Origin of the sequence: Reyranella soli (assembly GCF_007992495.1) — a bacterium.
Lineage (GTDB): Bacteria > Pseudomonadota > Alphaproteobacteria > Reyranellales > Reyranellaceae > Reyranella > Reyranella soli.
Map to the genome: position 1 here is coordinate 1 of NZ_BKAJ01000057.1, position 57,044 is coordinate 57,044.

Genomic DNA, 57,044 nt, shown 5'->3' on the forward strand with positions numbered 1-57,044 from the left:
ACTCCTAGGGCGCCAAGATCAAGCGCGACGACCCGTTTCGAGTAACCGACAGCCATGAGATCGAAGGGATGGTGAGGCGCATCGCGGCGGCCGGCGAACACTTCAGCATGGCCGGCTGGCGCGAGGATGCAGGGTATCGGCTATTCTACTTCTCGGCTTGCGCCAAGGCTCGCGCCATGCAGCACTGGATCGACCGCAGCGGTATTGCGCACCGGCCGATGCCGACGCTCTACAGCGGGCCGCGGCTCAGCGTGGGCACTGGCGCTGAATAGGACCATCGTACCCGCCGTCATGGAACGCAGTGTGCCACGGACAGACGACGCCTTGAGTGCCGCGACGTGTGCAATATGGGACATCGCGCAGGGCGATGCCTTGATATTGGAAGTGTGCGCCTACGATGAGGGTGCGCAAATGTTGGCTTCGTGACGCCGTGGAATAAAGGCTTGGCCGAATTGATGCGCCGCATCGCTTTGGGCGGGAGAAGCTGTGCTGCCGACGAGTGCGAAATCTCGGCCCTTGATGCTTTGATCGATGCCGGCTTCGTCAGAGAGCAGGCCGGCGGTCGCGTCGCGCTTACGGATGCCGGATTGGCAACGCGCTCGCCAATTGCGCTTCGGCAATCGGCACAAGCCCTCTGATGGCGAAGGACTATTGTGATGCAGCGGCTCGCCCGGCAGCCGTCAGAATGATCAAGCCTTTCCGATTATGCGTTGCTCGTGCTGGAACGCGACGTTCCAAGCGCTACCACTTTTGCTCCTGAGCCACGGACAGCACGTCGCACAAACTCAGCCCGCAATTGAGCTACTCCACAGCAGCCCTCGCTAAGGTCCCATCCCAACAGCGAGCGGTTAGGCCCCGCGTTTGCCCCACACACTCTCAATGCGGGGCCGCCTTGGCTTTTTCCTGTTAGCGGCTGATCCACGACACGAATTGGAACGTAAGACCCATATGCGTGGGCCGCGTTGTGTGGATTGGTGGGATCGTGGTCTGGGTGGGTGACGGGCGGTCGCGAGGCCGCCCGTCGCTTTTTAGCGCACGCGCCATGCGGCACTGGATCGACCGCATGCGCTGCCGCGGCGTGTGCAATTTGGGACATCGCGCAAGGCGATGCATTGGTAAGTAAGAGATTGGAAGCCTGCGCTTATGATGAGGGTGCAGAGCCTGACGGCGATCCTCAGGGCAATCTCATGGCGAAACCTTTTGACAATTCCGTTCAGGAAAAGCGCGATCTGGCACAGCGTTCCACGCGCTTAGGCAGAGCCCAGCCGAACGACGCCGACAAGGCGCTGCTGTATCAGTATGCCGATGAACTGGAGCGAGCGGCCGCCGAGTTTGAGGGGAACGCTGACCGCCAGCCAGTTCCATCGACGTCTTCGCCGCGCCCCGTCATCCAACAGCAACAACAGCAGCAGCCGCAAGAGCAGGGGACGGAACCCCCAACCGCTCCCAAAGAGCCCAAGGACCCGAGGTAGGGCGAGGATCGGATTTGCGGGCTCGGCCAAGGCGCGTGCCGCAGCGGCATCGCGGCGGCGGGGATGGGGATGCCACCCTCATCCGGTACGTATGACCACAGGTCACTGATGGCGTGGGGTTTGGGCACATGGACCAGCGGGCTCTTGAACAGCACCTCTCGGAAGTCAATGCCGACCTCACCGTCGGAATTAAGTACATAGAGCGACGACGCCAAATCGTGTTCCTCTTAAAGGAAGCCGATCCGCGCGCTGCTGGTGCAAAGCGGTTGTTGCAAGAGGCCGAAGAAAATCAGGCGATCCTCGCGGCTGAGGCGGATCGGCTTGCGAAGGAATTGGCAGCGCTGTCCCTCGCCGGCAGCGGCGGGCCGCCATGGTACGGCGCGTGCTAACAGTGCAGCGCGAAATGAGCGTCATAGCGTCTAAGTCGCAATTGCAAATTTGCCTGACCGCTTGGTGACATCGCGAGGGCGTAGGTGGTCCGCGCTGTTCTACATTGTCTGAAAGCCTGTACTCTCGGCTCAGTGGGAACGGGAGTGATGGGCGGCCTAACCGAACATGTTCAGACGCTTGAGGCGTTGTGCCATCGGTATCTGAACCAGCCGAACGATGAACTTGAGCGGGCAGCCCTCGTGCGGGGGCTCGCTGGCTTTCGGATGGTCGGTGTTACGGATGATCAACCCACCATCGTTCGCGGACTAGCCGCCCAGTGTCATGCCTATGCGGGGCTGCTTTCGGACGACCTTGCTAGCGCGAAGAGCCCAGACGCCAGCGTCCGACGGCTTTGCGGTTTACTTGCCGATCTCAGAGAGGCGCTGGACTAGGATCGACGGCAGGGGCATCGCTCACCGGCCGATGCCGACGCCGTTCAACGGACCGGCGCTTGGGGTCGGCAGTCGTGCGTGACGGGCGTCACAGCAAACTTTCTACTCGCAGTGCCATTTGGCTCGCTCGACCTTGTTCATCTGTTCGGCGATCAACCGGCAGTCGCTCGAATAGCAGAAGCGCGCTCGAACTGTATCGACGTCGAGCCTCGCGAGGCGGAGGGTCGCGCCGCTCTGCTGTTCAGGGCAGCCCGAAATGCGACCGTGAAAGTACAGGTAGATCGCCGCAGCTAAAGCTACAGCGGTGGCTGCTTGCCAAAAGCGCTGATGGGCCACGTTCCCCCCTATAACGAAGTGCGCTGGTCGGTCTTCCACCCCCTTCGCAGGTGTGGCGAACAATCGTTGCTTATATTCTGCATCGGTACTTTTCTTGCGTTTGTCCGCCCAGTCCGTCGTCAGCTACTTCGAGGAGTCGCTCCTGTCGCAGATCGTCGTGAGCTTCGCGGGCATTCTCGTCATCTGCGCAGCGACCTGGTTCAAGAGCGGAGGATCGGCCGGTTCGGGACGGACGCCCAGCGCGGCGGAGGCCGTGCCGTGAGACTGCATGCCTGGCCTTGGCTGATCGCGGTCCTGGCGCTGCTGCTGCCGGCCAGCGCCTTTCCCCAGTCGATGACGCTCTGCCGCGCCAAGCCCGAGCTGCTCGAGCTCGGCAACTCGCTGCCGGCGGCGCGCAAGTCGATCGCCGAGCGCAAGCAGCTGCGCATCGTCGCGCTCAGCTCGTCGTCAGCCTCGAGCTATGGCGTGTCCAATCCGGCCTATGCCTATCCGGCGCAGCTAGAGATCGGCCTCAGAAAGGCGTTGCCCGGCATCGACACTGACGTCGTCAACCGCGTCATCGGCGGACAGGATGTCGAGGAGATGTCCGCCCGCCTGCAGTCGGAGCTGAAGGAGAACACGGCCTCGCTAGTAGTCTGGCAGACCAGGACCAACGCCGCCATCCGCCAGATGCCGATCGACAAGTTTGAGCGTTGGCTGCGCAACGGGCTGGCGCTCGGCAACTCGCTGGGCGCCGATTTCGTGCTGATGAACCTGCAGTACGTGCCGGCCGTCGTCGCCGCGCCCGACAAAGAAGCCTACAAAGAGGCCATGGCTACGGCCGCCAAGGAGTATAACGCTGGCTTGTTCCGTCGCTTCGACATCATGCGCGGCTGGTACCAGGACGGCATGCCCTACGCCCAGTTCGTGCAGCTCGACGGCTTGCATCTCAACGATTTTGGCCAGAAGTGCATTGGCAAGCTCTTAACCCGATCGATACTCAACTCGCTCACCGGTGCCTGACGCTGCGATCCCCATCGCTCGCCTGCCAAATCACAAAGCACGAAAACTCTCCCGGCGGGGCAGGGCACTGCCAAGTTATGCTGGCACTGCAGCGCGCCGGCATGCCGCACACCTTGCCAGTACATGGATGCACGGGACGGGGGATAAGCAAGGTATTGCTGTCGATCATGACTGCGCCGTGGCCTTACAAGCCCTTCACCTTCCGCGCTCTGAACAAAAGTTTGGGCCTATGTTGGTGCGATGCGACCTCTGTCGCCGGTGCGCCAAACTGCGGGTCTATTCGACGTGGACTATCGCACGAAGTGGTTTAGCTGCTCCCGATGTGGCTCTGAGGTCTGGGTGTGTGTAGGCGAGCCGATCAAGGAATTAGGCATGGAGGATTATCAGTTCGATGAAATCGAAGATCCGCAGCGACATCCTGGCTCGCAAGTGGACAGGCGAGGGGCTAGTCGCACACTACTTCCTCGCCTTAGCTGCCTATGCCTTCGGTTTCGACAGAGGCGTGGCACGCAAACGCCGCTGGAGCGCCTTTAGGGTGGCAGCCCGCCTGGATTTCGCGAGCTCTCTCAACCATCCGACCTCTCGGCTGACCGTCGGTGATACCTTTTGCGCGACACTCGTGGCGTTCTGGCATTTGCACATCCTACGAGAGGTAGCGAAGCAAGGCCGATGCCAGACGGAGCACCTCCAAGGCGCGGCCTCGTGCTGTAGGGCTGTTTCCCGAGCTTGACCAGCCTTCAGTCAGAACGGCACAGGCCCCAGCCCACCATGACCAATGGTCCGCGGGTTGGCTGGTGGCGTCCCCGCGCAGTTCTGTCACCGCAAGTCTCGGACAGAATTTGCGTTTGGCTGTCCTGAAGCCGGCAGAGCAAGGATTGCGATGATGCTCACGAGTGCGGCACCCGTGACGTACCAGGCGGGGGAAGTGGGATCGCCAGTGACGCCGATGAGCCAGGTGACGACCACTTGCGTCGTGCCCCCGAATAGGGAAGCCCCTGCCGCGTAAGCGATTGCAAACCCGCCGGCCCTCACAGATGGCGGAAGAAGCTCGGGCACGGCGGTGAGCGTCACGGCTGCGCTCATCGCCGTCAGCGCCGTGAGCGCGAAAGTGGCCAGGTAGAGCGTTCCAGCACTAGGAAGGGCATTGAGCAGGAGGAATGATGGAACGGTCACAAACGCCGTGAGAACTCGTGGTGCCAGGATAATAAACCGCCTGCCGTAGATGTCGCTCATCCAACCGCCGAGGAGAGCAAAGACGGTGGTGGTTAGCCCACCGACGACAGTCGCCATGAGCGCTGTCGACGGCGGCAGGTGCAATGTAGCGATGGCGTAGGTGGTCATGTAGACGCCGACATAGGTCGACACTGTACCACCCAGGATGATGAGAACGGCGATCACCAGCAACCGGATCTGTTGGCCGAGCGCGATACCCCAGGATGGTGCAGTTGTTGCTCGTTTCTCGAGCGTCTCGGGCATCATCCGGCGCAGGTAGAGCCCGACCGGCACGAGCAGGAGCGACAGCAAGAACGGCACGCGCCAGCCCCAGGTGGCGAGATCCGCCTTGTCAAGCAGCAGGGAAAGAACAAAGCCGATTGTCCCTGCAGCCAGCGCCGCCAGCCCTTGGCTTGCGAGCTGCCAGCTACCGTAGAGGCCGCGCCGGCCGCTTGGCGCGATCTCGATGAGGAAGGCGCTCGCGGGCCCGACTTCGCCGCCGATCGCCAGTCCTTGCACCAGTCGGCACAGGATGACGATGATAGGTGCCGCCAAGCCAATGGAACTGTAAGAGGGCGTAAGGGCAAGCCCCACCGTTCCCGTCGTTATCAGGACGATGGTGAGCAGCATCGCTGGCCGGCGGCCGGCGCTGTCGGCAAAAGCCCCGATCAGGACACCGCCGAGCGGGCGGAAGACGAAGCCGACGCCGAACACACCCAGCGAAAGCAACAAGCTGGCGATAGGTGTCGACGCCGGAAAGAACGCCTGGCCGATATAGACGGCAAAGAAGGCGTAGGCTGCGAAATCGTAGAACTCTAGGGCATTGCCCAGGACAGCTGCAACGACGACCTTCTTGGAAAGACTTGGTTTCAACGACGTCTCAATCTGCTGACAAGCGCGGTGCTGTTCTCATCGCTAGAGATCGAGGCGTCAAGGCTCATCCGAGCACGCCGTATTGGCGTGATTGTCAAACTAGGCGGCTGATCCGGCATAGTCAGCCGATACAGCTCGGCGATCTGCGACGATGTGAGAAGATGCGTATAGCGTTCGACAGGGAGCCTGCAGCGGCAGCCGATTGCGGGATAGCAGGCCACAGACCACGCACTGCACCGGCGCATGCGGCATCGCGCTAACACTGGAGAGTGGCTCTCATTACACCGGTCAGGAGGACCGGCTTCAGCTCGCGCTGACAGAACTCGAAGAAGGCGCTGATCCGAGCCGCCCGGCGCAAGTCTTTATGCACGAACAGGTACATGGGATAGGCAAGTTCCGGTAGCGGGCCCAGCACGCAGATGAGATCGTCCTCTCTGGCGGCATGCACGGTCGGTAGCGCGGCAAGCCCCGCTCCAGCCTTCACCGCCAGAACAGCGCTCGGGACGTTCCCGCAACGGGCGGCGATCGGTGCGCCGCGCGCGTGCGCTTGCATCCATCGCGCCGCCGGTACTCTTTCCAGCTCATCCGCCAATTCGATGATGCCAAAGCGGTCAAGGTCCACCACGCTGTGCGGCTTGCCGTGGCGCTCGACGAAGTCGCGGCTGGCATAGATGCCCCAGGGGAGATCGACGAGCTTCAAACCGATCAGTGCATCGCTTCCGCCGTCGCCGCCGCCGCGGATAGCAACATCGGCCTCGCCTCTGGCGAGATCAGCCACGCGCTGCCCCATCAACATCTCGACTGTGATACCGGGATACAGGTTTTGGAAGCGCTCGATGAAGCCCGACCTGATGATGCGCTGGCCCACTGTCACCAGGCTGGCGACTCGGACGTGGCCTTGGCCCGAGCCGTCGAGCGCCCTGATCCGGCGCTGCAGCGCATCGACCGCCGTCTCGACCTGTTCGGCATCGGCAAGCAGAAGCTCGCCTTGCGCGGTAAGCCCGTAGCCGCCGGATCGCCGCTCGACCAGCGGCCGTCCGATCGATTTCTCCAGGGCAGCGATACGACGTTGCACAGTCGACTGATCGACACCGATCGACAGCGCGGCTGCGCCCATGCTTCCGCAGCGGGCAAGGGCCAGGAAGTGACGCAAATCATTCCAGTCGAACACCTGCCCCTCGCATTCCTGCCACTGCTGTTCGCAGAGTTGCGGCTCCCGCGGGTGCCAGTCCGATGATAACCCACGCTCACCGGGTGGCAATGCATCGCCGCTTCGACAAACGGAGGAAGCCATGAAGCGTTTGAGGAGAGCAGCCTGCGCCGCCATCATAGGAGTGAGCGCTCTGGCGGGCTATGTCGTCGTGGCGGGAGCCCAGCAGATGGGAGCGACAGCGGACGAGCAGGCGGTCCGGCAGGTAATTACGGACATGACTGAAGGGTTCAACAGCCATGACGGCCGCGCCGCGAGCCGTATGTACATGCCGGAGGCGCGCCTGGTCACCGTTCGCGGCGAGGTCATGGAGGGCCAGCCGGCAATTGAGAAGGGCCTGACCTCGATCTTTGAGACACGGGCAAAGACGGCCATGCACCGGACGCTCAGCGTTTCGATCCGCTTTCTCCGGCCGGATATGGCCCTGGTTCATGTCACGAACGAGTTGAGCGGCCTGGTCGCACCCGACGGCGCTGCCCTGCCGCCTCATCAAGAGCTTAGCCTGCGCGTTCTCGCCAAACAGGATGGGCGCTGGCAAGTCGCGGCCTTCCACAACACCATGGTGAGGCCATTCGCCACGTCGCCAAGGTGACCCGGCGGCCCACCGCCGACGGGGAAAAGCACTCGCTCGGATTACGTCTGTTGCATGAGCTTTGACGTCGACAAGATCCGACACATGACCAAGATTTGGAACGCTGGCTGGGCGCTGAAGGAGGTGGGTGACGTGCACGCCTCAATCCGCCCCCATCAGCTCCCGCGTCACCCACACCTTGCCGCTCTCGATGTCCCGCACGTTGACCATCGGATAGCCGATCGGCGTCTGTGCGCTGTCGAGCCAGGCCTCGACAATCATGTTGCGCAACGCCGTCACGCCGGCGGCCAACCTCGCCTCAGCGAACGCGATCCCGCGCGGGTCGCCGCGCTTGAAGCTGCCCTCCTTCTCGAGCGTATGCAGCGGCACGACCTGGGCGAGGGAGGTCAGCAGAAGCGCGCGGGTCTGGTCCTCGATCGAGCAGTTGCAGGACTGGAAGGGGTCGACCTCGGCCGCGACCGCCTGGCGTGACAGGTTACCCTTGACGAACTCGCCCTCGAAGTAGGCGTGGATCTTTTTTGCTGTCCGTATAGCCACCGGGGTTCGGAAAATTGCCCCAGCCGTTGAAGTGACGCTGACGTGCAGGGGCTGCGACGCATCACCGACGTAGTGGCTCCAGATCCCGATGTCGTGCAGCGTGATCTTCTCGCGCAATCTGCGGTCAGCCTCGAACCACGCTCGTTCCTCTGGCGTCGCCGCCGTCTCGATCGCCTTGGTAAGCGCGCGCCAGTAAGCGAAGTCCTTCTTGATCTGCTGCCAGCCATCGACGGTGGCGTAAGGCAGGTACCCGGCCTGGTACTGCGTGAAGCCCTGGCGCGTAGCTCGGTGTCGTACGCCTCGCGCGTTGGCGGCAGATTTGCCAGCGGCACGACGCCCATGACTTCGCCGTTGTCGCCTAGGTCGACGAAGTGGCTGGGTCGCGTTCGGCGTCATGGGTCTTGCCGGCGCCCTTCGAGCGGTCCAATTCCCGCCCCATGACGGCAATCTCAGCCACGGCCTCTGAGGTACGGAGAAAGGCCGGCAAGCTATCGGGCAGCTTCTCGATGGCGATACCGCTGATCCATTCGTGCCCAGTCGCGCCCCAAGCCCAGCAGCTTGTCGGAGAGCTTGCCATCAATGCCAACGATGCTAGTGCAATCCTGAGTTTCATCTGGCCCCCGAATACTCGAAGACTATTGTCGCACAACACGACCAATCGGGGGAGGCCATGAGGGAATTGGCTTTAGTCGTTGCGTTGGTCAGTGGAGGGCTGTCTTTTCCATCGGCAGCGGCCGAACTCAACTCGCAGCAGGCGGCATCGCATATCGGGGAGACAGCTACCGTCTGTGGCACTGTCGCTTCCGCCAACTATGCGACCCGCACGAAGGGCCAGTCAACGTTTCTGAACCTGGACAAGCCCTATCCGAACCAAGTGTTTACCATCATGATCTGGGGCAGCGATCGAGCGAAATTCGGCTCGCCAGAGGTGCAGTATCTGGGGAAGCGCCTATGCGCGACTGGCCAAATACAATCGTACAAGGGCAAACCCGAGATCGTGGCGAGCGATCCGAGGCAACTCACTTCGAGATAGATCTGATGAGCGCGGAGGACGCCCCCGAGGAGACCCGGCGTCATGACGTTCTTGGAGCTGACCGTATGATCAGATGGGCAATGATCTATTTGGCTCTGTTTGAATTTGCGTTGCCGGCCCGAGCGCAGTTGTCGGACTACTGGGAGTCCCGTCTTGTGGCGGCAACCGCCTTAAGGGATGGCGACTACGCGACGGCCATGAAGATCTACCGACCGTTAGCAGAACAAGGTGAGCCCACTGCGCTATTCAGTGTCGCCACGATGTATCACCGTGGTGGTCGCGGGGTCCAAAAGGACGTGGGCGAGGCGGTGCGCTGGTACTCGAAGGCCGCCGAGAAAGGCGATATGCAGGCCCTGATGATCCTTACCAACATGTACATGGTTGGCCCGACGGACCTCGAGACTACTCGAAAGCCGCGAGATGGTACGAGATGGGAGCTGACAGAGGCGACCCTGCATGCCAGTCCATGCTGGGTCTCTTATATTTCCGGGGGCAGGGAGTTCCACAGGACTACGTTCTCGCACACAAATGGCTGAACCTCGCCGCATCCGCTGCGGAGCCAGATGCTGTCGGTTGGCGTGATCAAATTGCCTCGATGATGACCTCCCAACAGATCGCGGAGGCGCAGCGGTTGGCGCGAGACTGGAAGCCCAAATAGTCGCGACCTTCAGCCCTCCATTGACGTCGCTACGGCGCGGGACCCACCCTCGTCACCAGCTCTGGCCTGTTGTTTCTGACGTTGCCAACGTCGCGGCGACCTCCCACGCGTCGATCTCCCCCGCGTAGGAATTCATCATCTCGCCTTACGTACTGCGCTTTTTGACATGGGGAAGACGATGAACAAGGCCAAGGCCATGAGGTGGTTCGGTGGGTTGGTCTTCGCGGCCTTAGTCGTGTACTGGTTCGCGAACACTGAAAGTCGCACCGTCGGCAGTTACAGCACGGAGGTGGCCAACCGAGCTGCGACCGGAACGCAAGCCGCTGCTAACGTCATCTCAAGGCCGCGACGAGCGAGTTGCATGCACTGCAGCGCGCCCGCATGTCGCACAGTGCTAGCATGTGCATGCACAAGACCGCTACGGCCGCCGGCATTACTTTGGAACGATGCGCCAACTGCCCGTCGATGCTCCCAGTTCTGCAGCCTGCGGCCGTAGCGGCCTGCCTTTCGTCGCCCACTGCGGTAATGACCACCGCCGCCTTGTGCCCTTCCGCCTGCTGCGCACAGATGTAGACGACTGCTCGTCGCTCTACGCCCGGCCATTCGTCTGCAAGGCCTGCGGCGGTCGCGCCGTCACGTTGTTTGCGGTCGAGGGCCAAGCCGAGCTGGACATGCTGCGGGCTGAGCTGCTGCCGGGGGCGGACACCATCGCACCTTCAAATAACCGGACGCATGACCCCGGCGCTGACCTGAAGAGGAACGACGCTGCCCACCATGAGCCCGAGCTGGAAAACCGCCAGCCACGCTCCCGATGGCGCCGTTTCCGATCCCCGGTGGGAAAGCACTTCAACCACGGTCACGACGAGGAAGGGAATGAGCAACAGCCGAGCGAAATTACTGCGCCGCCGCACTGCGCAATACATGAGCGCTGCTGCCGCCGCGAACATCAGTAGAATGCCTCTAGATTGTCCCTTTCACAGCTACGACGACATCATACGCGCTGCCGACGGCCGTCCCGCCGAACCAGAGCAACTGAAACAATTGAACCGATTTGGGAACAAGGCGCTGTCGCCTGAGGCGCTCTTCAACGCTCTCGAGACGGTTGGTCGCGCTGATGGTGGAAAGTGCGGACCCGGCGCCCCGTCGCACTGGTCCGGCCCCTGCGCTGCTCAGGAGAGGTCCGACGCCCACCGCGTCACAGGGGTGTTCAGGTGGGAGCCGGACCCGCCAGCTAACAAACGGGGGTAAATTAGCTAGCATCCCACCAACATCGAGCAAGACAGTTCGTTGCCGCGAGCGTGCGATTTATCAGACGCGATGTCCCTTTCAGTTTTGATTGGAACTCGCATTGCAAGGCGGGCGTAACGCTTGCGAGCTAGCTGGATCAAAGATCCAGCGTGACCCGTCCCCGGCAGCCCCTCGTGGGCTACTTCTGGTCCTGAGCCTTCCAAACCGTGACAAACAACGGGATCGCGAACGCCGCTAGCACGGCATACAGCAGGCTGCCGACAAAGTCGGTGTCGATGCCAGGTCGATCAATGCAGACGGCAGCAGCAAGCCGGCCGCGATAAGGCTTGCAACTTGGCAGGCCGACACCAGCGTGTCGGGTGTTTGTTCCACGATTACCTACCAAGCAGGTCGCGGAAACCGGGTGGACAGCTCACCCGGCCTCCCCTCCCAACGCGACGCGTCCCTTCATTGCCGGCTCTACTAACTGCCGGCCGCCCATCCACGTTCCACCTTGGAACCGTTCTTGATCACATCGCGATAGGCTGGCATCGGCTGCAAGATCCTGCTTTGCCGGCTGTCGTCCCGTGTCATTGGTACGAAACCTGACGCGTCCTCGGTCCACGTCAGATGCAATCGCTTCCACGACCAGCTACCTCACGCACTCCTGACAGCTGCAACGTGAGCCGGAGCGGGTGTCCAGGAGGCGCGGCTTCGCACGGTGGCCTCTTCGGAAGCTGCAGCGACGCGCCAACGCCCTCCCCAGGCGCTGCAATTCTTGCCGATCATCGACAACTTTAGGCCGCCTCCGCCATTCCTGCAGTAACCGTCACACCCATCCAAACCATCGACGTCGTTCGGAGGCGCAGAAGGTGAGTATTCAACTAACGACAAGCGATCGTCAGCCCGAGATGCAAGACCGCCGATCGTTATCCAGGCGCGTGGCCCGCGCCGTATCGGTCGGCCTTCCGATCACTGCTCTTACTCTTTGCCTAGGGCTCGCTGCGCAGTCAAAACCGCTCTTCCAACGTGCCAGCGATAGCCCGGTACTTGCCGAGGCGGTGTTGGACAGCGCTGCAATTAATGAGTGCCAAGGTAATAGCGGTGGCGGTAACGGCGGTGGTAATGGCGGCGGCAACGGCGGTGGTAACGGCGGCGGAGCCGGAGGCGGGAACGGCGGCGGTGCTGGCGGAGCCGGTGCAGGCGCCGGCGGTGGTGCTGGTGCCGGAGGCGGCGGAGCTGGATCTGGTGGCGCCGGGGGTGGCGGTGCCGGAGGTGGCGGCGCGGGAGCTGGAGCTGCTGGTGGTGCCGGTGCGGGAGGAGCTGGAGCTGGTGCCGGAGCTGGTGGCGCCGGAGGTGGCGGTGCCGGAGGCGGGGGTGGCGGAAGTGGAGCAGCCGGCGGGGCCGGCGGAAGCGGTGCGGGTGGCGGCGGCTCAGGCGGTTCCGCTGCGGCCAGCGCAGGCAATGGCGCAACGGGTGCCGGCGTGGGTGTTAGCAGCGGTGGAAACGGAGGCGTTGGCGCGCCGAGTGCAGTCGGTCCCCTTGCCGGTCCTCCCAGCCTGGGCATTGCCACAGGCAGTGGCGCATCCAACGGGGCGGCGGCGAATGGGGCGGCCTCGGGGGCGGATGGCTCGTTCGCGGGGTCTGGGGGGTGGTCGTGGGCCGACTTCATGGCGGCCGCTTCCCGTGAGGAAACGCCCCGCGCCTACCAGTTGCGTGCAGTGTACTTCAGCCGCGACCAGTTTAAGAGTTCAGCAGACTGCCTAACCGCAGCGTACAGCCAGCGATTGCCGCTTGAGGTTTGTCGCTGACGCGAATTGCGTCACATAACGTCACCGGACCGCTGGCTGAAGTTGTGCCTTGTCAATGAATACGGAAAGTTCGGCATCAGTGATGGTCTTACCCAGTGGTGCGCAGAGGATGCCGCCGGTCAGCGCGTCGTATCCGCCGCGTTGCGGTCTGCCCACGCGCCGGAACCCGATGCAGGTCCGGCCCGCCTTGCCATCCTTGAAACTGACGTAGTCGGCATCTTTGTAGCGAGCGACCGGCGAGACCTGCGCGACCGACTTACCATACTCAAATATCCCTTTTACGAAGTCTGCCGTCGTCTCGTCGGTGGAAAGATAAGAGAAACTGTTTTGAGCCTCCCACAGGAAGAGGTGGGCGTAATAGCCGTCCCGGCTTGTTCCAACGCGGCCCACTGACGGAGGACGCCAATGCTCCCTTCGCTCGTTATGACGTTGGTCGCTCGGCATTTTCGCCCCGCCCAAGCAGCAATGCGTGATTGCCGGCAGTCTATGTCCGACCAGATGTATTGCCGCGCCTGAGCGGCGACAGTTTTTGTGGCAAGAAAGAAGAGCATGCAGCACGCCATCGTTGTGACGATGCGCATGGCCGGTCCTCATTTTAAAGTATGACCCTGCCATAAACCTGGAATGTACTTCTAGGTTCCAGATCCGGCTAACTCGTCGGCCCGCAGTGAGGGCGCTCGCACCTCTCAGCGCTGTAGGCGCGCGTTCGATTAGCGGCAGTTGCGTCCGCTACCTACACTGTGCTGGAACCGCTGGTCAGCGATATTCCTCAAGGCGTCGTTTCTAACGCCGCTCTTCCTGCAGCCTGAGGGCGGCCTTCTCGCCGAACAGCCGTTTGTTTAGTCGAACGGCAGACCGAGGCTGGCGCGGATAGGCGTGTGTAAGCCGTTTCTGCTAAACTCAGGCTCGAGTGGGTGGGGTGAGCCGATGCAAAGCAGCGGTCGTGCGCGGCACGGAGGCCGGGTACTCGTCTGTGACGACAACCTGTTGATGGCTGAGGTCGTGGCTGAGTTCTGAGCGAGTGCGGCCTCGAGCCGATGGGTCCTGTCGGCCGGTTGGAAAGCGCCATGCAAATGGCCCGCGAGCGTGCGCTCGACGGCGCCATCCTGGACATCAACCTCAATGGCCGGCCGTGTTTCCCGGTCTGCGCCATCCTGTCAGCAAGGCGCATTCCATTCGTTTTCCTCACCGGCTATCCCGACGCGGCGGTTCCGACCGAATACCGGGGGGCTCCCTTGATTGCCAAGCCCTTCGAGCCGGATGAGCTGATGGAAATGTTGGCGCGTATGCTGGATCTGCCGCAGGACTGGCCGCTACCGGAGCAACGCCAATCTAGCGTCCGGCATTGATGCCACCAGTGCTCCTGCGACGACCAGCTCAGCGACACCGCCGATAGGCATGCGCGCCAGGCGAGGCCCCCAAGTCGCCGCAGTAGGTCTGTTGCGTGGCTCCCATAGTAGCCCTACGATTTCAGCATCGATCTAGGGGGATGCCGTTGGCGTGAGCAGCGCAAACTGGCGGCAATCGTTGCTGCTGACGTCGTCGGCTACTCCCGCCTAATGGGGCGCGATGAGAGCAGTACTTTGGCGCGCCTGCGCAAGAACCGGTCTGAACACCTCGATCCCGTTCTGGCCAAATACGGGGGCCGGCTGGTCAAGCTGACCGGCGACGGTGCCCTGGTCGAGTTCGGCAGTGCCGTTGATGCGCTAAGTGCCTCCATCGAGTTCCAGCAAGCCATGGCCGAGGCTAACCGCGACCAGTCACAGGACACCGCTCTGGTGTTCCGCATGGGCCTGCACCTGGGCGACCTTATCGTGGACGGAAACGACCTCTACGGAGATGGCGTGAATGTCGCTGCTCGGCTTGAGGCGGAAGCTCCGACCGGAGGCATTGTGATCTCGAGGACGGTTCATGAAGCCGTGACGGGCCGGTTGAAGGCGACTTTTGACGATCTGGGCAATCTTGCCCTGAAGAACATCGATCGCCCCGTTCAGGCATTCAGCGTTAGGTGGAAGCCATCGGATTGGCAACTGCCGGTGACATCAGGTGCAACTATCACGCCCTCGATCGCGCCGCAGGCACCGCTGTCACTGCCCGACAAGCCCTCCATCGCCGTCCTTCCGTTCCAGAACATGAGCGCCGATCCGGAGCAGGAGTACTTTGCGGACGGAATGGTCGAGGACATCATCACTGCATTGTCCCGAACCAAGGCCCTGTTCGTGATCGCGCGGAACTCCACCTTCTCATACAAGGGCAAGTCTCCCGACATCAGACAAGTAGGGCGTGAACTCGGCGTCCGCTACGTCCTGGAAGGCAGCGTCCGCAAGGCGGGGGCAAGAGTTCGGATCACTGGCCAGCTCATCGATGCCCAGTCGGGCGCGCACTTGTGGGCAGATCGCTTTGATGGCGCACTGGAGGACATCTTCGATCTGCAGGATCAGATTGTCAGTCGCGTCGTTGGTGAGATTGCGCCAGCTGTCGCAGAAGCAGAGATCAGCCGCGCTACGCGCAAGGTCGGCAACCTCGAGGCCTACGATTACTACCTCCGAGGCCTTGCTGCCTTGCCAGGCTACAGTCGAGAAAATCTGGATGAAGCACAGACTTTGCTCCTAAGGCGGTAGAGGTTGACCCAAAACTGGCCATAGCGTGGGCGACGGAGGCCTTCCGTTGTGTAGCCACCAAGTCTATGGCGCGCGACAGTAACCCCACGCAGAACGAGGCCGCAGCTGAGAATGCATCACGTACCGCTCTGCGCCGGATCGACATGACGCCCGAGTGCTTGCGTTTTCGGGACACTCCCTAGGGTTCGTTTGCAGGCATTATGAAGAGGGAGCGGCACTGCTTGAGGAGGCTGTCCAACTTGACCCTAATCTCGCCGTTGGCTGGATCTGGCGCGGCACAAATCGCAACCGGTTTGGCCAACCAGAACTGGCGATAGCGGATCTCCAGCGTGCCATACGACTGAGTCCGCGAGACGCCTTTATGTTTTTGGCGCATGGCCAGATGGCAGCAGCGCACTTCATCGCCGGTCGCTACGACGAGGCGGTCAGCTGGGCCGAGAATTCACTCAGATTATTACCTCATCACGTAACAGCGCACCGCGTTTTGGTTGCAGTGCTCGCGCTCGCGGGCCGAGATGAGGCAGCACGAAGAGCTTGGATTACACACCGGCAGTTCGATCCAGAGACACGGCTCTCGACGCTCGCACAACGGCTCGCGATCGCTGATGAGTCAGCTCTAGCGAAGTTCGGCCAAGGCCTGCGGATTGCAGGGATGCCCGAATGACCGAGCAACGCCGCCTCGCTGCGATCCTGGTGGCCGATGTGGTGGGCTACTCGAAGCTCATGGGCAGCGACGAGGCCGGAACACTGGCTCAGCTGGAAGCACTGCGAACGGAGAACATCGAGCCCCACATAGCCAAGCACGCCGGACGGCTGTTCGGCGACGTCGTGGTCCAGGGCGACGAACTGATGGGCGATGGGGTGAACGTTGCGGCTCGTGTCGAGGGCATCGCGGAGCCCGGTGGCGTCGCCATCACACGCGCGGTGCATGAGCAGGTGCGAGACAAGCTCGATCTTGGCTTCGTGGACAAGGGCGCGATCGAGCTGAAGAACATCCGGCGCCCGGTGCAGGTTTTCGTGATGGGAGGAACGAAGATCGACAACCAGGCGACTGCTTCTGCGTTGCCCGACAAGCCCTCGATAGCGGTGCTGCCATTCCAGAACATGAGCGGCGAACCCGAGCAAGAGTACTTCGCCGATGGGATCGTCGAGGACATCATCACCGCGCTGTCGCGTAACAAGGGGCTGTTCGTGATCGCGCGCAACTCCTCCTTTACCTACAGAGGCAAGCCGGTTGACGTGCGGCAAGTCGGACGGAACCTCGGCGTCCGCTACGTGCTTGAGGGAAGTGTTCGCAAGGCGGGCAACAAGGTCAGGCTGACTGGCCAGCTCGTCGAGGCAGCGACTGGCACCCATGTTTGGGCTGACCGGTTCGACGGCGCGCTCGACGACATTTTCGACATGCAGGACCGCATTGCGTCAGGCGTAGTGGTTGCCATGCAGCCCACACTTGTGCAGGCCGAGATAGAACGCTCGCGCCGTAAGCCAACCGCGAGCTTGGTAGCCTACGATTATTATTTGCGGGGCAGGGCGCAAGTCGCCAAATACACGCGCGAGGCCGACGACGAAGCGATTGCACTATTTCGAAAGGCCGTAGAGCTTGATCCCGAGTGGGCACTGCCGCTCGCCTTCGCGGCCGAGTGCTTCAAGCGGAGGGTGGAATGGGGCTGGAGTACCGACAACCCAAGCGACCTTGCAGAAGCAGCGAAGTCAGCTCGCCGAGCTATGGGCGTCGACAATAGCGATCCGCAGGCACTTGCTCTGGCGGGATCGGCCTTAATGTTAACGAGCCCCGAGGAAGCAGCTAACTTGCTGGATCGGGCCATTGCCTCCGATCCAAATCATTTTAGTGCATGGAACTGGCGGGGCTGGGTAGCGCTCGTGCTTGGCGAGAATGACGCTGCAAGGTATTTCGAGAGTGCCCTACGTCTAAGTCCAGCTTTCCCCGGCCGCTACTGGTCGGCATGGTGGCGTTCCGTCGTGACACTGGACCCAACGTCGATCCGTCAATCGCCAGCTTTGCGCGCGGTTGCGCGCGGTCAGGATGGCGCCGGGCGCCAGGTTGTTCACCGTGACGCCCTGACCGCCAAACTGGCGCGCCAGATTCCATGCCCAGTTGAGCTGCGCTGCCTTGGTCCCGGCATAGACCATCATCTGCGGATGTGGGCGGACCTGCTGCACGCTGCCGATCGTCACGACGCGACCCCAGCCGCGAGCACCCATGGGCGCAACCAGGGCCTGCAACAATTCCAGCGGGCTGCGCAGGTTGACCGCGATCTGCCGGTCGAACCGCTCGCGCGTGATGGCCTGGTACGGCTCGGGCAGCTCGATGGAGGCGTTCAACACCAGGATATCGACCGGCGACCAGGCCGTGACCGCCGCGGCCAAACCGTGCCCCGCATCATCCAGGGCAAAGTCCTGGCCGAACGCGCGCGCCGTGCCGCCGCTCTCCTCGACCTGCCGCACCACGTCGTCGGCGTCGGCTGCTTCCTCGGCGGTGCCGGCATGATGGATGGCCAGCCGGGCTCCGGCACCGGCCAGGGCGAGAGCGATGGCGCGGCCGATTTCGCGGCGGGCCCCTGTTACCAGAGCCGTTCGGTTGGTCAGGCGAAAACGGTCGAACATATTCGGCAGCATGAACTCTCCCGTCAGACCAAGGCGTCTAACCCGGCTGAGCGCGCCTTGTCGAACAGCGGTCGTCAGGTCAGCGAAAGTCCGAAGAGGGGCCGAGGGCTATCCGGTAAAATGGCGACAATGAGCCACCACGGAAACGGGGGCACGAACGTCAGCATAGAGAGAGCGTGATGATGCGGAGACCGATCAATTGGACCCGATGGAAGGGGCGTTCTGGTGGCCCCGGCAGCCTGGAGTAGATGAAATGATCATCTATTGCTGGCACTCGCCCGAGAACCGCTTGATCAAAATCGGCTCCACAGTGTCGGCAGCGGGTGCTCGCGTCAGCATGCTCGAGTACAGCCGCATCTATGGCGTGACGTGCGACCCTCAGTCGTTGCGCGCGTTTCCCGTAGCACCAGGCGAGAGGAAATTGAGGTGGCGTGGCGGCTGGCCGATGAGAGCCCACGACGGACTGAAGGGTATGGAGGTGAGCGTGCGCGTCTCTGTGCATTGCAGACTGAAGCTGTTGTCAGCCCGTGATGGCCATCATCCGCCTGCCAGGCAAGCCGTGCCTCACATGTCAGAAGAGTTGCTCTATCTGGGGCCTTGCAGCTATCGCCGCGCGGTCGATCTCGTAGACGCCGCCATCCACGCCTTCGAGGAACCGGCCGACAACTGGTCGGCTTTCGGGCGCCCCCTTATGCAAACGGCAGCCGGTCAATCCTGAGTCATGGGTTGCTCGCCGCCACCGCGACGACCACCAGAACTATCAGGATGATGGCCCACAGAGGCACCGCGGACAGTATGACGAGCCAACTCGCAGCCCAAAGAGCCGCGAGGCCGAGGCACGCGGTCAGTGTGAGCGCGAGTTTCACGAGCCGCCTGCCTCGCTGCCGCCGGTTGCGCCAAAGCCCCTTGTTGGGGTGCGCGGTGCGGTTTCGCGTAACCTCCCCTCACTGATGAGCCACGACACCACTAGCTGAACCATGACCCATCGTAGGCGGGCATTTGGACAAGCCGGATAAGAGTTTAGTGACCCGGCGCGCCCACAGGGTTGCGGAAAACCTCGGTCGCTCGCCTCAGGAGGGCCTTAGCAGGCAATCTCAGTTGTGGCCGTCGCGTGGCATCGACCTCGAAACTTTGCGCAGATCGACGTACCTTCCGCCATGGCGGCCATATTGGGCCTTCGATGAAGGCGGACACGATGAAAAACAGAATCTCGCCAGCCCCTCGTAAGCGGCAGTTCCGGCGAACCGATTCGTTTCGTGCGCGCGCACGCGCGAATGTGTATCTCAAGGACCCGCTTGCACTCTCCAGCCGAGGCTACTTCCCGGTCGGCGAGGCCATCGTCGGGGGCGACACGAGCGTTGCGCCAGGTCCCACGTCGTCGCGCTTCATGGTCGTGGACTACGATGCGACGACCGACAAGGTCTATGCACCGACGCCGCCTCAACGCAGGACCCAATACTGGTCGCGTGGCCGCGGCGAATACCTGTACGAATTCAGCGCCCGTCAGGGTACTCGGCAAGAGGCCCAGATCAATGCATGGGCCACTGCCGTCGAGGCACTGGAGTTGTTCCAGGATCCGGTCGTGCTCGGTCGTGAAGTGCCATGGGCCTTCGACGCGAACTGGCTTCGTATCCTGCCCCAGGGCATGTACGAGGCGAACGCGTTCTACAGCCGGCGGACGCGCGCGCTGCACTTCGGCTATTTCTTTGACCGAGACGATCGGCTGATCAAGACGTCGCTCAGCCACGACATCGTGACCCACGAGACTGCGCACGCCATCCTGGACGGCCTGCGCCCGTATTATCTCGAATCCGTGCATCCCGATGCCGTTGCGTTTCATGAATATGTCGGCGATGTCGCTGCGATGCTGTCCTTGTTCCGTCAGAGGGAATTCATCAAGCAACTCGTGCTGCTTCCGGTCGGCAAGAAGGACTTTTTCAATCTGGTAACGGATCTTGCCCCCCAGGTCGGGCAAGGCCTGTACGGCAACGCCGACCGCGCCGCGCTGCGCAGCGCGCGCAATGACCTTACATACGCCAGGGTCGAGAACGAGCCGGACCCGCACGTTCGAAGCCAGGTGCTGACCGGACTCGCGTTCGATGTTCTCGAAGGCGTGGTCGAGCAGCGACTCAATGACACGCGCGCCGGCGAAGGATTCAAGTTCGAGAGCAAGCCTCAGAGGTTGTTCGCCCATCTGTTGGCCGCGGCACGCCACGCCATGCGGATGCTCTTGCGGCCGATCGACCTGCTGCCTCCGGGGAACATCACATTCCCCGAATACGGTTCGATCGTACTGGCAGCCGACAATCAATCGACTCCCGGGGATAGTCGGGGTTATCGCAAGGTCCTGGAGCGGGCCCTGCGCAAGCGCGGCCTCCATCCCGATCAATGGGAATACCAATTCTACATCGAATCCGATGAACCGGAGAATCGCAACCTTCGAGAGCGTGACATCGCCATGATCCGCAGCTCGAAGGTCGGTGCGTACCGCTTCCTCGATGCGAACCGCCGCGCCTTTCAGATACCTACCGATCGCGACGTCCGCGTTGTGGCGGTTTCCACCAACCGGCGCGAGCTCGACTACGGCACCCTGGCCGTGCCGGAGACCATGATTCAGTACGTCTGGGAGGAGCGCGTTTCGCTTCCGAAGGACATGCGCACCAGCGCGCTCGATCACGTGGTCATGAGGGCGGGCGGCACCATAACGGTCGACGAATCGGTGAATCTCGTGCACTGGGCGAATCAGCCGCCGACACCGCGGCGACTGGATGACACGCGGGTCAGCGCGATGAGCCTGGTGCGCGACCGTGCCATAGAGACGACGCCCGTCCGCGGGCTGATCAACGCCCGCCCATTTCTCGCCCAAAACGACGGTCGGGGCGGCATGCACCTGATGGTGAATACGGCGCGCATGCATCATCCACGATAGGAGCCTGTCGATGGCGACAACGCGCAAAAGCGGGGACGTCAGAGTTCGCGCCTACAACGTCCGGTTCGGCGATTGCATCTTGATTTCTTTCGGCCAGGGCGCGAGCGAGAAGCACATCCTGGTCGATTTCGGCAATGCGCCGGCCGGGGTGCGCAATGGCGGCGGCAAGAACGACGTCTTCGCACCCGTGGCGCGTGACCTCGCAAAGCGTACGAACAAGCGCATCGACCTGCTGGTCATGAGCCATGAACATCTCGACCACATGGAAGGCTTCTACAGCGAGCGCGCGGTGTTCGATCAATGCGATGTCGGCGAAGTATGGATGTCCATCATGAGCTCGCCGGACTACTATCGCCGCTTCCCGCAATGCGAACCCGAGCGACGCGCCCGGATGGCGCTGCTCGACAAGGTCACGAATGGGCAGGGCGTCGCCCATTTCGAAAATCTTCCAGGTCCGGTGCAGGCGCTCATCGCAAACAATGTGCTCAATCTCGCAAACAAGGAGCGCGTCGACTATCTGCGTAGACTGGTGCCCGCCAAGCGGCTGAAGTACCTCAGCCGCCGCGCCGGCGCGACGCGGTCCAGCTCGCTGGGAGACGACGTCAAGATCGAGGTCCTCGCGCCGGAGCAGGATGCAAGCCTGTATTACAAGAGCCGGAACAAGCGGCTGTGGCTCGACATGGCGGCGCGCCTGGGTTCGGTGGGGCATGCGCGTCGACCGCGTGCTGCCGCCGCACCGCCGAAGGCGCCCCGCCACATGGCGCCGGACGAATTTGCCCAGTTGCGCGATCAGATCGCCGAACTGGACGTGAATGATCTCCTGGCGATCGACAAGGCGGCCAACAATACGAGCCTTGTGCTCCGCATTACGGTCCATGGAAAAGTGCTGCTGCTGCCTGGCGACGCCGAAGCCGAGAGCTGGGCCGTCATGAAGAAGGCAAAGCTCCTTGCTCCCGTTGACTTCCTGAAGCTCGCGCATCACGGCAGCATCAACGGCATGCCATTCGAAGGGACCGAACAGGTCCTGAGTCATGTGCTGAAACCGGCCCGCAAGACGGTAGCGCTGGTCAGCACCTGCCGCGGGGTCTACGGCGACACGCGCGAGACTGAAATCCCCCAACATCGGTTGATGGCGCAGCTCAAGGAAAAGTGCGCCAAGGTGTATGTCACCCAGGACGCTGCACCTTTCGGGCAGGGCTTCGATATCGTGCTCTAGCGCGAACGGCTTTACTAAGGCACGGGCGTCGGCGGCGGCACCCAGTCGTTGTCCCAGTAGGTGATCAACTGCGGCGCGACCACCCGTGCGGTGAAGCGCACCGGCGCTTCGGCGTGGGCCGGGATCAGATGGTGGCGCAACTGCGAGATCCAGGGCTGGGCCAACCGCGCCGTCGCATGATCGCCCATGCCCATGAGATCGTTGCGCTGATCCAGGGTGATGCCGTAGTGGGCGTCGGTGTTGCCCCGGCCGCGGACGTGTTGCAGGCCAAGCGTGTGCCCGAACTCGTGCAGGATCGTGGTCTGCAGGAAGCCGACGCTGTGCCTGACGCGCCCCAGGCGGGTCTGTCGCGTGTTCCAGTCGAGCGCGAGGTCGCGGTGGGTGAAGAGGCCAAGGCGCCGCTCCGCCAAGGCGAAGGAGCGGAAGTTCGTTTCCCGCGGCTTGACGATGAAGTAGCGTTGATTCGCCAGTCCGGCTGCATCGACCAGCCCGATGGACATGCTGCAGGTGACCTTGGACGCCGAAGCTGCGCCGATGGCGTGGCGCGCCTGATACCACGCCCGGTTCGGCGCGAGCTCGAACTTGCCGTCCCAATAGCGCATCAGGACCCTGACGAAGTTGTCGCGAAAGGCGACCCATTCGCCATCCGTCCACGCATCGAGATTGAACCGCTCGCGGCCGTCGTGAAGGATGCCGTCGCCGCTGCCATGGGTGCCCCAGGCGCGGAATTCGGTGAGGCGGGTGGTTGGCTCGACGCGCACGAGCTGAATGCTGAATTGCAGCATGAGATCGACGGTTCGCTCGTCCATCGGCATCAGGAGCGAATCGCGATCCCTGCCGTTGTGAATCATCCGGATTTGCATGGTCGCCGCCGCTCCAGACGTACCCGCCCATCATCGCGCCAAAGCATGGCGGTTCAAGGGCGCCGAGGGTCGTCCTGGGTGACAAATCCCACAGATTCCCGTCGTCGCGGTGGCTAGGAAAGAGAACCGGTTTCGAGTTGGGGCCCATTGTGATGTACGATCACGCCGAGCACATCGTCATCGGCCGAATCGGATCCGTCAGGACCGCGGCCCAGCGCCGATCGTGGAACAGGTCTCGTGAAACGCATTCTCCTTGTATTGGCCGCCATGGCGTTGTCGGCGCCGCTCGCTCAGGCGCAGAGCGATGACAAGGCCTATTGCGCCCAGCTCAGCGAGCTCTATCGGAAGTACGTCCAGAACGCGACGGGCCGGCGGGTCGACGTCGAGGCGCTGCAGGCGCTCGACGACTGCTCGCGGGGAAAGCCCGCCTCGGCGATTCCGGTGCTGGAGAAGAGGCTGCGCGACGCCAAGATCACGCCGCCCGGCGGCGGCGAATTCAAGCCTTAGATCAGTCGTACTGCTTCAGGCGATAGTTCTCCATCACCCACTTCAGCGTCGTGCCATATTGCGGATCGGTGGCGTAGACGCCGGTCAATGCGTCGGCGAAGCGATCGGGATCCTTCACGACCTCCATCGCGGTGCGATAGGGCGATCCCGTCGACAGCAGCTTGCCGTGCAGTTCGAAGGCTTCGGACATGCTGGCGAAGCGTCGGAAGCGCGCCGTCATCGTCACCACCTTGCCGTCGATGACTTCGCGGGTCTCGCTTTCGACCGCTGGCTGGCCCTCCAGCGCCTTGATGCCGAACGGGTTGTTGCTGTCGGGCGGCATGGCCGCGCCCCAGGCGCTCTCGACGATCCATTGCGCCAGCGTGATCGACGCCGGGATGCCCCACCGCTTGCCCGACGCCTTGGCGGCTTCGATGATCTCTGGCGGAACGATCCCGACATGGCCGAAGCGCGGCGGCGGCGCCTGTTCCTTGGTGACCAGCGGCCGCGCGGCCAGGGCGTAGTAGGTCGGGCTGCCGGGCGCCACATATCCGGTCGGCGGATTCATGTTCATCACGACCGCCTGGAACGCCTTGATGGCGAGGATCGTCCCGGGATCCATCATGCCGGTGACGGGGACCTCGGTGTGGGGCTTAGGCAGCCGCCGGTTCAGCAGCGATTGGATGACGAATACGTCGCCCGGGCCGTTCACCGCGTCCAGCCCGACCGATGTGAAGATCGGCGGGGCGACCGCGCCGGCTTCATCGGTACTCAGGATCACTTGCGAAGGGGCAAGGCACATGGCGACAGGGTCTTTTGTCGAACGGCTGAGGCTTAGGATGGCTGCCGTCGCCCCGAGCCGTCAACCGCATCCGTTGATACAGAGATTAATGGTAGTTTTAGGGCGTCCTGCAACTTTCAATATGATTGAGCAGGCTTCCAGTGAGTTCGCAGGAGGGCGTTCCAACCGCTACCAAAGCCAAGTACGATTGCCCAGTCGAGGGTTCCCCTACTAGTATTTTAGGCGACCGGACCAGCCGCTCACCTCCCGTATAGGAGTGCGTCCTCACGTGACCCTGAAGCTTGTCATGATCCGCTGTCCCGACAACGTGGCGCCCGAGCGGCGCGAGGTTCGTGGCGGCGAGTTCTCCATAGGCCGGGGGAAAGAAAACCAGTGGGTCGTTCCCGATCCCGAGCGCCACCTGTCGAAGAAGCACTGCCAGTTCGTCTACGGCGTAGGCGAATGGGAGGTGCACGATTTCAGCACCAACGGCACCTTCCTCAACCAGGCCGGCGATCCTATCGGCAAGGGCGCCAGCCAGAAGCTGCGCAACGGCGACAGGGTCAAGTTCGGCCTCTACGAGATCGAAGTGATCATCGACGAGGAAGAGGCGGCGCGCGCGCATGACGACTTCCTGCCGTCGCGGTCCGATGTGCGGCCCTACCAGGACGCCCGGCTGCCGAGCTCCTCGTCGATGCTGGACGCGCCTAATTCGCCGATCCTGCCGGCGGATTTCGATCCGCTGGCGCCCAACCCGGAGCCGTTCAGCGGACCGACGGACTCCGATCACGTACCAGCCCTTCAGAGCGCTTTCCGGCCACCGGGACCGGTCGCGATCATTCCGGACGACTGGGACGTCGACCTGTCGGCGGCCAACCCGCGGCCTCAACCGGCGCACCCGCCGCAGGCTGAGCAGCCGGCGCCCGCCCCCGCCGTCGCCACTCCAGTGAAGACCGAGCGCCGGGCGCCGACGCCGGCGGCGGCTCCGTCGGCCGTGGCGGCGAGCGATGCCGCCGTGGTCGAGGCTTTCCTGCGGGGTGTCGCCATGAACGACGCGGCGCTGCCGGATCCGGAGAAGACGCTGGAGCGGATCGGCGCCGCCTTGCGGGCGAGCGTCAACGGCCTTCGCCAGACCTTGATGGCGCGCTCGAGCATCAAGGACGAGTTCCGCATCGAGCAGACGATGATCCGGCCGACCGGCAACAACCCCTTGAAGTTCTCGCTCGATGATGATGACGCCCTGGCAACCTTGCTCGGCATCGGCCGGCGCGGCGGGATGCCGGTGGATGAGGCCATTGCCGAAGCCTTCGACGACCTCAGAATGCACGAGCTCGCGACAATCTCGGCGATGCAGGCGGCCGTGCGGGTCCTGCTCGCCCAGTTCGATCCCGAGATCATCGAACAGAAGGCGGGCGGCGGTGGGCTGCAGATCCATCCTGCCCAGAAGAAGGCCAAGGCATGGGAGGCCTTCGGGCAGCTGCACAAGAGCGTGACCCAGGCGCTTTCGGACGATTTCGACAGCGTGTTCGGCAAGGCCTTTGCGCGTGCCTACGAGCAGGCGATTGAAAAACTGACCTCTGATCGGGCCTCATCATGATCGACCGTCGCCGGTTTCTGTTTGGGGCGGTGCCGGCCGCCCTGCTGGTCGAAGGTTGCGGTGGTCCACCGCCGCCGGCGGTGGTCGATGTGACCATCAGAGCGAGCTCCGACATCAATCCCAATCCAGCCGGCACGCCGGTGTCGGTCGCGGTCCGCCTCTATTCGCTCAATGCCAGGGGCAAGTTCGAATCAGCCGACGTTTACTCCCTGATGCAGCGCGAGGCCCAGACGCTGGGAACGGAAAGCGCCGGCGCCGAGGAAGTGGTGGTGCGCCCGGGCGAGACCCGCAAGGTCACGCTGATGCCCAAGCCCGGGGTGCGGTTCATCGGCGTTGCCGTGCTGTTCCGCGACATCGATCGCGCGCAATGGCGCATGGTCACGCCCATCGCCGAGAGCGGACTCTCGCGGTTCGCAATCTCCATCAGCGGCACCAGAGCCGCCCTGGTACCGACATGACCTGGTCAAACCGTGTTGTCTGGCTCGAGGGCATGTTCCTGCGGGCGCAGCACTTCCAGCAGCAGGATCGCTGGCTCGAGGCGCTGATACGCGACCGCACGGCCTCCTTGCGCTCCCATGCCTGGGGCCTGACCGAAGGCGTGATCAACCGCAACCTGCTCGCCACCGGCCAGTTCGCCCTGGCCAGCGGCAGCGGCGTGTTCGAAGACGGCACGCCGTTCTCTCTGCCCGGCGAGACCGACCAACCCGTGCCGCTCGACCTGCCCGAGACGACGCGCAACGCCGTCGTCTATCTCGTGTTGCCGATGCGGCAGGCGGGAGCGGTGGAGGTCACCGCCAACGGCTCCGCGGAGGGTCGCTATGAGCAACGGCTCTTCGAAGCCTACGACACGCATTCCGGCTCACCGCAGCCCGCCGAAGTGCAGGTCGGCAGGCTGCGGCTGCGCTACATGCTCGAGACCGAGAATCGTGCGGGCTACCACGGCATCGGTCTTGCCCGCGTGGTCGAGGTCGGCGCGGACCGCAAGGTGGTGCTCGACGATCAGTGGATCGCCCCGTGCCTGGCCTGCTCCGCCGCACCGCCGCTCAGCGGCCTGCTTGCCGAGCTCACCGGCCTGCTCAATCAGCGTGGTGAAGCTCTGGCGGCGCGGCTGACCGCACCGGGCTCGCGCGGCGTGGCCGATGTCTCGGACTTCCTGCTGCTGCAATCGGTCAACCGCTCGCAGAAGCTGCTGGCGCATTGGGCGAGCGATGGCAATGTCCATCCTGCCGATCTCTACGCTGCCCTGGTGCAGATGGCGGGCGATTTCGCGACGTTCACCGAAGCGAGCCGGCGGCCCTCGGACTATCCGCCCTATCGGCATGCCGACCTGCAGCGCAGCTTCGCGCCGGTGATCGCCGACCTGCGTCGCTCGCTGTCGACGGTCATCGAGCAGACGGCCATCCAGATCCCGCTTCAGCAGCGCGCCTACGGCGTCCGGGTCGGCCCCATCGTCGATCGCGGCATCCTGCGTTCGTCGAGCTTCGTGCTGGCCGTGCAGGCCGATGTGCCGACCGAGACGCTGCGGCGGTTGTTCCCTTCGCAGGTCAAGATCGGCGCGGTCGAGCATATCCGCGAGCTGGTGAACGTCGCTCTGCCGGGCATTGCCGTGCGGCCCTTGCCGGTCGCGCCACGACAGCTGCCGTTCTATGCCGGCGCGACCTACTTCGAGCTGGACCGCAATTCGGCGCACTGGAAGGAGCTGCAGGCCTCCGGTGGGTTCGCCATCCATCTCTCCGGCGAGTTCCCGAACCTCAATATTGAGCTCTGGGCCATCCGCGGTTGACGCCGCTGACGTGAGGCGATCATGAGCGACAATCCTTTCGCCGAACCTGAGGACGACAACCGGACGGTCATTCGGCCGACTCCCGGGCGCCGCCGCGCGGCGGCACCGGAACAACCTCCCGTCCCGCCGAGCGAACCGCCATCGTCGCATACGGTGGCGTCTCGCCCTACCGCTGCGCCTGTGGTGGCGGCCGAGGGAACGGAGGACATGGCGGTCGGCAACGACGTCCTCGCCGCCGCCGCTGCGCCGCTGCTCCAGCTCATGGCGCGGTTGCGCAATACGGCCAACGCGCCGGATTCCGGTGACCTCTATGAGCGGACTGTGCGCCAGATTCGGGTCTTCGAGCAGGAGGCGCGGGACAAGGGTGTGCCCCTCGAACAGCTTCGTCCCGCCCACTATGCGTTGTGCGCCAGCGTCGACGACATCGTGCTGAGCACGCCCTGGGGCAGCAGCGGGACCTGGGGCCAGCGTTCGCTGGTCTCGACCTTCCATCAGGAAGTGCGCAGCGGCGAGCGCTTCTTCGATGTGCTGAAGCAGATGTGCGACAACCCCGGCAGGTTCCTGCCGGTCATCGAGCTGATGTACATCTGCATGTCGCTCGGCTTCATGGGCCGGTATCGCCTGTCGCGTCGCGGCGTCGGCGACATCAGCCGGATCCGCGAAGAGACCTATGCCGTCATCGCTCGCCAGAGGAAGGCGGCAGAACCGGCGCTTGCGCCGCATACCAAGGGCGTGAATGCACCCTACCGGCCGGCGCGGTTCGTCGTGCCGCTCTGGGTCACCGCCTTGGCGGGGCTGGGCATCATCGGCGGGCTCTTCCTCTGGTTCTCGATCGGCCTCAATTCGGAGTCCGATGCCGTCTATGCCCGGCTGCAGGGCGCGCCGCCGGATCGCATGCCGACGATCACCCGCACACCGGTCGTCGAGCCCGCACCGGTGATCGCAGTCGCACCGCCGCCGCCCGAGCCGTCGACGCTCGACAAGCTGCGCCAGTTCCTGAAGCCCGAGATCGATCAGAAGCTCGTCGAGGTCCTCGGCTCGCCGGCGCAGCCGCTAGTGCGCATCATGGGCCGCAACATGTTCGCGTCGGGCAGCGCCACGCTGACGCCGAGCTTCAAGCCGTTGCTCGAGCGTATCGGACTTGCCCTGAAGGAAGAGAACGGCCCGGTGAAGGTCTTCGGCTACACCGACTCCGAGCCGATCCGCACCATCGCCTTCCCCTCGAACTTCCAGCTGTCGACGGCGCGGGCGCAGGCGGCCAGCACGATCATCGGCGCCGCGCTCGGCGAGCCTTCGCGGATAACCGTCGAGGGCCGGGCGGACGCCGATCCGATCGCGCCCAACTCCACGCCCGAGGGCCGCGAACGCAACCGGCGTATCGAAGTCGTTCTCTACCGGCAGGGTGGCTGATCATGAAAGCGCTGCGGCTCCTCGCTTCCCGTTGGGTGCTGAGTTTCCTCGGCGTCGCCATCCTGGCGCTGCTGGTCTGGTTCTTCGGCCCGCTGCTGCCGCTTCTCGAGGGATGGATTGGCCGCCTGGTCGTCATCCTGTGCCTGCTGGCGATCTGGGCTGCCGTAAACGTGGCGCTCGACTTCAATCGCCGACGCCGCGAGCGGAAGCTCGAGGCCGGCGTCACCGAGAAGGCTGCCGACGAGGCGGACGATCGCAGCAGCGAGGAAGCGGCGGCCCTGCGCGAACGCATGTCGACTGCGCTGTCGCTGCTGAAGCGGGCGCGCGGCACGCGCGGTTACCTCTATGAGCAGCCCTGGTACGTCATCATCGGCCCGCCCGGCGCGGGCAAGACGACGGCGCTCCTGAACAGCGGCCTGAAATTCCCGTTGGCTGCCGAGATGGGGCAGGGGGCGGTCGCCGGCGTCGGCGGCACCCGGATGTGCGACTGGTGGTTCACCGAGAACGCCGTGCTGATCGACACGGCCGGTCGCTACACGACCCAGGATTCGAATGCCGCCGTCGATCGCGCTGGATGGGATGCTTTCCTCGATCTGCTGCGCCGGACGCGGCCGCGGCAGCCGCTCAACGGCGTGATCGTGGCGATTGCCTTGAGCGATATCGCCAGCGCGCCGAACGACGAGCGGGTCGCCCATGCACGCGCGGTCCGGCGGCGCATCAAGGAGCTCGAGGAGCGCCTCAGCATCCGTCTGCCGGTCTATCTGCTGTTCACCAAGTCCGACCTGATCGCGGGCTTCGCCGAGTTCTTCGACGATCTCGACCGCGATCGGCGCGAGCAGGTCTGGGGCGTGACCTTCCCGTACGGCAAGGCCGCCGCGACCCCGGTGGCGCAGTTCCCCGACGAGCTGCAGCTTCTCGTCGAGAGCCTGAACGATCGCCTGTTCGACCGCCTGCAGGCCGAGCAAAGCCCGGAGCGCCGTGCGCTGATCGCGGGCTTCCCGACGCAGATCGCTTCGCTCGGGCAGCCCCTGCAGGCCTTTCTCACCGAGGCCTTCGGCGGCTCGCGGCTCGATCCGGCGCCGCTGCTGCGCGGCGTCTACTTCGCCTCCGGCACCCAGGAGGGTTCGCCGATCGATCGCCTGACCGGCGTGATGATGCGTGCCTTCGGTGTCGACCAGCGCCGCGCCGCCGCGCTGCGGCCGGTGCAGGGGCGCAGCTATTTCCTGGGGCATCTCGTGTCGCGGGTGATCTTCGGCGAGGCCATGCTGGTGAGCGAGCCGCCGACGGCGCGCATGCGCCGGCTCATCATGCGCTCCGCCGCCTATGCCGTGGTGGCCTTGCTGACCCTTGGCGTCGCCGGCTGGCTCCTGGTCAACCGCTCGTCCAGCGAGCGCGAGATCGGCGAAATGGCGTCGGCCCTGGATACCTATCAAAAGATCGCCAAGGAAACGACGTTCGATCCCGTCAACGATGCCGACCTGCCGCGCCTGCTGCCGTTGCTTGACGCCGCCCGCGAGCTGTCGACGACGGCCAAGGCCAGCAGCCCCCTGCTGGCCGGCTTCGACCTGTCGCAGACGGCCAAGCTGCGTGGCGGCGCCGAGGGCGTCTATCGGCATGCATTGGGCTACGCGCTGCTGCCACGCCTGATCTGGCGGCTGGAAGCCCAGATGCGGGGCTATTTCACCCAGCCGGAATTCCTGTACGAGGCGACGCGCGTCTACCTGATGCTCGGCGGCCAGGGCCCGCTCGACAAGTCCCTTGTTAAGGAGTGGATGACCTACGATTGGCAGGCCCAGTATTCCGGACCTGGCAATCTGGCGGTGATCGCGAGCCTCCAGCAGCACCTCGATGCGCTCCTGGCGCAGCCGCTGCCCGCGGTGTCTCTCGACGATGCGCTGGTGGAGAAGGCGCGCACGACCTTCAGCCGCGTCTCGCTGGCGTCGCGTGCCTACTCCCGCATCAAGCCTTCGGCTGCGGCGCAGAGCCTGCCGCCGTGGCGGCCGAGCGACGCGCTTGGCCGTGCAGGCGGAAGCGTCTTCACCCGGGCCTCGGGCAGGAAGATGAGCGACGGCATACCGGGCTTCCTGACCGTGGATGGGTTCCACAAGGTGCTGCTGCCTGCCTTGGCCACGGCGACTCGCGAAGTCGCGTCGGAAAGCTGGGTGCTCGGCCAGAAAGTGCCCGGCAACTTCGACCTCGCCAAGCAAAGCGAAGTCGCGAACGATGTCGTCAAGCAGTACATGGAGGACTACGCCAAGGCGTGGGACGCACTGCTGCAGGATATCGAGATCTCGCCGCTGCGCAGTCTGAACCAGGCGTCCCAGGACCTCTATATCCTGGCGTCCAAGCAGTCGCCGTTGAAGGATCTGCTGGTGGCCATCGCCCGCCAGCTCACGCTGTCGGAGCCGCCGAAACCTTCGGCTGTCGAGGCGGCAGCAGCAGCGGATCTGGAAAAGGCCGCGAAGGAAAAGGCGGCGGCAGTAGCGCCCACGGTCGCCAAGTCCGCGGCGCTTGCCGCACTGCTTGCCGGCCAGGCCGGTGCGACGCCGGCCGTGCCGCCCGGCCATCAGATCGACGAACGCTACAGGGCGCTCCGTGATCTCGTCACACCACCCGGCTCGGCGCCGATCGACCAGGTGCTGAAGCTTCTGGACGACCTGCGCCAGCAGCTCGCCAGGATGAACGCCGCGGGTGTCGGTGCGCCCACCGTCGCGGCCGGCGACGATCCCTCGCAGGCGCTGCGGGCGGAATCCCAGCGCCAGCCGCAGCCGCTGGGCCGCTGGCTCGCCAGCATGGCCGAGCAAAGCACCGCGCTGCGCGCCGGCGGTGCGCGCCAGCAGGTTGCCGCCGCCTACAATGGCGTGAACGGGCCGGCCAGGCTCTGCGCGCCCGCAGTCAACGGACGCTTCCCGTTCGTGCCCGGCAGCTCGAACGAGACGCCGCTGGACGACTTCGCCAAGCTGTTCGCGCCGGGCGGCCTGATAGACGGCTTCTTCAACACGCAGCTCCGGCCCTATGTGAACACCACCGGCAAGACCTGGACGCCGCAGACGGTGGACGGCGTGTCGGCGCCGGTCTCGCCGGCGGACATCACGCAGTTCCAGCGCGCTGCCGTCATTCGCGACCTGTTCTTCGCCTCCGGTTCGACGACAATCGCCGTGCGCTTCGACATCACGCCGGTCGAGTTGGACTCTGGCGCGTCGCAGGTCAACCTGGAGTTCGACGGCACGACGGTCACCTACGCGCACGGGCCGGCGCGGTCGACCCAGATCACCTGGCCGGGTCCCAACGGCATGACGAACGTCCGGCTGGTCTTCAATCCGCCGCCGCGCGGGGGCACCGGCGTGATCTCAGAGACTGGCCCGTGGGCGATGTTCCGGCTGTTCAGCCGTGGCACCCTGCAGCAGGCCGGCTCGCCGGAGCGCTATCTGCTGACCTTTCAGCTCGATGAGCGCAGTGCAGCGTTCGAGATTCGCGCCGGCTCGGTCTTGAATCCCTTTGCGCCGGGCGTCTTGCAGGACTTCCGCTGTCCATCGGTCAGCGGCTAGACCAATGGCTGCGCTACCCACCGATGCGATTGCCGGCCTGTTCGGCAAGCTGCCTGCGCGGGGTGACTTCGTGCGCGAGAACCTGCCGCGCGACTTCACCGACAGCTGGGACGACTGGTGGCAGCGCGGCCTCGCCGAGACGCAGGCCCGGTGGCGCGACGAGTGGCAAGACGCCTGGCTGGAGGCCCCCGTCTGGCGCTTCATGCTGCCGCCGGGGCTTTGCGGCAAGAATGGCGTGCTCGGGCTCTGGCTGCCGAGCGTGGACAAGGTCGGGCGCTATTCGCCGTTGACGATTGCCGCCGCCGCGCCGTGTGATTGGCTGCCGCATATCGGAGAGATGACGTCCTTCCTGGCGGCGGCAGAGGAGGCGGGGCGCGATGCGCTGGAGCACGATCTGGCGCCCGTCGACCTGCTGGAGCGCATCCAGGCTGCCTTCACGACGGCAGAAGGGCCGACGCCTGATCTGGAGTTCGTGCCCGGGCGCACCGCGTGGTGGACCGAGGGCGGTCCGCGAGTTGTCACGCGTTTTGAGACAGGAACAGCCTTGCCGGAGGGAAGCGGATTTGCTGCGCTCATAGATGATGACTGGGGAGCGAACGCCGCCGCACCTGAGGTGTTGGTCCCCCGAGCTTCGGATGCTTCGTGATGTCTGAGAACGGAATCGCTCAGAACACGGCTCGCCACGGGAGCTTCCGCTCCTGCGCGGCGACGCATGCGGGCACGGCGAACCGCATGAACGAGGACGCCTACGTCAATCGGCCCGATCTCGGGCTCTGGGCGGTGGCAGACGGCGCAGGTGGGCATGCATCGGGCGAGATTGCATCGGCCGAGGTCGCCACCATTCTGCAGTCCATCGACCCCGGGCTCTCCGCCAGCGAGATGCTGATCGAGGTACGATCACGGCTGGAAGCGACGCATGCGCGCCTGCACACCGAGGCGTCACGACATGGCGCCATGGTGGCGACGACCGTGGTCGTGCTGATGGCACGAGACGATCATTTCGCCTGCCTGTGGGCGGGAGATTCGCGCGCCTATCTGCTGCGCGGCCAGGCGCTCACCAGGATCACACGCGACCACAGCCTGGTGCAGGTGCTGGTCGAGAACGGCACGATCAGCGAGGCGGAGGCTGCCCGCCATCCGCAGGCCAACGTCATCACGCGCGCCGTTGGCGCCGACATCGACCTTCTCGAGCTGGACAAGCGGACCGGCCAGCTGCAGGCCGGCGATCGGCTGCTGCTGTGCAGCGACGGCTTGAGCAAGACACTGCCCGAGGAACTGTTGGCTGAGCTGTTGTCCGGCGACGACGAGACCGCAGCTGAGCGTCTGGTGACGGCCGCGCTGATGGCCAAGGTCTCCGACAACGTCACCGTCGTGACGATCGATTTCGGCGCAGGCGGTTGACCGCGATCCAGCGTGTCAGACGAGGACGAGAGGATAGCCCACGACGACGGAGCCGCCGTGGGCTGTAAGGGACCCCAGATACGCGGCGGGCATGCCGCCGATCAGCACCTTGAAGGATCCAAGGGCGATGACGTCCGGCGGCCCTACACAGACGCACATGTCGCCGACGCGGGCTGCCGGCAAGCCGCCGATCAAGACAGGCACGCCGCCGGGAGGAAGAATCGGGCCGCCGACATGCGGCACCAGGACCGTCACCATGGGGCAGACATGCATGTCGCCGACACGGGCTGCAGGCATTGGCATCAGTCTGGCTCCGCTTCAAGGCGTCCGGCGCCGCCAGCCGCGATGTCCTTGGCCGAGGCGAGGAAGCGCATAAGTCTATCGTCGCGCCGCACCGCTGGTCCACGGGCGGCCGCCAGGGCGACCGAACCTGCCACGGCGAGGCCGGTGAAATGCGGCTGCGGCGGCACCTTCGGTGCCTCCGGCGGGGCCATGGAATCTCCGCTCCAGAAGGCGCCAACGGCGGCCCACGCCTCGGCGCTGCCGAACCCTGCCGATTCCGCGTGTTTCATCGCGGTGCGGCGTTGTTCGTCGGTCGGCTTGCGGACCCACTCTTCGGCGGCCTCACGCACTTTCGCCTCGGCCGACGGATCGGTCCCGCTCGCGGCCGTGTGACGCGAGCACGCGCAGGCCCACCACACCGCTTCGCGCGCGGGCAGCGCATGGGCGATCAGCCGCGTCGCCTCGACCAAAAGCCCGGCCCGCTCGAGCCGATCGAGGGCTTCGATGGAATCCTTGGCCCCGACGAGGGTGGAGCGGCCCTGATCGTCGAGCTGCAGGTGTGGCAGCACACGCGCCAGGTCGTCGCTGAGCTTGTTCGCGGTCTTGGGGGTCGGTGGGGAAGCCATGGTAGGGTCCTCAGCCGATCATGATGATGCCGCCGCTCAGCTGCAGCATGGCGTCACCTTTGACGGTGGTCATCAGCCCCTTCACCTCCGTCATTACCGTTCCGTTGACCTTGATCATCATGCCGCTGATCGTAACGCCCATCTGGTCGATCTTCACCGAGCTCTGCCCGACCTTGAGCGTGATCGCCTGCATCGCTTCCATGGTGATGGAGCCGAGGTCGCATTTCACGGAGATGTTGCCGAGCTTGAGCTCGGTGCTCTGATCGCCCTGCTTCAGGGTGACCGTCTCGTTGCCCTTGTTGATGGTGACGGTGCGGTCGTTCTCGACGGTCAGTGTCTGGTCGTTCTCGACCTCCGTCTTCATGTCCTTCTGGGCATGCAGGAAGAGCTGCTCGCTGCCCTTCTTGTCGTCGAACGAGAGCTCGTTGAAATCGGCGGTGCCGCCCTTGGTCACCGAGCGCGAGCGGAAACCGAGTTTCGTCTTCTCGCCGACCGGGAAGATCGGCTTGTCGTCGCCGTTGTACAGGCCGCCGATGACGATCGGGCGGTCGGGATCGGCATCCATGAAGGCGACGGCGACCTCGGTGTCGACGCGCGGGATGAACTGGCCGCCCCACTGATTGCCGGCCCACGGCTGGACCACGCGCACCCATTCGCTGTTGTCGGCGGTGGCGTCCTCGCGCCAATCCCAGCGGAAGCGGATTTTTATGCGTCCCTGGTCGTCGGTGTGGATCTCTTCTCCCGACGGCGCCAGGACCGTGGCGGTGTGAAGCCCCTCCATGCGCGGCCGCGCCGTCTTCATCGGCTGGCGCCACGGCACGGAGTTGGGGAAGGCCATGAAACTGTTGCTGTAGTCCGTGCCCGATGCGACGCCGGCCCGCTCCGACACATCCTCGGCGTGATGCTTGATCTGCTGGATGACGTGAACCTGCTCGCCGGCGTCGGTTTTCAGCTTGAACTTTCCACCGGCGATCAGCCCGGCATGGTCGCAGCCTCCGCCAATCAGGGAAACCGCGGCCTCGGCCGCTTCCATGCGCCATCTAGCACGGTTCTTCGCCACGCCGGTGTCGCGGGTCAGGGCAGGCCAATGGAACACCGGGCGCTGAGACGTGCCGCCGTGCTTGAGGATGGTGTTCTGCTCCATCTTCAGGTTCTTGTCGGGTGTGTCGAAGTCGTAGTCCTTGACCGTCACCTTGCCCGGGGCAAACGCCTCGGGCTTGCGGAACTCGACCATCATGTCCGCGGTCGTGCCGACGCCGAGCCGAAGCGTGGCATTGGGGATGGTGTAGAAGCCGTTGTTTTCGTTGGTCACGACCAGTGTGTGGCTGTCCTCGCTATGCTCGAAGAAGTAATACCAGCCTTCTTCCTCCATCAGCCGCGTCGCGAAGTGCAGCGCCGTCTCGTTGAACTGAGCCGTCGCCTTGCGCTGGGTCGGCGCGGAGTACAGGCGGAACGAGGTTCGGGTCACGCCGACTTCCTGGAAGAGGATCTTGAGGATGTCCTCGGCGGTCTTGTTGAAGAACATCCGGCAGTCGCTGCGAATGGCGGCGTGCGCCAGCTGGGGCACGAGCACCATCTTGTAAAGCTTGTCGATGACGCCGCTCTGCTCGAGCACGCCGAATTCCTGGACGATGCCGTGGAAGTATCGGGTCGTCTTGCCGCCGTTGTTGACCGCCACGCAAGCGGTCTTGTTGAGCATGTTGGTCGCGTTGATCGTGCCAGCCGCGATCGCTTCGACTTCGAAGCGGAACAGTTCGCTGATTGTTTCGGTGGCCGTCATCCGAACAGCCGTCAGAGGCGACTCCGCAGAGCTCGTGATCGACAGCAACGATTTTTTGTCATCTTCGGCCATGTGAAACGCAACTTTCGGTGTGGTGTCCCAGCAGCCAAGTCACGATCGGTGCTTTCAGGCACTAAACGCTAGCCGACGCGAGGTTGTAAGGAAACACGACCTTGGCGGCGACAATTTGGCAGAAGGGTGTGTGCTATTGGAATTATTCCATTTCAGGTGGAGGTGACGATCTAGCCACCCTACGCTGCGGGGCAGCTTCGGATGGCCGGGGTTAGTAGTTGATCCAAGTCTCCCGAAGCTCCGCAGGAGCGAAGGGGGGCTAGTCGGGAACGATTCGCAGTTGCCGCAGGATCGGCAGGCGCTGCTCGATTGCGGTATGGACGACATTGCGCACGGTATCGTGCTTTTCCGGGATGACGTCCGCGCTCAGAGCCTTGATCCAGGCGTCGGCATTGTCTTCCCGCTCGCCGCTGAGCAGCCGGGCCGCCATGAACTGCAGGAGCGGGGGCGCCGTGAGGCCGGTGCCGAGCCGCCAGGAGGCGAGGCCGCCCGAGGTCTTGGCGTCGACGATCGAATGGACGCGCGAGCCGAAGACGCGATTGAGCCGGTTGGCGGCGTCGGGTTGCTCGCCATTCGAGCGCGTCGCGACCTGGCACTGATGGGAGCCGACAAGAATGCTTATGAGCTCGGCGGGATTGCCGCGCTCGCTGCTCAGCGCCATCAGATCGCCGACCGTCGCCGGGCCGCGCATCGCCGCGACCATCATGTCCTTCAGCTTGTCGCTGACCTCGGCCATGCCGGCCGGCACGCGTATCTTGGTCTGCAACTCGCCCGGGCTGACGATCGGCACGACCGTCAGGCCGGAGAGCGCCGCGTCGCGCGCCTCGTTGTGGATGCGCCTGGCGCCGCGCACGAAGACGTCGTGTCGGAGCTGCCGCGGCAGGCACATGTCCTTGATCAGCTCGCGCAGCAGCGGATCCTTGTAGCGGTTCATGATGTCGCGCTGCTCGGCCGTCAGCATCAGCTCGGGGAAGTTCTCCATCGGATTGACCGACGACACCCAGTCGAGCTTCGCTTCGGCCAGCGCCGCGACGACGTCGGCGTGGAAGGCCGGCGCCCAATGAGCGCTCATGTATTCGTGCGAAAGGTATTCCGTCGACATGGCGACGGTGGTGTCGAGAAGATCGCGCGAGAGGCTGCTCTCGGTGAGATACTTGCTCTCGACCGCCTTGAGGTCGCGTGCCAATGCGAGACCCGCCTGGGCCTGCGTGTCGCTGCGGCCGCCGGATCGGATGCCGGTCTCGTAGATCAGCCGCTGCATGCCGAGCGCGCCCTGCCAGGCGGGCAGCGCGTTGTAGCTCAGATGGACCATGCCGCCCGGGCGTGTCTTGGCGGCCAGCAGCCGGACGATGCCGGCGCGGACCTCGTTGCTGACCCACGACCAGAGGCCGTGCATGGTGACGAAATCGGCCTGGGGAATGGTGTCGGCCTGGGCGCTGGTCGCGAGACTGGCGAGATCGCCTTCTATGAAGCGGATATTGTCGAGGCGCGCGGCGCGGGCGAGACTGGCGCCGATGGCGATATGGGCAGGGTTGTAGTCGATCGCCGTGACCTGCCATCCTGGATTGGCCGCCGCCGTGACCAGCGCGCCGATGCCGCAACCGCAGCCCAACTCCAGGTAAGTGGCGGGATCGTCAGGCTCCGGCAGGTCGGCCGCGACGTTGCCGAACAGGCAGGCGAGCGCCATGCGCGCCGGCGACTGTTGGACATAGAAGCCTTCGATATAGGCGATGTCGGCGACGTAGCCGCTGTTCCATGGTTGGTTCATGCACGTCCCTCAACAATCTCACTTTCGAACAAGGCATCGCCGGCGTCGGTCCGCCGGGGCATGGCGCGGGATGTCGGCAGCCACGTGTTCCAGCCGAGCAGTGGTCTCGGACCGCCCTCGGCGGGCGGGGCCAGCGCCAACGGCGGAACGGCGTCGCGCGCCAGCACGGGATTGGCGGCAAAGCCCACTTCGAAGCCGACATAGGCGCGCACCAGCGAGATCAGCTCACGCAGCAGCGGCTGGTCGGGCAGGAGTCTCTCGAAATAGGCGAGATCGAGCGGTCCGATGCGCAGGATGATCCGCGCCTGCTGGTCCCAGGCGCGCACGCCGGCCGCCGCATCGACGCTCAACTGGCTGAATCCGCCCGGCGACAGGCCGACGCCCAGGCGCGTCCGCTGGTCGATCGGCAGGGCGAGCCACGCCCCCGCGAACTGCTCGACCTTGACCGGTCGGCCGAGCCAGTCGGAGGCCAATGCCTCGAGGCGATCCGCGGAGCGCGGATGGGCCGAAAAGAATCCAGCGTAATGACGTAGCGCAGCCGGACCGGCGAGCAGTCGTTCGGCGAGGTGAGGGGTGGCATAGCCGGTCAAGGACAGCAGCACCTCGGCGACCGGATCGCTGCGCTCCGTGTTGGTCGACAGGGCGCCGACATCGGCGGCGCGATGGGGCCGGTACTTCGTGCCCGCAGCGGCAAACGCCGCGACCATGCGATGCGAGATCAGGTCGAGAAAACGCGTGAGCGAAAACGCGCGCGATCGCTGATCGGCGACGACGGCATCCGAATAGTATCTCGGCAGGACACCAGCGGGCCCGGTCAATCCGATCAGTCCCACCGTCACGAGCGGCTCGGACATCCCGTCTTCGGTCCGAACCTGGGTGACCTCCGCCGGCAGGTAGGATGAGCCGACCGTGCTGGTGAAGCGGGCGGAGCCGGCCGGATCGGCCCGGCGCCGGAGAAAGGTCAGGACCCTCACCGCGGCATCGAAGCTGAAGCGCTGCGGCTGCTCCTTGAGGCGCGCCATCGGCGCCTCGGCGCGCCGCGAGGAGCGGGTCTTTATCACAGCAGCACCTGGCTGCCGGCGCGCGCTGGCCAACTGGCGGCAACGCCGGGCCGTCCGCGCAGGACCGCTTGCGTGCGCACGAACGAGTTCACGGTCGCATGCAACGCCAGGAAACGGTCGAGCACCGACGCCAGCACATACAATCCGCCTGTCGTCCATGCCTGGTCGTCGAACGTCAAGGTGACATCGAGCCCACGGCAGAACCCGCCGCTGCGCGCGCCGGGACCGCGCAACCCCGGAATACGCGCGGTGCCGGGCCTGGATGTCACGTTGAGCAGGGCACGGATCGCCGTGCGCGATTCGGTCGATTCGCGGCAATCGTAGAGGCGCAGCACCTCGCGCAGGGCGTCGGCTGCGGTCTCGCCGCCGACGACGCTGAGATGGCCAAGCGACAGGTGAGAGATCAGCCGCCAGAAACCGCGCTCACGGACCGGCATGCGCAGCGTCGGTGTCGGCGCGGTCAGGCAGCTGAGGCCGGTCACGGCGGCGGCGCCTTCGACCAGCCTGAGGGTCGGGCGTCCGCCGCCGAACGGCAGGGCGGCCGGCAAATCACGATTGCAGCACAGCGCATCGACCGACAGGACGCCGCTGCTTTCACGTTCGGGATCGAAGCCGGCATCGTGCGGCAGCAGATAGACCTCGGTGCCGCGAAAGTCGCCAGTCGTGTCGCGGCGTGCCGTGCCGTAGAAGCCGGCAATCGATGCCTCTGCCGCGTCATCGGCGTGCCGTCGCGTCAGCCGATGGAACGGCTGCCATGTCCTGAACTCGCCGTTCGGCAGGCTTTCGCGCACGCGCTCGACGGCCCACACCTCGACGCTGGCGGGGCGACGCACGTCCGGCTCGATGCGATATTCGATGCTCGTATGGTCGAGCGAGATCGGCTCGCAGCGCTGCGAGAACAGGTTGACGATGGGCGTGCAGCCGAGCGCCAGGCTGTTGGCCTGCACCGCGCGTTCGAGATCCGGGATCGCGCGATCGAGATAGACGAAGATGTCCATCTTGTTGCCCGCCGAGACCAGCGTCTTGGCGTCGAGCCGGCAAATATCGATGAACTGGAATTTTTCGCGCGCGGCGAAGTACTCGCTGAGCAGCCGGAAGCCGGAGAAGGAGCGCGCCGGCCAGGGGAACAGCGCTTCCTCCGGCGCGAAGCCGACGGCCTGCAATGTGTCCGGCGGCAGGATCACCGGGTGCGCGTCCGAGAGATCGTCTGCCAGGGCAATCGAGACGGTATGCGCCATCAGCAATTCCAGCAGCCGCGACCCGTGCTCGCCGGTCAGGAAGACGCGCAGCCGGTCGAGGCCGAGCTGCGTGAAGGTCATGGTGGGGTTGATGCAGCGCAAGCTGATGCGGAGACAAGCGACCGCCTCGGTAGCGGTTGGATTGGGCGGAGCCGCCAAAGGCATGCCTGAAAGCCGGACGGCGTCGATCTCCACCGGCCACAGTGTCAGGGGATAGGCGGTGCGGAACTGGCAGGTCTCGCCGCCGACAGGTTCGGCTTCGATCGCGAGGCCGGAGGGCAGATGAGCGGGACCCGGCAGGTCCGGATTGGCAGCGAACCGGGTGATCGCCACCGAAGGCATGGGGGCGAGGTAGTGGGGATAGAGGACGGAGAGCAGCCCGTCGGTAAGCTCCGGGAACTCGTCATCCAGCCGGTGCTGCACGCGCGCGCCGAGAAAGGCCACGCCCTCGAGCAGGCGGCTGACATGAGGGTCGTCGATGGTGTCCTTCGTCAGGCGCAGGCGGCCGGCGATCTTGGGATGGCGCTCGGCGAATTCGCCGGCCAGCACGCGCAACGCTTCGAGTTCCCGGTTGAAGAAGGCGAGCAGGGAGTCCGACGCCAACTACGCCTCCTGTTCGTGAACCGTGACGTTCTTGGTGAGAAGGTCGACGACCGTGTCGAAGGCGATCGGCTCCGGTGCCGGTTCGGCGTGCAGCAGCGCGTCGATACGCAGCCTGAGCGTTCCGCTCACCTTGTCGGTCGTTTCGAGGAGCGTGACCCTGAGGCTGACAATACGCGGCTCGAAGCGGCGGATGCAGTTCTCGACCAGCACGCGCAACTCCTCACGGCGGCGCGGATCGTGGTAGGCGCCGGAGGCGAAGTCGGGCAGTCCGAAGCCGGCCAGCGAGCGATCGAGCTCGGCCAGGTGGGGATCCCAGGAACGCCATCTGCGGCGCGTGTTGAGCAGTTCCTCGAGGTCGTTGCAGATGCTGATGCGTATGGTGTCCATGGCGGCAGACGCCGAGAGCGGCGCGTCCGAGCTCTGTGAAGGGTCGGCATCGACAAGCCGGTCGAGCAGGGGCAGCTGGGCCCGCCTGCTGCGCGTTGCGCCGAAATTGTCAGACGTCGGGCGATTTCTGCTGTCGCTCATGACGCCGCCTGAAAGACGATCTTGTCGATCTCGAGCCAGGTCAACGCTTCCTCGCCGACCAGCACGGTCACGGCGCCGAGGCCCGTCGTCGGTCCACTGTCGCCCGCCTGCTGCCAATCGGTGGCCCGGCCCAGCCGCAACGGGTCTGTCATGGCGTCGGCCGCCGCCTTCGTCATCGGCGGATAGATCACCGGCAGATAGACATCGCCGTCGGGGCCGTCGGCTACCTGCATGGTCGCGCGGCGCCAGAAGAGATCGCGCGGCCGCTTGGCCGGGTGAAACTCCAGGAGCAGCACGCGTTCGGGCGGAATCCAGAAATACTTGCCGGTCGTGGTGATGACCTCGAAGCAGGACGCCAGCAGGTCGTCGGCGTCGCGCATATCGTCGAAGGCCGCGCCGCGCAGAGTGCCGGACGGGTGCGGGCGCGCTGCTTCGGCCTCGGCGGCAAGCCTGGCGGCTTCGGACGGATCACCGTTGCGCAGGGCGACGATGCCGGCCAATGCCGAGCGCTGGGCGGCGGTGGGCTCGCCGAGGAATTCCGGCACCCGGCCGTCGCTGAACAGCTGTCGCCTTGCCGTCTCGCCGCGCAGCAGCTGGCGGAACTCGGCAACGACGATGGCGGCCGTCGGGTCGAGGTCGGCGCAGGCGTCGAGAACGACGTCGGCGCGCTCGATATTGCCGGAGAAGGCCAGCAGCTCGGCGAGCAGGACCCGGGCGCCGATATCGGTCGGCGCGCGGCGCACCGCGGCATTGGCTGCCGTCAGCGCATTGGCGAGATTGCCTTCGTGGAACAGACGACCGGCTTCGCCGGGATCGGCAGTTCCTGTGGGAGAAAGCGACATCGATCCTCCTGACCGGCCGCGTCGTCAGACGCTGGGCGCTGCGAGTTCGGTGACGAGATGGAAGGCGGTAGCGATATCGTCGAGCTGGTAGTGCGGGCGCAGATGGATGGTGCAGCCGAACACTCCCGGCTTCTCGAGGCGTTCGCGCACCTGCACGTTGCCTTCGAGCAGGGGAAAGCGCGCCCGCGAATCGGCGGTGCTGTTGATGTTGGTGTTGACGTAGCCCTGGAGCCAGGCGTTGAGCTGGCGCTCGATCTCGTCGGCGGTGCGGAAAGCGCCCACCATGTCCCGCCCCATCACCTTGAGGAGATGGGCGAAGCGCGCGGCGCACAGCATCGAGTTGATCTGGGCAGACAGGCGGGCGTTGGCGTCCGCCACGACGGCGTTGGCGCCTGAATAGTTCGCCGGTGCCTGCATGCTGCGCGAGGCGCCGAACACCAGCTCGGGCCCGAACGGCAGGACGCCGACCGGCAACAGGCCGACCTCGACCAGGGCCTGCTCCTGCCGGAAGCTGAACTGGTACTCGATGGACTTGCGCGGCCAGGCATAGGGCGGACCGCTGACGAATGGCTCCGCGGTGAGATTGTCGACAAGCCCGCCGCCGACACGGTCGATCTCCACGCCGCGCACGTCGGCCGGCCAGTTGTTGTCCAGGAAGGCGCGCACCGCGCAGGCGGCGAAGGCGTACCCGGCGCTCATCCAGACCCGCGCGTCGGCTGTCGGTGCGTGCTCGCTGTAGCGGAAGCCGTCGAGACGACCAGGGTCGTCCGCCCATGGGCGGCGCGCCAGCAGGCGGGGCAGCGTCACCGCCACGAAGCGCATGTCGGCGCGTCCGGAAAGGCTTCGCCAGCGCAGGTGGTTGGGCCCGCGCAGCGGCGCGGTGATGTCGCGCACGCCTTCGAGGTCGGAGAAGGTGTCGACTTCCAGCACCGTCGGATCGAGCGAAAGCACGGTCGGCATGAAGGCGGCCGCGGCGACGGCGGAAAGCTGCGCCAGGCCGCCCACGTCGTCGGTCGTGGCCCCGGCGGCGACGCGATGGCGGACGGCGTGATCGATCACCATCAGGCCGTACGGCTCGCCGCCGGGCATGCCGAACTCTTCCTCGTAGATGCGGCGGAAGGTGATGCTCTGGTCGAATTCCAATGCCCGTTCGAGGTCGCGGCAGAGCTCGCCCCATCGGACGGGCAGCAGTCGCACCTTGACCCGCCGGCCCGGTTCGATGCCGGAGATCAGCCAGGCGAGGCCGCGCCAGCGCCCTTCCAGCGCCCGGAAGCGCGAGTGATGCAGCACGGCGTCGAGCTGATCGCCGATCGCGGCATCGATGTCGGCGATGTCGCGGTCGAGCGCTGCGCGCAGCCGGTCGCCGCCGGCGGCCAGAAGGCCGCTCAGGGCCTCGCCGAACCACATCTCGAGCGCCTCACTGCAACTCAGCCTGCCGTGAAGGAAGGCGGCAAGCTCGCCACCCTCCTCGCGGTGCTGTTCGCCGAAGAAGCGACCCGCCAGCACCGACTCGCGCAGAGGCGGTCGCTGTCGAGACGCCTCCTCCGCGGGGGCTGCAATTGTTGCTTCCTCGCCCATGGTGTGCCGGTCCCGCCCATCATGGCGGCGGGTGCCAGGTCAAAAGGGTTCGGGCGGTCAGGCCTTCTGGGGAATGCTCGCGACCATGCGCAAGCTCGTGGTCAATTCCTCCATCTGCAGCCAGGGCCGCAGATAGGCGATAGCATTGTACGAACCCGGCTTGCCCGGAATCTCCTTCACCTCGACCCGCGCCTCGCGCAACGGGAAGCGGGCCTTCATGTCCTGGCCGGCGTCGACGTTGGAGTTGACGTAGTTTTGGATCCAGCGATTGAGCCAGGTCTCGACGTTGCTCGCTTCCATGAAGCTGCCGATCTTGTCGCGTCCCATGACCTTGAGGTAATGGGCAAACCGGCTGGTCGCCATGATATAGGGCAGCCGGGCCGAAATAGCGGCATTGGCGGTCGCTTCGGGCCGATCGTACTTCTTCGGCTTCTGCGTCGTCTGGCCACCGAAGAACACCGCGTAGTCCGTGTTCTTGTAATGACAGAGCGGCAGGAAGCCCTGGTTGGACAGTTCGAACTCGCGCCGGTCGGTGATGCCGATTTCTGTCGGGCACTTGGCGTCGAGGTCACCGTCGTCCGACGTAAAGACATGGGTCGGCAGGTTTTCCACCTTGCCGCCACCCTCGGCGCCGCGGATGGCGGTGCAGAAGCCGGTCTTGGCAAAGGCATCGGTGAGGCGCGCGCCCATGATGTAGGCGGCGTTGGACCAGCAATAGGATTCGTGATCCATCGCTTGCGCCTTGCCGCGGGCATCGATCGGCGCTTCCTCGTAGTCGAACTCGTCGAGCGGCTTGGTGTTCTTGCCGTAGGGCATGCGGGCGATCACGCGCGGCATGACGAGGTTCACGAACCGCGAATCCTCGCTGTCGCGGAACGCCCGCCATTTCGCGAACTCGACCGTATCGAAGATCTTGGCGAGATCGCGCGGCTTGGACAGCTCGGTCCACGATTCGAAGCCGAACATGCCGGCACCGGCCGCGGAGATGAACGGCGCGAACGCGCCGGCCGCGATGTTGGATACCAGCCGCAGAGTCTCGATGTCGTCGGGATGGTTCGTCCACTCATAGTCGCCGATCAACGCGCCATAGGGCTCGCCACCCGGCGTGCCGAACTCGTTCTCGTAGATCTTCTTGAACAGCTGGCTCTGGTCGAACTCGATCGCCCGGCTGAGGTCGCGGTTCAGCTCGCGCTTGGGCAGGTTGAGCACGCGCAGCTTGAGTGCGGTGCCGGTCTCGGAGTTCTGCACCAGGTAGTGCAATCCCCGCCAGCTGCCCTCGAGCTTGAGGAACTTCGGATCATGCATGATCGCGTTGAGCTGCTCCGACATCTTGGCATCGATCGCCTTGACGGCCTTGTCGAACGTCCGCGTGAGATTGCGATCGAAGGTGACAGTGCCGGCCAGCGCCTGCTCGACGAGCGTCTTGACGAGCTCCTGAGCGCGATCGGGTTCGGTCTGCTTGGTGTTGGTGATGATCTGGTCAAGCAAGCCGGGCGCCGCCTCGGTCGTTGTGGCGGCGGCGGATTGGGGCGCGCTCTTTGCGTCGGCCATTTGCCTATTCCTCCGACTTCTTGATGCCGAGTTCGCCCGACAGCGACTTGAGCTCTTCCTCGGAGCGCAAGACCTGCTCGAGCAGGTTCTCGAGTTCCTGCGACCGGTCGGCCTTGCTCATGAGATCGCGAAGCTTCTCGCGGGTCTCGAGCAGCGCCGCGAGGGCGGGGACCTGCTTGACGACCTGCACAGGATCGAAGTCGTCCATCGAGTTGAACTTGAGGTCGACAGCCATCTGCGTGCCGTCGTCGGCCAGCTTGTTGTCGACCTTGAGCTTGAGGCCAGGCGCCATGCTGGCCATCACGTCGTTGAAGTTGTCGCGGTCGATTTGCGTGAACTTGCGGTCGGCCAGAGGCTTCAGCGGCGTCGTCGGATCTCCCGAGAAATCGCCCATGATGCCGACGACGAAGGGCAGCTCGCGCTGGATCTGCGCGCCTTCGGTCTCGACATCGTAGGTGATGTGCACTCGGGGTTTGCGCACACGATTCAGCTTGTCGTGTATACTTGAGCTCATCGCAGAAACCCTCCTGCTTATCGACTAGACTACTCCGGACAGCTTAGGCAGTCCATGCCAGCATAGGCCGTCCCGGGTGTCGTCGAAGGTGATGAAAAGCACGTTCCCTAAACGTTTGGTTCTTCAACATGGCGGTCCGGCTTGTATCATAGCAGACCAGTCCCGCGGGTGACTTCACCATGATTCCGGAACTTGAGACAGCTGACTTTGAGGCGATCCTGGCGCCCCTGGAGGGTGACCAGCCGACCGGCGTCGACCTTCGACAGGACTTCGCGCCGACCTCCATCTACTTCCGCCTTCGCGACGCCCGGGCCCAGGCGCGCGATGCCGAGCGGCAGGCCGATACCGAGGGCGGCGAAGAAGGCCTGCCGGTGCTCTGGCGCCCGGTCGCGACGATGGCGATCGGGGCGTTGAAGGCGAACTCCAAGGATCTGGAAGTTGCGACCTGGCTGACAGAAGCCTTGGTGCGCATGGCCGGCCTCCGGGGACTGATGGCGGGCGCCGCGGTGATCGGCGGGCTGGTCGAGCGGCATTGGGACGGCCTGTTTCCGGTGCCTGAGGAAGGCGACATGGAGGCCCGTGTGGCCGCCGTAGCGGGACTTTCCGGCCAGGGCGCTGATGGAACACTGATGCAGCCGCTGCGTAAAGTGGCGCTGTTTCGCCGGCCTGACGGCTCGCCCTTCAGCATCTGGCAGTACCAGGCAGCGGTCGAGCTCTCCGGCATCACCGATCCGGCGCGGCGCGCCCAGCGCATCGACTCCGGCGTCCTGCCGTTCGAAGAGGTCGAAAAGGAAGCGCGGGCGGCCGGCGGCGCGTATTGGTCGGCGCAACGCGAGCTGATCACCAAGACTCTCGCATCGTGGAAGGAGATGGAGCGCGCGTTCGACGAAAAGGCCGGCGACGCGAGCCCGGCCGCCAACCGTGTGCGCGAGTTGCTGGAGTTCGTATCGGAAACGTGCGGGCGATTTGCACCGCCCGACGCGGCAGATGGAGCAGCCGAGATGACAAGCGCGACTGCAGGCGCAGGCGATGGCGCCGCTGCTGTTGTGGCGACGCCGGGAAGCATCACGGGGCGCGAACAGGCGCTGCGTCAGCTCACGGAGATTGCCGCCTGGTTCAAGCGCAACGAGCCGAGCTCGCCGATCGGGTTTACATTGGATGAAGCTGTGCGACGTGCCCGCCTTGGCTGGCCGGACCTCGTCGCCGAACTGGTTGCCGACGAGACAGCGCGTCATTCGCTGTTGACGAGCGTCGGTATCAAGCCGCCTTCCACCGAACCTCAGCAGTAAAGCAGTAGGGGTACCGGAGCCCGATCGCCGGTGCCGCAAAGGCACCGGCTTGTCTTGGTTTTGCAGACGTGACTGGTTGGAGCCTCAGCTCGCCTTCATTGCCAGCAGATCGTAGGAGACCACGTCGCCCTTCTTGATCTGGCCGGACTTGTCGAGCGGCGTAGGTGTGACCATGACCTTGAGGAAGTTGAGCGACAGACTCTCCATAGGATTGTCGCCGCCTGAGCTGAGCGAATAGCTGCTGACGCCGCAATCCGACAGTTCGAAGGAAAGAAACGTTTCGGTCTTGTTCTTGGTGGTCGTGTTCATCTTGATCTCGACCTTGGTGTCGAACGTCCCGGCCACCGAGTCCTGGTAGAGCTTGGCGGACGCCTTGTCGAAATGCTTGGTGACAACGATCTCGCTGACGTTGGGCGCCGAGCTCTCGCGCGAGTTGCCGCCGGCGCCGCTGCTCACGGCTCGACCAACTCCATACTGGAATGAGTTCAACTCGATCCAGTTTTTATACCCATCGGTGGTAACGTCACCATCGATGCCGCCGAACTTCATATAGATTGGCACTGTCGACCTCCGTTGGAGAAAGCCATTGGGGATTATCAACACCTTTACGGTTAGTTGATGGCAAAGAAAAATAACCCGTCTGCGTTGAGGCTGGCTTTGACGTTTTGGATCGACTGGCCGTCGGCCAGTCGAGCGAGCACCTCTGCGGACAACTCGGGAAGAAGCGTACGCGTCAGGATGTTCTCGACGTTGCGCGCGCCTGAACTGCTTTCCGTACAGCGCGCCGCGATCGTGTCGACCAATTCCGGCGTCCAATCGAACGTCGCGCGATAGCTGTCGCGCACACGATTGCGGATACGTTCGAGTTGCATCGTCACGATCTGGCGGATAATCGCAGTGGGAAGGGGGAAATACGGCACCAGGGTCACGCGCCCGAGGAAGGCCGGCTTGAAGAACTTCGCCAGTTCCGGCCGCAGCGCGTCGGCAAGTCCGGCGGCGTCCGGCGCGGTTTCAGGATCGGCGAACAGCTTGTTGATCAGATCCGTACCAGCGTTGCTGGTCATGATGATGACAGTGTTCTTGAAATCGATGTCGCGCCCTTCGCCGTCCTTCATGTTGCCTTTGTCGAAGACGGAGTAGAACACGTCCTGAACGCCCGAGTGGGCCTTCTCCATCTCATCGAGAAGCACGACGCTGTAGGGCCGTCGCCGGACCGCTTCGGTCAGCACGCCGCCTTCGCCATAGCCGACATAGCCCGGTGGGCTGCCCATCAGCAGACTGACTTTGTGCTCCTCCTTGAACTCCGCCATGTTGATGGTGGTGGCGTTTTGTTCGCCGCCGTAGAGGAGCTGGGCAAGGGTAAGGGCGGTCTCCGTTTTGCCGACACCCGACGTGCCGACGAACAGGAAGACGCCGACCGGCCGGCGCGGATCGGTCAATCCGGCCCGGCTGGTGCGAATGGCTTGCGCGACAGCTTCCAGCGCATGGTTTTGCCCGACGACGCGCCGTTCCATCGCTTCGCGCAGATTGAGCACGGTGCGGATCTCGTCGGTCTGCATGCGGCGGGCCGGGATACCGGTCCACGCCTCGACGATGGCGGCGATCGCCTGGCCGTCGACCACGGGAAAAATCAATGGCTGTTCGCCTTGCAGCGTGCGCAGGCGTGCCGACAGGTCGGTCAGCTCGGCACGCTCCGCCTGGCCATCGCTCTTGGCGGCGCCGTCGCCGGCATTGCTCGTACTCGCCGTCGCGGCATCGATTTTGGCGCGTACAGCGTCGATCTTGGTCACGAGATCGCGTTCGGCCTCCCAGCGCTCGTTCAGCTTGGCCAGCTCGTCGGTGATGCGCTGCCGTTCGGCCGTCAGCTCTTCGTGCCGGGCCGCATGATCGGCGCCCGCCGCCGTCTCGCGCTCGATAATCTTGAGCTCGGTGTCGATCAGGCCGAGGCGGCGCTGGCAGTCGTCGATCGGCGCCGGTATGGCGTTCTGGCTCATCGCCACGCGCGCGCAGGCCGTGTCGATCAGGCTGACCGCCTTGTCCGGCAACTGCCGCGCCGGGATGTAGCGCGCCGACAGGCGCACGGCGTCGCTCACCGCCTCGTCCAGGATGCGAACCTTGTGATGCAGCTCGAGCGTCGATACCAGGCCGCGAATCATGGCGACGGCTATCTTCTCGCTGGGCTCCTCGACCTTCACGGGCTGGAAGCGGCGGGTGAGGGCGGCGTCCTTCTCGAAGTACTTCTTGTATTCGGCCCAGGTGGTCGCCGCGATCGTGCGCAGCTCGCCGCGCGCCAGCGCGGGCTTCAGGAGATTGGCCGCATCGTTCTGGCCGGCTTGGCCGCCGGCGCCGATCAGCGTATGCGCCTCGTCTATGAAAAGGATGATGGGTTTGGGGCTCGACTTGGTCTCCTCGATCACCGACTTCAGGCGGTTCTCGAATTCACCCTTCACGCCCGCACCGGCTTGAAGCAGGCCAAGATCGAGCGTGCGCAATGTGACGCTGCGCAGCGCCGGCGGGACGTCGCCCGACGCTATGCGGAGCGCCAGGCCCTCGACGACGGCGGTCTTGCCGACGCCCGCTTCGCCCGTAAGGATCGGATTGTTCTGACGACGGCGCGTCAGGATGTCGACCATCTGACGGATCTCGAAGTCACGGCCGAGGATCGGATCGATCTTGCCGGCCTTGGCCTGGGCCGTGAGGTCGATCGTGAATTGATCGAGAGCCCCCGAGCCGCCCGGTCGGGCTTCGCCCGAGCCGGTGCCTGCCGCCTCCGAGCCAGCCGCCTGCGTCGTGGCCTGTGCCGTCTCGGCCGTGTTGGCGCAGATCGTGAGATAGTCGGCCTTGAGCGTATCGGGCGCGATGGCGGCCAGAAGGCCCGACGATGCGATCGCGCGGCGCGCCAGCATGTCGTCGGCCAGCAGCGCCCAGATCAGATGGCCCGAGTGCACGCGGCTGGCACCTTGCTCGACCGAGGCCAGCAGCCAGCCCTGCTTTACCATCTCGACGATGTCGGGTGAAAGCGCCGGCGCCCGCGCGTTGCCGGTCTTCATACGGTCGAGCGACCTCGTGAGGTCGGCCAGCAGACGGGCGGGATCGATCTCCCAGCGCCGCAGGATGGCGGCAAGATCGGTATCGGTCTTATCGAGCAGTCCGACCAGAAAATGCTCGATTTCGACGTTGTAGTGGGTTCTGAGCGCCGTCGCGCCAGCCGCGGCCTCAAGGGCGCGACGGCAGACGTCGTTCAGGCGTCCGATCAGTGGCTTCAGCTCTATTGGACGCACTTGTATTCATCCCCCCGGGACGTCATCCGTTGAACGGCGGCGCACTGAACTCTCGCAACTATCATGCAACATCCGCCCGTTCGACAAGAGGATTCAGGGCTTTTGAGAGCGCCGGCAGGATTGACGTAGCGGCGCTGTCATAACCGAGAGTTGGCGGCGTGTACGTGAGATTCGCCACACGCGAGTGCGATCGCCACCTCTATCTTGGCGCTTTGCGAAACCGCGACATGCGCTAGAATTGCTTTTTGCAAACCTCGATGCTCGAGGGCAGACAAGTTATGGCGGCCGAGACCAAGGCAGACGCCAAGCCGAACGAAATGCGAGGCACGTTACCAGCCGGGACGCGGCTGCGTAACTATGAGCTGCTTTCAGTCCTGGGCCACGGCGGCTTCGGCATCACCTACTACGCCAAGGATACGACGCTCGGCCGCGAAGTCGCAGTGAAGGAGTATCTGCCGACGACGCTGGCGCTGCGCGAGAACGGCTCGACGGTCGTGCCGCGATCGACTCAGCTTGCCGAAGACTTCATCTGGGGGCGCGAACGTTTCCTTGAAGAGGCCCGCATCCTCGCCACGCTCGAGGGCGCGCCCGCAGTCGTCCGCGTGTACGACTTCCTCGAAGCCAACGGCACGGCCTACATGATCATGGGCCTGGCGCGCGGAGACACTCTCGAGCAACGCCTGAAGCGCGATGGCAAGCTGCCGCCGGCGATCACCCAGCGCATGCTCGACCGACTGCTCGATGGACTCGAGGCCGTCCACAAGACCGGCTTCCTGCATCGCGACGTCAAGCCGGCCAACGTCATCCTCGATGCCAACAACAATCCGACGCTGATCGATTTCGGCGCGTCGCGGTCATCGATGGCCGATCGCACGGCGGCGATGACGGCGATCTTCACGCCGCGCTATGCCGCGGCCGAGCAGCTGACGTCGGACAAGCAAGGGCCGTGGACCGATATCTACAGCCTGTCGGCAACGCTCTATCATGCGATCACGGGCAAGGCGCCGCCGAGCTCCCTGGAGCGCGCGCTCAACGATGCCTACCAGCCGCTGGCCAAGCTTTCTCTCGAAGGCTACCCGCCTGCCGTTCTCAAGGGGATCGATATTGGCCTCACGGTGCGGGCCAAGGATCGCCCGCAGTCGATCGCCGAATGGCGCGACATTCTTTCGGGGACAGTGGTCGAGCAGGCAAGTGACGAGACCGTATTCGAGCGGCCGAAGCCTCGTCCGAAGCCCAAACCCGTGCCTGCCCCTGCGCCCGCACCTGCCCCTGCGCCCGCTCCTGCACCCGTCTTGCCGCCGACGAACAGGCAGCGGCCGGCGGTGACGGGCGCTGCCGCTTCTGCGGCGGCGTCCACGGCGGCTAGGCTCAAGTCGGCATCCGCTCGGTCGTTCGCGTCGGCCAGTGCGGCGTTCGCCGGAATGAATCGCATCGCGCTCTATGGCGGGGCGGTGGCGGCGATCCTGGTCGGTGTGGCTGGCGGATACGTGATCTTCCCACCGAGGCCGGCGCCTCCAGTGTCTGCGGAGGAGCAGAAGGCTGCCGAGGTGGCCGCCAGGCAGAAGGCCGAGGAGGAAGCCAGGCTCCAGGCCGAAGCCGCAGCCAAGCAACAGGCAGAGGCCGAAGCGAGGCAGAAGGCTGAAGCCGAGGCCGCAGCCAGGCAAAAGGCGGAAGCCGAGGCGGCACGGCAGCGGGCGGAGGCCGAGGCAAGGCAGAAAGCGGCGGACGCTGAGGCGGCCAGGCAGCAGGCGGAAGCGGAAGCCAGGCAGAAGGCGGATGCGGACGCCAGGGCGAAGGCGGACGCCGAGGCCAAGCAGCGAGCGGAGGCCGAGGCAAAAGCGAAGGCGGATGCCGAAGCCAGGCAAAGAGCCGAGGCTGACGCCAGGCGACGAGCCGATGCCGACGCCAAAGCGAAGGCGGAGGCCGAAGCCAAGACCAAGGCAGAGGCAGAGGCCCAGGCAAAGGCGGACGCCGAGACCAGGCGAAAGGCCGAAGCCGAAGCCAAGGCGAAAGCCGACGCAGAAGCCAAGGCAAAGGCTGACGCGGAGGCCAAGGCAAAGGCGGAATCGGACGCCAAGGCCAGGGCGGAAGCCGAGGCCAAGCGAAAGGCCGATGCAGACGCCAAGGCGAAGGCCGACGCTGAGGCCAAGCAGAAGGCCGACGCCGAAGCGGCGGCCCAGAAGGCTGCAGAGGCTGCCGAGATTGCGCTCAAGCTCTCGCAGCTCGATCGCCAGCGGATCCAGGTTGCGTTGACGTCTCTAGGCTTCGACACGAACGGCTTCGATGGTGTCTTTGGGCCGCGCTCTCGCGAAATGATCTCGGGGTGGCAGAAAGCCCGCAATCAGCCGACGACCGGCTTCCTGACCGCCGCTCAGCAACAGGCGCTGTTCAGCGAGGCGGCGCCGGCGCTCGCAAAATACGATGACGATCTCAAGAAGGCCGAGGCGGCCGCGAAGGCTCGCGCTGCAACGATGCCGTCACCGTCACCCTCACCGTATCCTGCGCCGCCGCAGCCGCGCGCCAGCAGCTCCGGCGGTATCTCGTGCCAGGACTCGTCCGGCCGACGCATGGACTTTCCCGGCGCCGTCTCTTGCCCCTGGGGGCTGACGCCCACGCGCTGATCTCCGTCGAGATTGCTGCAGTCCAGAATCTATGTGATTGTTTTTGCCGCTGCTGGCGCGGATGGGGAGCTTCTCACTTGAGGCGGAATCAATTCAAGGCGCTGGTGGCCTTGCTTGCGGCCCTGGTCGTTTTCGGCAGGGTCGGGATGGCCGACGCCCAGGACTCCTGGAACTTCACCAATGAGATCAACTGCGCCACCGCGCCGGTCTACGGCGTACCGTTCAACCGGTGCTGGACGTCGAACGTGCGCACGTTTCGCATTGGCAACGTGCAGAGCTGGCGCCTCACCTACACCGATTCGAAAAGCGAGTTCGCGATCGGCCTGTACCGCTTGGTCCAGGCGCATGGTGTCGGAGGGCTGAGCCCCGTCTCGAGTTCCAGCGCGGTGGACTGGCTGCGGACAGCGGATGCGCTGAAGAACGTCACCGGAGGAGCCGGCGGCTGGGCCTATGCCGCCAGCAGAGCCGGCGACCACTATGTGACGTTCCAGAAGGCCCAGCGCCAATGTATCGGCTTCGTGCGCAACGGCTCAGGCACACCGGGCCAGCTGAACTGGATCCTGGGCGCCGCCTTCTGTCGCGAGACGTCCACGCCCATCCCGACGGCCGAGGCCGAGTTCGTCGCCGACGCCGTCAAGGTCAGGGACTGAGCGACCGACGGTCGCCCAGCCCCCGAAACCCCCGTTTATTCGACCACGATCTCGACGCGACGATTCTGCGGCTCGCGCACGCCGTCGCCGGTCTGCACAAGCAGGCCCTGCTCGCCACGCCCGATCACGGTGATCGCCGCGGCCGGCACGCCTTCGCGCACCAATGCGTTCTTGACCGCATTCGCGCGCCGCAGCGACAGCGCCATGTTGTATGCCTCAGGCCCCGACGTATCGGTGTGCCCGGTCGCGCGGATGCGAGCGCTGCCCTTGCTCTTGAAGGCGGCGGCGGCCTGGTTGACGACGTTCAGGGAGGCCTGCGACAGGACTGAGCTGTCCCAGTCGAAGAACACCATGAAGGAGGGCGGCGCAGCGGGGGCCGGCGCAGGCGGTGGCGCTGTCGCCGTGGGCGGCGCGAACTTGTACTGGCCGTAGACCATGGCCACGATGTTGGAGTTGTTCACCCCGACATTGACGCCGTTAATGACCACGTTGGCGTTCGTCGTGCCGACGTAGCGGCCTTCGAGGGCGACGCGCCACTGGCTGTCGATGTTGTAGCCCACGCCGAGGATGCCTTCGTAGGCGAACACCGTGTTCTGCAGGAAGGAGTTTCCGTCGACGAACGCGATGCCCGCGCCGGCGCCGATATAGGGCGTGATGGTCGACGCTGGAATGAAATCGTAGAGGACCTTGCCCATCACGTGCAGCTGATGGGCTTCACCGCTGAAATTCGACCGCGCAGCGGTGCCGGCAAGGTTGGCAGTGAAGGGGATGAAGCCGAAGCCAACTTCGAGCTCGACGCGCGGACCGACGAAGTCGTAGCCGGCGACGACATCTGCCAGGAAACCGGTCGTGCTGCTGAACGACCCGCCGACCGACGTCGTGCTACTCAGGTACCACACGGCGCCGGCGCCGGCGCCGATGTAGAAACCAGGTAACGGCGCGAATTCCTGTGCATGACCCATCGAGGGTAGGGCAACCAAGGCGCCTGCAACGAACAAAGCCTTCCTCATCCGTATCTCCTCGTTATGTGTTTCCCAGTTATTTTACACGGTGCGAGAGGATTTGGCTCCAGCTTTGCCGCAGACCGGCCGTGACTTCGACGAACTGTGGCCATAAAGCAACAGGACGGCGCAATTTTCCCTGGCGACGATGGGTTTTGATGGCCGTAGGGCACGGCTTCGATCTTGGCTAGCTTTGCCGAGCCAGCATTGAGCAGACGCTCTTCTGTGTGATCTCTTCAACGGGAGGTTGTCCGACGCCTTCGCTGCTAGAGCCGTGCAAGTGGTTCCATCTAATCGGGAATCGCTCTAGAAATTGCTCGAGTTCGACCAGGCAAGCTGGCGTGTGTGGTAGGCAGTCCGAGACGCGCGCAGATGAAGGACAAGACCAAACGCCGCCTCTTCGGCGTGATTTCCACTGCTATCGGCATTGCCCTTTCGGTGGCGGCCATCGAGGGCATGGCGGTCCTTTGGACGATGGTCGAAGACGGCCGCTATACGCCGGCCGCCGATCTGTTCGAGCGTACCCAGAACACCTATGTGCGTGACCTGACGCGCGGCACGGCCTGCCGCTATGTCGATACGCTCTATCCGCATCCCTATGTCGGCTTCGTCCATCATGCCAACCGGCCGTGTGGGCTGAAGAACGTTAATAATGTCGGCCTGTTCAACGACGACTACCCGCTGCTGAAGCGGCCCGACCGCTACACCATCCTGCTCACCGGCGGCTCGGTCGCGGGCCAGCTCGCCCAGATCGACCCATGGCCCGCGCCGCGCTACCTCGAAGAGGAGCTGAACAGCGAATACGAGAGCCCGAACGGCCAGCCGTTCTGGGTGCTGAACGGCGGCGACGGCGCGTGGAAGCAGCCGCAGCCCTTCATCCTGTTCGCGCTCAACGCCCAGGCACTCGACGCCGTGATCACGCTGGGCGGGATGAACGACTACTACCTGTTCCGGCCCTGGGAGCGCGAGCGCCTGGAGTATCCGGTCAACAATTTCCTCGCGGTCAATCCGCTGGTGGCCGACGACAATTTCGGCGATGCCGCCATCGGCTGGGTGCTCGGCCGCCTCGCGGGCGGTGTGGCGAGGGATGCGATACTCGGGCAGTCGCACGCCGCCTATCTGCTGTTCCGCAGCCTGGAAGCGCTGGCCAAGGGCCGGGACGCGCTGCCGTCGAGCAAGCATACGACGCTCGAAAGCCTGTTCGCCCTGCCGGCCGACATCGCGGGCGACGGCGAGCGCGTCTTCGCCACCCAGCTCGAGCTGCTGCGGAAGTACAACCGCGCCATGGACGCCGTGGCGCGCGATTACGACATCAAGACCGCTTACTTCTTCCAGCCGGTACCTGCCTACGGCAAGACGCTGACGGCCGCGGAGCAGGCCGTCGTCGGCGATTTGTCCTACATCGGGCTCTATCGCCGGATGGTCGACGGGGTAATGAGCCAGCGCGACCTTGGCCTGCCGGTGTTCGACCTGGGCGACCTGTTCGTCGACGTCAAGGAAACCGTCTATGCCGACGGGTCGCATCTTATCCGCTCGCCATTCGGTGAAAGCCTGGGTTATCGATTGATGGCCAGGCGCGTCGCGGCCGATGTGGCGGCGGCGTGGGGCCTGAAACGCAAGCGCGACGCCACGCGCTGATAGGAGAACATCGAATGAACCGGCCTCAACCGTCCTGGCGATCGCTGCTGTTCGTGCCGGTGCTCTCGGAGCGATTC

52 protein-coding genes and 2 pseudogenes (1 of these 54 running past the window's edge) are annotated in these 57,044 nt (G+C 64.6%); 32 read left to right on the forward strand and 22 right to left on the reverse strand.

Annotated elements, in window-relative coordinates; genetic code table 11:
- Window positions 1–68: 68 nt before the first annotated feature.
- The 4 genes from RSO01_RS16595 to RSO01_RS16610 all read left to right on the forward strand — a co-directional run bounded on the left by RSO01_RS16595 (window position 69) and on the right by RSO01_RS16610 (window position 1,861).
- A complete protein-coding gene (locus RSO01_RS16595) occupies window positions 69–272 on the forward strand; it encodes a hypothetical protein (RefSeq protein WP_147150236.1) in 204 nt (67 codons plus the stop codon).
- Window positions 273–422: 150 nt separating this feature from the next.
- Entirely contained in the window at window positions 423–638 is a 216-nt protein-coding gene (locus RSO01_RS16600; protein WP_170303118.1) for a hypothetical protein, read from the forward strand.
- A gap of 549 nt (window positions 639–1,187) precedes the next feature.
- Entirely contained in the window at window positions 1,188–1,472 is a 285-nt protein-coding gene (locus tag RSO01_RS16605) for a hypothetical protein (protein WP_170303119.1), read from the forward strand.
- A gap of 128 nt (window positions 1,473–1,600) precedes the next feature.
- Window positions 1,601–1,861, forward strand: a complete 261-nt coding sequence (locus RSO01_RS16610) for a hypothetical protein (RefSeq protein WP_147150239.1) — start codon at window positions 1,601–1,603, stop codon at window positions 1,859–1,861.
- 534 nt (window positions 1,862–2,395) lie between these two features.
- Here the strand turns inward: RSO01_RS16610 and RSO01_RS16615 are convergent.
- On the reverse strand, window positions 2,396–2,629 hold the full coding sequence (locus RSO01_RS16615) for a hypothetical protein (RefSeq protein ID WP_147150240.1): 234 nt from the start codon (window positions 2,627–2,629) through the stop codon (window positions 2,396–2,398).
- A 100-nt stretch (window positions 2,630–2,729) separates the two neighbouring features.
- Here RSO01_RS16615 and RSO01_RS47300 point away from each other — a divergent pair, with 100 nt between their 5' ends.
- Window positions 2,730–2,891, forward strand: coding sequence for a hypothetical protein (locus RSO01_RS47300; RefSeq protein ID WP_170303120.1), 162 nt, complete (start codon window positions 2,730–2,732; stop codon window positions 2,889–2,891).
- On the forward strand, window positions 2,888–3,631 hold the full coding sequence (locus RSO01_RS16620; protein ID WP_147150241.1) for an SGNH/GDSL hydrolase family protein: 744 nt from the start codon (window positions 2,888–2,890) through the stop codon (window positions 3,629–3,631). Before RSO01_RS47300 ends, RSO01_RS16620 begins: the two co-directional genes overlap by 4 nt.
- Window positions 3,632–4,447: 816 nt before the next feature.
- Here the strand turns inward: RSO01_RS16620 and RSO01_RS16625 are convergent.
- Window positions 4,448–5,716, reverse strand: a complete 1,269-nt coding sequence (locus tag RSO01_RS16625; protein ID WP_246158489.1) for an MFS transporter — start codon at window positions 5,714–5,716, stop codon at window positions 4,448–4,450.
- A gap of 256 nt (window positions 5,717–5,972) precedes the next feature.
- Window positions 5,973–6,887, reverse strand: a complete 915-nt coding sequence (locus RSO01_RS16630; protein ID WP_170303121.1) for a LysR family transcriptional regulator — start codon at window positions 6,885–6,887, stop codon at window positions 5,973–5,975.
- 121 nt (window positions 6,888–7,008) lie between these two features.
- On the opposite strand from RSO01_RS16630, the gene RSO01_RS16635 reads away from it, so the two are divergent.
- The gene (locus tag RSO01_RS16635) at window positions 7,009–7,518 is read left to right on the forward strand and encodes an SgcJ/EcaC family oxidoreductase (RefSeq protein ID WP_147150244.1); all 510 of its coding nucleotides are present in this window, start codon (window positions 7,009–7,011) and stop codon (window positions 7,516–7,518) included.
- A 141-nt stretch (window positions 7,519–7,659) separates the two neighbouring features.
- Here the strand turns inward: RSO01_RS16635 and RSO01_RS16640 are convergent, their stop codons facing one another.
- Window positions 7,660–8,451, reverse strand: a complete 792-nt coding sequence (locus RSO01_RS16640) for a hypothetical protein (RefSeq protein ID WP_147150245.1) — start codon at window positions 8,449–8,451, stop codon at window positions 7,660–7,662.
- 274 nt (window positions 8,452–8,725) lie between these two features.
- Here RSO01_RS16640 and RSO01_RS47305 point away from each other — a divergent pair, with 274 nt between their 5' ends.
- The 5 genes and pseudogenes from RSO01_RS47305 to RSO01_RS47315 all read left to right on the forward strand — a co-directional run bounded on the left by RSO01_RS47305 (window position 8,726) and on the right by RSO01_RS47315 (window position 12,740).
- Window positions 8,726–9,088 carry a DNA-binding protein gene (locus RSO01_RS47305; protein WP_170303122.1) on the forward strand — a complete coding sequence of 121 codons (363 nt, stop codon included), beginning with the start codon at window positions 8,726–8,728 and terminating at the stop codon, window positions 9,086–9,088.
- 197 nt (window positions 9,089–9,285) lie between these two features.
- Window positions 9,286–9,360 (forward strand): annotated as a pseudogene (locus RSO01_RS49885) (hypothetical protein); the annotation flags it as partial.
- Window positions 9,361–9,401: 41 nt separating this feature from the next.
- Window positions 9,402–9,746: a tetratricopeptide repeat protein gene (locus RSO01_RS49890; RefSeq protein ID WP_373867918.1), complete on the forward strand. Its 345-nt coding sequence runs from the start codon at window positions 9,402–9,404 to the stop codon at window positions 9,744–9,746.
- A gap of 446 nt (window positions 9,747–10,192) precedes the next feature.
- Window positions 10,193–10,699 (forward strand): hypothetical protein, encoded by a 507-nt coding sequence (locus RSO01_RS47310; protein WP_170303125.1) that lies wholly within the window; start codon window positions 10,193–10,195, stop codon window positions 10,697–10,699.
- Window positions 10,700–12,056: 1,357 nt separating this feature from the next.
- Window positions 12,057–12,740, forward strand: a complete 684-nt coding sequence (locus RSO01_RS47315) for a hypothetical protein (RefSeq protein ID WP_170303126.1) — start codon at window positions 12,057–12,059, stop codon at window positions 12,738–12,740.
- Window positions 12,741–12,805: 65 nt separating this feature from the next.
- Here the strand turns inward: RSO01_RS47315 and RSO01_RS16665 are convergent, their stop codons facing one another.
- On the reverse strand, window positions 12,806–13,228 hold the full coding sequence (locus RSO01_RS16665) for a hypothetical protein (RefSeq protein ID WP_147150248.1): 423 nt from the start codon (window positions 13,226–13,228) through the stop codon (window positions 12,806–12,808).
- Window positions 13,229–13,851: 623 nt separating this feature from the next.
- Between RSO01_RS16665 and RSO01_RS16670 the strand changes: the two genes are divergently transcribed.
- From RSO01_RS16670 to RSO01_RS50310, 4 genes and pseudogenes are all read left to right on the forward strand, one after another.
- Window positions 13,852–14,133, forward strand: coding sequence for a response regulator (locus RSO01_RS16670; protein WP_147150249.1), 282 nt, complete (start codon window positions 13,852–13,854; stop codon window positions 14,131–14,133).
- A gap of 174 nt (window positions 14,134–14,307) precedes the next feature.
- Entirely contained in the window at window positions 14,308–15,405 is a 1,098-nt protein-coding gene (locus RSO01_RS16675; RefSeq protein WP_373867919.1) for an adenylate/guanylate cyclase domain-containing protein, read from the forward strand.
- Between the two features lie 154 nt (window positions 15,406–15,559).
- Entirely contained in the window at window positions 15,560–16,069 is a 510-nt protein-coding gene (locus RSO01_RS50305) for a tetratricopeptide repeat protein (protein WP_170303128.1), read from the forward strand.
- Between the two features lie 356 nt (window positions 16,070–16,425).
- Window positions 16,426–16,812, forward strand: a pseudogene (locus RSO01_RS50310) (hypothetical protein); the annotation flags it as partial.
- A 522-nt stretch (window positions 16,813–17,334) separates the two neighbouring features.
- On the opposite strand, the gene RSO01_RS49900 reads toward RSO01_RS50310, so the two are convergent.
- Window positions 17,335–18,042: an SDR family NAD(P)-dependent oxidoreductase gene (locus tag RSO01_RS49900; RefSeq protein ID WP_373867917.1), complete on the reverse strand. Its 708-nt coding sequence runs from the start codon at window positions 18,040–18,042 to the stop codon at window positions 17,335–17,337.
- Window positions 18,043–18,283: 241 nt separating this feature from the next.
- On the opposite strand from RSO01_RS49900, the gene RSO01_RS16690 reads away from it, so the two are divergent.
- The 3 genes from RSO01_RS16690 (at window position 18,284) to RSO01_RS16700 (ending at window position 22,175) form a co-directional block, all read left to right on the forward strand.
- The gene (locus RSO01_RS16690) at window positions 18,284–18,748 is read left to right on the forward strand and encodes a hypothetical protein (protein WP_147150252.1); all 465 of its coding nucleotides are present in this window, start codon (window positions 18,284–18,286) and stop codon (window positions 18,746–18,748) included.
- A gap of 462 nt (window positions 18,749–19,210) precedes the next feature.
- Window positions 19,211–20,959, forward strand: coding sequence for a gluzincin family metallopeptidase (locus RSO01_RS16695; RefSeq protein WP_170303129.1), 1,749 nt, complete (start codon window positions 19,211–19,213; stop codon window positions 20,957–20,959).
- Between the two features lie 10 nt (window positions 20,960–20,969).
- Window positions 20,970–22,175 carry a ComEC/Rec2 family competence protein gene (locus RSO01_RS16700; protein ID WP_147150254.1) on the forward strand — a complete coding sequence of 402 codons (1,206 nt, stop codon included), beginning with the start codon at window positions 20,970–20,972 and terminating at the stop codon, window positions 22,173–22,175.
- Window positions 22,176–22,189: 14 nt separating this feature from the next.
- On the opposite strand, the gene RSO01_RS16705 is transcribed toward RSO01_RS16700, so the two are convergent.
- Complete coding sequence (locus tag RSO01_RS16705) at window positions 22,190–23,038, reverse strand: zinc metalloprotease (RefSeq protein ID WP_147150255.1); 849 nt, start codon at window positions 23,036–23,038, stop codon at window positions 22,190–22,192.
- Between the two features lie 237 nt (window positions 23,039–23,275).
- On the opposite strand from RSO01_RS16705, the gene RSO01_RS16710 reads away from it, so the two are divergent.
- Window positions 23,276–23,545: a hypothetical protein gene (locus RSO01_RS16710; RefSeq protein WP_147150256.1), complete on the forward strand. Its 270-nt coding sequence runs from the start codon at window positions 23,276–23,278 to the stop codon at window positions 23,543–23,545.
- A 1-nt stretch (window position 23,546) separates the two neighbouring features.
- Here the strand turns inward: RSO01_RS16710 and RSO01_RS16715 are convergent, their stop codons facing one another.
- Window positions 23,547–24,305, reverse strand: a complete 759-nt coding sequence (locus RSO01_RS16715; protein WP_170303130.1) for a glycoside hydrolase family 73 protein — start codon at window positions 24,303–24,305, stop codon at window positions 23,547–23,549.
- A gap of 289 nt (window positions 24,306–24,594) precedes the next feature.
- Here RSO01_RS16715 and tagH point away from each other — a divergent pair, with 289 nt between their 5' ends.
- From tagH to RSO01_RS16750, 7 genes are all read left to right on the forward strand, one after another.
- Window positions 24,595–25,902, forward strand: a complete 1,308-nt coding sequence (gene tagH / locus RSO01_RS16720) for a type VI secretion system-associated FHA domain protein TagH (protein WP_147150258.1) — start codon at window positions 24,595–24,597, stop codon at window positions 25,900–25,902.
- Window positions 25,899–26,360 carry a type VI secretion system lipoprotein TssJ gene (gene tssJ, locus RSO01_RS16725; protein WP_147150259.1) on the forward strand — a complete coding sequence of 154 codons (462 nt, stop codon included), beginning with the start codon at window positions 25,899–25,901 and terminating at the stop codon, window positions 26,358–26,360. Before tagH ends, tssJ begins: the two co-directional genes overlap by 4 nt.
- A complete protein-coding gene (gene tssK, locus RSO01_RS16730) occupies window positions 26,357–27,685 on the forward strand; it encodes a type VI secretion system baseplate subunit TssK (RefSeq protein WP_147150260.1) in 1,329 nt (442 codons plus the stop codon). The genes tssJ and tssK overlap by 4 nt, the downstream gene beginning before the upstream one ends.
- 153 nt (window positions 27,686–27,838) lie before the next feature.
- Window positions 27,839–29,095: a type VI secretion system protein TssL, long form gene (gene tssL, locus RSO01_RS16735; RefSeq protein WP_218037359.1), complete on the forward strand. Its 1,257-nt coding sequence runs from the start codon at window positions 27,839–27,841 to the stop codon at window positions 29,093–29,095.
- A 2-nt stretch (window positions 29,096–29,097) separates the two neighbouring features.
- Window positions 29,098–32,643 carry a type VI secretion system membrane subunit TssM gene (tssM, locus tag RSO01_RS16740; RefSeq protein WP_147150262.1) on the forward strand — a complete coding sequence of 1,182 codons (3,546 nt, stop codon included), beginning with the start codon at window positions 29,098–29,100 and terminating at the stop codon, window positions 32,641–32,643.
- 4 nt (window positions 32,644–32,647) lie between these two features.
- Window positions 32,648–33,289: a type VI secretion system-associated protein TagF gene (tagF, locus tag RSO01_RS16745; RefSeq protein WP_147150263.1), complete on the forward strand. Its 642-nt coding sequence runs from the start codon at window positions 32,648–32,650 to the stop codon at window positions 33,287–33,289.
- The gene (locus RSO01_RS16750; RefSeq protein ID WP_147150264.1) at window positions 33,289–34,044 is read left to right on the forward strand and encodes a PP2C family protein-serine/threonine phosphatase; all 756 of its coding nucleotides are present in this window, start codon (window positions 33,289–33,291) and stop codon (window positions 34,042–34,044) included. Before tagF ends, RSO01_RS16750 begins: the two co-directional genes overlap by 1 nt.
- 15 nt (window positions 34,045–34,059) lie before the next feature.
- Here the strand turns inward: RSO01_RS16750 and RSO01_RS16755 are convergent, their stop codons facing one another.
- From RSO01_RS16755 to tssB, 11 genes are all read right to left on the reverse strand, one after another.
- Window positions 34,060–34,347 (reverse strand): PAAR domain-containing protein, encoded by a 288-nt coding sequence (locus tag RSO01_RS16755; RefSeq protein WP_174825935.1) that lies wholly within the window; start codon window positions 34,345–34,347, stop codon window positions 34,060–34,062.
- Window positions 34,347–34,952, reverse strand: coding sequence for a DUF6931 family protein (locus RSO01_RS16760; RefSeq protein ID WP_147150266.1), 606 nt, complete (start codon window positions 34,950–34,952; stop codon window positions 34,347–34,349). The genes RSO01_RS16755 and RSO01_RS16760 overlap by 1 nt, the downstream gene beginning before the upstream one ends.
- A gap of 10 nt (window positions 34,953–34,962) precedes the next feature.
- Window positions 34,963–36,804, reverse strand: a complete 1,842-nt coding sequence (locus tag RSO01_RS16765; protein WP_147150267.1) for a type VI secretion system Vgr family protein — start codon at window positions 36,802–36,804, stop codon at window positions 34,963–34,965.
- A gap of 259 nt (window positions 36,805–37,063) precedes the next feature.
- The gene (locus RSO01_RS16770; RefSeq protein WP_147150268.1) at window positions 37,064–38,572 is read right to left on the reverse strand and encodes a class I SAM-dependent methyltransferase; all 1,509 of its coding nucleotides are present in this window, start codon (window positions 38,570–38,572) and stop codon (window positions 37,064–37,066) included.
- Complete coding sequence (tssG, locus tag RSO01_RS16775; protein ID WP_147150269.1) at window positions 38,569–39,594, reverse strand: type VI secretion system baseplate subunit TssG; 1,026 nt, start codon at window positions 39,592–39,594, stop codon at window positions 38,569–38,571. The genes RSO01_RS16770 and tssG overlap by 4 nt, the downstream gene beginning before the upstream one ends.
- A 35-nt stretch (window positions 39,595–39,629) precedes the next feature.
- Window positions 39,630–41,474, reverse strand: coding sequence for a type VI secretion system baseplate subunit TssF (tssF, locus tag RSO01_RS16780; RefSeq protein WP_147150270.1), 1,845 nt, complete (start codon window positions 41,472–41,474; stop codon window positions 39,630–39,632).
- On the reverse strand, window positions 41,475–42,002 hold the full coding sequence (gene tssE, locus RSO01_RS16785; protein ID WP_147150271.1) for a type VI secretion system baseplate subunit TssE: 528 nt from the start codon (window positions 42,000–42,002) through the stop codon (window positions 41,475–41,477). It lies immediately after the preceding gene.
- Window positions 41,999–42,844 carry a type VI secretion system accessory protein TagJ gene (locus RSO01_RS16790; RefSeq protein ID WP_147150272.1) on the reverse strand — a complete coding sequence of 282 codons (846 nt, stop codon included), beginning with the start codon at window positions 42,842–42,844 and terminating at the stop codon, window positions 41,999–42,001. The genes tssE and RSO01_RS16790 overlap by 4 nt, the downstream gene beginning before the upstream one ends.
- 24 nt (window positions 42,845–42,868) lie before the next feature.
- Complete coding sequence (tssC, locus tag RSO01_RS16795; RefSeq protein WP_218037361.1) at window positions 42,869–44,350, reverse strand: type VI secretion system contractile sheath large subunit; 1,482 nt, start codon at window positions 44,348–44,350, stop codon at window positions 42,869–42,871.
- Between the two features lie 129 nt (window positions 44,351–44,479).
- Window positions 44,480–45,973, reverse strand: coding sequence for a type VI secretion system contractile sheath large subunit (gene tssC, locus RSO01_RS16800; RefSeq protein WP_147150274.1), 1,494 nt, complete (start codon window positions 45,971–45,973; stop codon window positions 44,480–44,482).
- A 4-nt stretch (window positions 45,974–45,977) separates the two neighbouring features.
- Window positions 45,978–46,487: a type VI secretion system contractile sheath small subunit gene (tssB, locus tag RSO01_RS16805; RefSeq protein ID WP_147150275.1), complete on the reverse strand. Its 510-nt coding sequence runs from the start codon at window positions 46,485–46,487 to the stop codon at window positions 45,978–45,980.
- A 179-nt stretch (window positions 46,488–46,666) separates the two neighbouring features.
- Here tssB and tssA point away from each other — a divergent pair, with 179 nt between their 5' ends.
- Window positions 46,667–47,776, forward strand: a complete 1,110-nt coding sequence (gene tssA / locus RSO01_RS16810) for a type VI secretion system protein TssA (protein ID WP_147150276.1) — start codon at window positions 46,667–46,669, stop codon at window positions 47,774–47,776.
- An 84-nt stretch (window positions 47,777–47,860) separates the two neighbouring features.
- On the opposite strand, the gene RSO01_RS16815 is transcribed toward tssA, so the two are convergent.
- Both RSO01_RS16815 and tssH read right to left on the reverse strand, forming a co-directional pair.
- A complete protein-coding gene (locus tag RSO01_RS16815; RefSeq protein WP_246158495.1) occupies window positions 47,861–48,325 on the reverse strand; it encodes an Hcp family type VI secretion system effector in 465 nt (154 codons plus the stop codon).
- A 62-nt stretch (window positions 48,326–48,387) separates the two neighbouring features.
- On the reverse strand, window positions 48,388–51,057 hold the full coding sequence (gene tssH / locus RSO01_RS16820; RefSeq protein WP_147150278.1) for a type VI secretion system ATPase TssH: 2,670 nt from the start codon (window positions 51,055–51,057) through the stop codon (window positions 48,388–48,390).
- A gap of 278 nt (window positions 51,058–51,335) precedes the next feature.
- On the opposite strand from tssH, the gene RSO01_RS47325 reads away from it, so the two are divergent.
- Window positions 51,336–53,678 (forward strand): serine/threonine-protein kinase, encoded by a 2,343-nt coding sequence (locus RSO01_RS47325; RefSeq protein ID WP_170303132.1) that lies wholly within the window; start codon window positions 51,336–51,338, stop codon window positions 53,676–53,678.
- A 77-nt stretch (window positions 53,679–53,755) separates the two neighbouring features.
- Entirely contained in the window at window positions 53,756–54,328 is a 573-nt protein-coding gene (locus RSO01_RS16845; RefSeq protein ID WP_147150279.1) for a hypothetical protein, read from the forward strand.
- Window positions 54,329–54,363: 35 nt separating this feature from the next.
- Here the strand turns inward: RSO01_RS16845 and RSO01_RS16850 are convergent, their stop codons facing one another.
- Window positions 54,364–55,338, reverse strand: coding sequence for an OmpA family protein (locus tag RSO01_RS16850; RefSeq protein WP_147150280.1), 975 nt, complete (start codon window positions 55,336–55,338; stop codon window positions 54,364–54,366).
- A 363-nt stretch (window positions 55,339–55,701) separates the two neighbouring features.
- Here RSO01_RS16850 and RSO01_RS16855 point away from each other — a divergent pair, with 363 nt between their 5' ends.
- Complete coding sequence (locus RSO01_RS16855) at window positions 55,702–56,967, forward strand: hypothetical protein (RefSeq protein ID WP_147150281.1); 1,266 nt, start codon at window positions 55,702–55,704, stop codon at window positions 56,965–56,967.
- Between the two features lie 14 nt (window positions 56,968–56,981).
- On the forward strand, window positions 56,982–57,044 hold the beginning of the coding sequence (locus RSO01_RS16860) for an HpcH/HpaI aldolase/citrate lyase family protein (protein ID WP_147150282.1). It continues 813 nt past the right edge of the window; only the first 63 of its 876 coding nucleotides appear in the window; its start codon is at window positions 56,982–56,984; its stop codon lies beyond the right edge, outside the window.

Bases quoted from the DNA above. Each gene is read 5' to 3' on its own strand.
- tssA (WP_147150276.1), top strand. From the start codon at position 46,667: ATGATTCCGGAACTTGAGACAGCTGACTTTGAGGCGATCCTGGCGCCC.
- RSO01_RS16690 (WP_147150252.1), top strand. From the start codon at position 18,284: ATGATCATCTATTGCTGGCACTCGCCCGAGAACCGCTTGATCAAAATC.
- RSO01_RS16705 (WP_147150255.1), bottom strand. From the start codon at position 23,038: ATGCAAATCCGGATGATTCACAACGGCAGGGATCGCGATTCGCTCCTG.
- tssB (WP_147150275.1), bottom strand. From the start codon at position 46,487: ATGAGCTCAAGTATACACGACAAGCTGAATCGTGTGCGCAAACCCCGA.
- RSO01_RS16815 (WP_246158495.1), bottom strand. From the start codon at position 48,325: ATGAAGTTCGGCGGCATCGATGGTGACGTTACCACCGATGGGTATAAA.
- RSO01_RS16610 (WP_147150239.1), top strand. From the start codon at position 1,601: ATGGACCAGCGGGCTCTTGAACAGCACCTCTCGGAAGTCAATGCCGAC.
- RSO01_RS16695 (WP_170303129.1), top strand. From the start codon at position 19,211: ATGAAGGCGGACACGATGAAAAACAGAATCTCGCCAGCCCCTCGTAAG.
- RSO01_RS16855 (WP_147150281.1), top strand. From the start codon at position 55,702: ATGAAGGACAAGACCAAACGCCGCCTCTTCGGCGTGATTTCCACTGCT.
- tssM (WP_147150262.1), top strand. From the start codon at position 29,098: ATGAAAGCGCTGCGGCTCCTCGCTTCCCGTTGGGTGCTGAGTTTCCTC.
- RSO01_RS16665 (WP_147150248.1), bottom strand. From the start codon at position 13,228: ATGCCGAGCGACCAACGTCATAACGAGCGAAGGGAGCATTGGCGTCCT.
- tssE (WP_147150271.1), bottom strand. From the start codon at position 42,002: ATGAGCGACAGCAGAAATCGCCCGACGTCTGACAATTTCGGCGCAACG.
- tssJ (WP_147150259.1), top strand. From the start codon at position 25,899: ATGATCGACCGTCGCCGGTTTCTGTTTGGGGCGGTGCCGGCCGCCCTG.
- RSO01_RS16700 (WP_147150254.1), top strand. From the start codon at position 20,970: ATGGCGACAACGCGCAAAAGCGGGGACGTCAGAGTTCGCGCCTACAAC.
- RSO01_RS16760 (WP_147150266.1), bottom strand. From the start codon at position 34,952: ATGGCTTCCCCACCGACCCCCAAGACCGCGAACAAGCTCAGCGACGAC.
- RSO01_RS49900 (WP_373867917.1), bottom strand. From the start codon at position 18,042: ATGCTGCCGAATATGTTCGACCGTTTTCGCCTGACCAACCGAACGGCT.
- RSO01_RS16635 (WP_147150244.1), top strand. From the start codon at position 7,009: ATGAAGCGTTTGAGGAGAGCAGCCTGCGCCGCCATCATAGGAGTGAGC.
- RSO01_RS47315 (WP_170303126.1), top strand. From the start codon at position 12,057: ATGAGTGCCAAGGTAATAGCGGTGGCGGTAACGGCGGTGGTAATGGCG.
- RSO01_RS16750 (WP_147150264.1), top strand. From the start codon at position 33,289: ATGTCTGAGAACGGAATCGCTCAGAACACGGCTCGCCACGGGAGCTTC.
- RSO01_RS16640 (WP_147150245.1), bottom strand. From the start codon at position 8,451: ATGACGCCGAACGCGACCCAGCCACTTCGTCGACCTAGGCGACAACGG.
- tssG (WP_147150269.1), bottom strand. From the start codon at position 39,594: ATGGCGCGCCTCAAGGAGCAGCCGCAGCGCTTCAGCTTCGATGCCGCG.
- RSO01_RS16755 (WP_174825935.1), bottom strand. From the start codon at position 34,347: ATGCCAATGCCTGCAGCCCGTGTCGGCGACATGCATGTCTGCCCCATG.
- RSO01_RS16595 (WP_147150236.1), top strand. From the start codon at position 69: ATGGTGAGGCGCATCGCGGCGGCCGGCGAACACTTCAGCATGGCCGGC.
- RSO01_RS47305 (WP_170303122.1), top strand. From the start codon at position 8,726: ATGAGGGAATTGGCTTTAGTCGTTGCGTTGGTCAGTGGAGGGCTGTCT.
- tssK (WP_147150260.1), top strand. From the start codon at position 26,357: ATGACCTGGTCAAACCGTGTTGTCTGGCTCGAGGGCATGTTCCTGCGG.
- tagF (WP_147150263.1), top strand. From the start codon at position 32,648: ATGGCTGCGCTACCCACCGATGCGATTGCCGGCCTGTTCGGCAAGCTG.
- RSO01_RS47325 (WP_170303132.1), top strand. From the start codon at position 51,336: ATGGCGGCCGAGACCAAGGCAGACGCCAAGCCGAACGAAATGCGAGGC.
- RSO01_RS16605 (WP_170303119.1), top strand. From the start codon at position 1,188: ATGGCGAAACCTTTTGACAATTCCGTTCAGGAAAAGCGCGATCTGGCA.
- RSO01_RS16850 (WP_147150280.1), bottom strand. From the start codon at position 55,338: ATGAGGAAGGCTTTGTTCGTTGCAGGCGCCTTGGTTGCCCTACCCTCG.
- tssC (WP_147150274.1), bottom strand. From the start codon at position 45,973: ATGGCCGACGCAAAGAGCGCGCCCCAATCCGCCGCCGCCACAACGACC.
- RSO01_RS16670 (WP_147150249.1), top strand. From the start codon at position 13,852: ATGCAAATGGCCCGCGAGCGTGCGCTCGACGGCGCCATCCTGGACATC.
- RSO01_RS16770 (WP_147150268.1), bottom strand. From the start codon at position 38,572: ATGAACCAACCATGGAACAGCGGCTACGTCGCCGACATCGCCTATATC.
- RSO01_RS47310 (WP_170303125.1), top strand. From the start codon at position 10,193: ATGCGCCAACTGCCCGTCGATGCTCCCAGTTCTGCAGCCTGCGGCCGT.
- RSO01_RS16765 (WP_147150267.1), bottom strand. From the start codon at position 36,804: ATGGCCGAAGATGACAAAAAATCGTTGCTGTCGATCACGAGCTCTGCG.
- RSO01_RS16790 (WP_147150272.1), bottom strand. From the start codon at position 42,844: ATGTCGCTTTCTCCCACAGGAACTGCCGATCCCGGCGAAGCCGGTCGT.